This window comes from Mycobacterium sp., from assembly GCF_035633495.1.
Taxonomy (GTDB): domain Bacteria; phylum Actinomycetota; class Actinomycetes; order Mycobacteriales; family Mycobacteriaceae; genus Mycobacterium.
In genome coordinates, this window is record NZ_DASQEU010000041.1 from 1 (window position 1) to 57,139 (window position 57,139).

Consider the following 57,139-nt stretch of genomic DNA (forward strand, 5'->3'; position numbering starts at 1 on the left):
GCCAGCTACGAGTCGCGGGTGTTCGGCGCCCGATCGGCCATGCCGATGCATCAGGCGCGCCGACTGGTCGGCACGTCCGCAGTCGTGCTGCCTCCGCGCGGCGTCGTGTACGGGGTCGCCAGCGGAAGGGTGCTCGATACCGTCCGCTCGATGGTGCCGGTGCTAGAACAGCTGTCGTTCGACGAGGCGTTCGGCGAGCCGACCGAACTCGTCGGGGCCGACGCCGACGACGTCGTGCGGTTCTGCGAGGAGTTGCGCGCTCACGTGCTTCGCGAGACCGGTTTGATCGCCTCCGTCGGCGCCGGTTCGGGCAAGCAGCTCGCCAAGATCGCGTCGGGGCTGGCCAAACCCGACGGCATCCGCGTCGTCCGCCGCGACGAGGAACGCGCGCTGCTCGCCGGGTTGCCGGTGCGCCGGTTGTGGGGGATCGGGCCCGTCGCCGAGGAGAAGCTCCACCGGCTGGGGATCGACACGGTGGGAGCCCTGGCGGCGTTGAGTGGTTCGGAAGTGGCCGACATCCTCGGCGGGACCCTGGGGCCCGCGCTGCACCTGCTGGCGCAGGGCATCGACGACCGCCCGGTCGCGGAACGGTTGAGCGCCAAGCAGATCAGCGCCGAATCGACGTTCGCAGAGGATCTGAGAACGCTGGATCAGTTGCGCGACGCGACGGTCCCGATCGGTGAGCACGCATACCAGCGCCTGGAGCGCGACGGCCGCGGCGCTCGCACGGTCACCGTCAAGCTCAAGAAGTCCGACATGAGCACGCTCACGCGGTCCGCGACCCTGCCCTATGCCACCGCCGACGCGGCGACGCTGATCGGCACCGCGCGCAGGTTGCTGCTCGATCCGGTCGACATCGGACCCGTCCGGCTGGTCGGCGTGGGCTTCTCCGGGCTGTCGGACGTCCTCCAGGAATCGCTGTTCCCCGACCTCGACCAGACCCTCGACGCGTCGGACAGTCATCAGGTCGGCCCGGTTGGCACGCCCGCCGACCCGAGCGCGGCCTGGCGCATCGGTGACGACGTCGCTCATTCGAGCCTGGGGCACGGTTGGGTGCAGGGCGCGGGGCACGGCGTCATGACGGTGCGCTTCGAGACACGCGCCAGCGGACCGGGACAGGCGCACACCCTGCCGCACGACAGCCCCGAGGTCGTGCGAGCGAACCCGGTCGACAGCCTGGACTGGCCCGACTACGTCGAAGGGCTCACGACGGCCTACGAGGGCGCTCCGTAGGCGCGAAACACGTCCGCGACGGGCGTGCCCGCCGCCAACGCCGCCATCAGGAGCACACGGGCCTGTGGTGGGGCCAGCCGTGGCGCCACCACGGCACCCGCGTCGACCAGCATGCGGCCCGGCCCGTAACCGACCGTGACGCGCGCTCCGGGCACCCGGGTCGAGATGACCACCTCGACCCCCGCGGCACACGCCCGGCTGACGCCGTCGATGACCGCGGCACCGGCGTTCCCCGAGCCCAGCGACTCGAGGACGATTCCCGTGGCGCCCGCCGCGACGCAGGCGTCGATGGCCACCGCATCGCTGCCCGCGTACGTCGCGACGACGTCAACCCGGGGTCCCCCCACGGCGGACAGGTCGCCGAACGAGATGCGCTGCCTACCCGTCGGCGCCACCTCTACGCCGACGAAGCCCGCGCCGGTCTTGGTCAGTCCCAGCGGCTGCCACACCGTGCCCGCGAGGGTGACGACCACACCGATCTGCCTGGCGTCGGCGCTCGCGGCCAGGGTCAGCGCGTCGCGAAGGTTCGCTGGGCCGTCGGCGTCCACGGCATCGGCGCTTCGCATGGCCCCGGTCAGCACCACGGGCATGTCGCCGCCGTATGTCAGGTCCAGCCACAGCGCCGTTTCCTCCATCGTGTCGGTGCCATGGGTGATCACCACGCCGTCGGCCCCGGCGAGCGCCGCCGACGCCACGGATGCGCGCATCCGGTCCCAATCGGCGGGTGTGAGCTGGGAACTGTCCACGGCCAAGAGGTCGACGACCTCCACGTCGACGCGAGTGTCGAGGCCCGCCGTCAGGTCGCTGCCGGTCCGTGTAGGGCGTGCGACGCCGTCGACGCCGGTGCTGGTCGCGATGGTGCCACCGGTGGTGACGACGACTACGCGGCTCATGCGGCGATTGTTCACCATTGGCGCTTTGGGATGATGGTCGAGTGACTGACGAATCAACGGGGTCGGCCGAGCCCGTGACTGCGGGCGACGAAACCGATCCGCCGCCGCCGCGGCGCCGACTGCGCCTGTTGCTCTCGGTCGCTGCGGTCGTCCTGCTCCTGGACGTGGTGACCAAGGTGCTGGCGGTCAAACTCCTGACGCCGCAGCAGCCGGTCTCGATCATCGGCGACACGGTGACCTGGACGCTGGTGCGAAATTCCGGCGCCGCGTTCTCGATGGGCACGAGCTACACCTGGGTGCTGACACTGGTCGCCACTTGTGTCGTCATCGGCATCATCTGGATGGGGCGGCGGCTGGTGTCGCCGTGGTGGGCACTCGGCCTCGGCATGATCCTCGGCGGTGCGCTGGGCAATCTCGTCGACAGGTTCTTCCGCTCGCCAGGCCCGCTAAGGGGCCACGTCGTCGACTTCCTGTCGATCGGGTGGTGGCCCGTGTTCAACGTGGCCGATCCCGCGGTCGTCGGCGGGGCGATCCTCCTCGTGGGCTTGTCGCTGTTCGGATTCGACTTCGATGCCGAGGGACGTCGTCAGCCCGACGACGCGCAACGCGCCGCGTCGGAGGCCGCCGCGACGGAGGAATCCGAAGATACCGAGCGCGACTGATGACGACCCGGTCGATGCCGGTTCCAGAGGGACTCGCGGGTATGCGGGTGGACGCCGGGTTGGCGCGCCTGCTCGGCCTGTCCAGGACCGCAGCCGCGGCGCTGGCCGAAGACGGCGGCGTCGACCTCGACGGAACTCCGGCCGGTAAGTCGGAACGCCTCGTCGCGGGAGCTTGGCTCGAGGTGCGCTTGCCGGAAGCGCCTGCACCACTGGACAATCCGCCCATCGACATCGAGGGCATGACGATCCTGTACGCGGATGACGACATCGTCGCCGTCGACAAGCCCGCGGGCGTCGCCGCGCACGCCTCGGTCGGATGGACCGGCCCGACGGTGCTGGGCGGACTGGCTGCCGCGGGTTTCCGGATCACCACCTCGGGAGTGCACGAACGCCAGGGCATCGTGCAGCGTCTCGACGTGGGTACGTCGGGCGTGATGGTGGTCGCCATCTCCGAACGGGCCTACACCGTGCTGAAGCGTGCGTTCAAGCAGCGCACCGTCGACAAGCGGTACCACGCGCTGGTGCAGGGACATCCGGACCCGTCCAGCGGCACCATCGATGCGCCAATCGGGCGGCATCGAAGCAACGACTGGAAGTTCGCCGTCAGCGAGGGCGGCAGGCACAGCATCACCCACTACGACACCGTGGAGGCGTTCGTTGCGGCCAGCCTGCTCGACGTGCATCTCGAAACCGGCCGCACTCACCAAATCCGGGTGCACTTCTCGGCTCTGCACCATCCGTGCTGCGGTGACCTGACCTACGGCGCCGACCCGACCCTGGCGAAGAGGCTTGGGTTGGAACGCCAGTGGTTGCACGCCCGTTACCTGGCCTTCGCCCATCCTGCGGACGGTCGCCGCATCGAGATCACCAGCCCGTACCCGGCGGACCTCCAACACGCGCTGGACGTGCTGCGCCACCACGAATCGTGACCGGCACGCCGGACGCCGAGTCCCGCCGCCGCTCCGGCGTTCTGGCCGGCATCGGCGCCTACGTCTGGTGGGGCCTGTGCCCCGGATTCTTTCCGCTTCTGCTGCCAGCCGGCTCGTTGGAGGTGCTGGCGCACCGAATCGTGTGGAGCGCGCTGAGCCTTTTCCTGGTGCTGATCGTGGCGCGTCGCCTCGGGGATCTGCGCAGGCTCAGCGGTCGCACCTGGCTGCTGCTGTTGGCGGCGTCGGCCCTGATATCGGTCAACTGGGGCATCTACATCTGGGCGGCGACCAACGGCCACGTCGTGGATGCGGCATTGGGGTACTTCATCAACCCACTCGTCACGGTGGCGCTCGGCGTGCTGGTCTTCCGCGAGCACATCGGGCGTTGGCAGCTGGTCGCATTGGTGCTCGCGGTGATCGCGGTGGTGGTGCTGACGGCGGAGGTGGGTGCGCCGCCCTACGTCGCCGCCGGGCTTGCCGTGTCGTTCGCGCTGTACGGGCTGGTCAAGAAGGTGGTGGTGGCGGACCCGCGGGTCAGCGTCGCCGTGGAGACGTTTCTTGCGCTGCCGTTGGCCGGCGGATACCTCGTCACGCTGCACATGATGGGCCACGGCCACTTCGTCGGCTACGGTACGGGACACACCATTCTGCTGGTGTTGGCGGGTCCGGTGACCGCGATTCCCTTGCTGCTCTTCGCCGCGGGTGCGCAGCGGCTACCAATGATCACCATGGGGCTGCTGTTCTATCTGAATCCCGCGCTTCAGATGGCTTGGGGCGTCCTGGTCGGGCACGAGCCGATGCCGGTGGGTCGCTGGATCGGCTTCGCGTTGACTTGGGTCGCCCTCGCGGTGATGACCGTGGGCTCGATACGGAAGAGGTCGGCTCGACCGATTTCGGAAACCGTCGAAACGGCCGCACCTGAATCGTCATCACGGTGACGAGCTCGGGGTGAGCTCGTGACGACACGACGCGAGGACGACACCATGCGCTACTGCCTGCTGATGCAATAGAAAGAGGGATCGTCGCTGGGCCTGACGGAGGAGGACATGGCGCCCGTGATGGCGGCCTTCGCGGCCTACGCCGACGACCTGTCCGCCGCAGGGGTGCTGATCAGCACTGACGTGAGCACACCGCTGGATGGAATCGACTGGGGTGCACAGGAACTCGACGTATCCGACATTCCCGATCGCCGCGGCGTTCGCCGTCGAACCCGCAGCGATGGCGCAGCGCCTGGTGCGGGCGAAGAGGCGCATCCGAGATGCCGGGATACCGTTCGTGCTGCCGCGCCGCGAGCAACTCTCTACACGTTTACCCGCGGTGCTGGAGGCCGTGTACGGGGCCTACGCGGTCGACTGGCAACTCACACCCGAGGGCACGCCGATCGAGTCGGTTTCGGCCGAGGCGTTGCACCTGGCACTGACCTTGACGGAATTGTTGCCGGGCGAACCCGAGGTATGAGGACTGGCGGCATTGCTCTTCCTCGCGGAAGCTCGACGCGCGGCCCGACGGGACGCCGACGGATGCTTCTTCCCGCTCGACGAGCAGGACCCCGCGCGTTGGGATGATCGGCCGCGGCGAGGCGCTGCTGAGACGCGCGCACGGGTACGGCGCACCTCCTGACGGTGGCGGGACGGACGGACGAGGCCGCGGCGGCGTACCGCGTCGCGCGTGCCCTGACATCCGACCCCGCCGTCGTCGATTATCTGGACAGACGTTTGCGGGAAGCGAACATTTGACCCGGTCATGGCAATGCAATACGGTTTGCCAGCATGGCGCAATGTGACGATCGGCCGAGGACGGCTGTGCGTCGCCGCGGCCGTCCCGCCAACTCCGATTCCGCGGAGACGCGCAATCGGATTCTCCGGGCGTCACGGCAGGTCATCAACGAGCACGGGTACCAGGCCGCTACCTTCCAGGCGATCGCGTTGGCCGCCGGCTTGAGCCGCCCGACACTGCACTATTACTTCTCCTCGCGCCTGGAGATCTTTCAGGCGCTGATCGCCGAGGCGAGCGGGGTGATCGCCGACCTGATGGCCACGGCTCAGCAGCCGAAGACCTTGGTCGAGCAGTTCTCGGCCCTGGTCTCGGCGGTCCAGGAAGCCGACTTGCGCGATCGCTCGCAGATTGCGTTCCTGGTCAGCGCCCGCCTGGAATCGGCCAGGCATCCCGAACTGCGCGCCCACGCCGGCATCGGCGTGCAGGACTTCCTCGTGACACTCGTCGGCGACGCGAAGGCCCGCGGCGAGCTTTCCGAGGACACGGCCGTCGCTCCGGTGGTCGAGATGTTGCACGCGATGTTCTTGGGCGTCGGCTTCTATGCCGGATTCGTCGCCGACGCCGCTGACGTTTGCCTGGTCACCAAGCAACTCGACCGCGTGGTCTCGCACGGCTTGTTAGCAGGCATAGTGGCCGGGGAAGTCGAAGACATCGGGGAGCTCCAGCCGACTCGCTGCGACACGAACGGCGACACGCCGAGCACCGTCGGAGGGCGGCAATAGACTGGCGGGCCCATGGCTGATCCGTCTGCTCTTCGCGCAAGCGCTCATCGCGCGTCGTTCGTTCACCTGCACAATCACACCGAATACTCGATGCTCGACGGTGCCGCGAAGGTCAAGCCCATGTTCGCCGAGGCGCAGCGGTTGGAGATGCCCGCGATCGGCATGACCGACCACGGAAACATGTTCGGAGCCAGCGAGTTCTACAACGCGGCAACCGATGTCGGGATCAAGCCGATCATCGGGGTAGAGGCCTACATCGCGCCGGCGTCCCGGTTCGATACCAAGCGCGTCCTGTGGGGTGATCCCAGCCAGAAGTCGGACGACGTCTCGGGCAGCGGTGCCTACACCCACATGACGATGGTCGCCGAGAATGCGACGGGTCTGCGCAACCTCTTCCGGCTGTCGTCGCTCGCCTCGTTCGAAGGCCAGCTGGGCAAGTGGTCGCGCATGGACGCCGAGATCATCGCCGAGAACTCGTCGGGCATCATCGCGACCACCGGCTGCCCGTCCGGCGAGGTGCAGACCCGGCTGCGACTGGGCCACACCCGGGAGGCGTTGGAGTCAGCGGCCAAGTGGCGTGACATCTTCGGGCCGGAGAACTACTTCCTCGAGCTGATGGACCACGGCATCGAGATCGAGCGTCGGGTCCGTGTGGGCCTGCTGGAGGTGGGCCGCAAGCTGGGCATCCCGCCGCTGGCCACCAACGACTGCCACTACGTGACGCGGGAAGCCGCCCACAACCACGAAGCGCTGCTGTGCGTGCAGACCGCCAAGACGTTGACCGATCCCACGCGATTCAAGTTCGACGGCGACGGCTACTACCTCAAGTCCGCGGCCGACATGCGCAAGATGTGGGACGACGAGGTGCCGGGCGCCTGCGACTCGACGCTGCTGATCGCGGAGCGCGTGCAGTCCTACGCCGACGTGTGGACGCCGCGCGACCGGATGCCCGTCTTCCCCGTCCCCGACGGCCACGACCAGGCGTCCTGGCTGGGCCACGAGGTCGCGGCCGGGTTGGCGCGGCGCTTCCCGGGCGGCGTGCCGCAGGAGTACGTCGACCGCGCCGAGTACGAGAGCAAGGTCATCTGCGACAAGGGCTACCCGTCGTACTTCCTCATCGTCGCCGACCTGATCAACTACGCCCGCTCGGTGGACATCCGCGTGGGGCCCGGCCGCGGTTCGGCGGCGGGTTCGCTGGTCGCCTGGGCACTCGGCATCACCAACATCGACCCCATTCAGTACGGGCTGCTGTTCGAGCGCTTCCTCAACCCCGAGCGTGCGTCGATGCCGGACATCGACATCGACTTCGACGACCGTCGCCGCGGTGAGATGGTGCGCTACGCCGCTGACAAGTGGGGCAGCGACCGGGTGGCCCAGGTCATCACCTTCGGCACCATCAAGACCAAGGCGGCGCTGAAGGACTCGGCTCGCGTCCACTACGGCCAGCCCGGCTTCGCCATCGCCGACCGCATCGCCAAGGCCCTGCCTCCGCCGATCATGGCGAAGGACATCCCTCTCTCGGGTATCACCGACCCGACGCACGAGCGGTACAAGGAGGCCGCCGAGGTTCGCAGTCTGATCGAGACGGATCGCGACGTGCAGACCATCTACGAGACCGCGCGCGGTCTGGAGGGCCTCGTCCGCAACGCGGGTGTGCACGCCTGCGCCGTGATCATGAGCAGTGAGCCGCTCGTCAACGCGATCCCGCTGTGGAAGCGCGCGCAGGACGGGGCCGTCATCACCGGCTGGGACTACCCGTCGTGTGAGGCCATCGGCCTGTTGAAGATGGACTTCCTCGGTCTGCGCAACCTGACGATCATCGGCGACGCGCTGCAGAACATCAGCGCCAATCGCGGCATCGAACTCGATCTCGACGACGTGCCCCTGGACGACCCGGCCACCTTCGAACTGCTCGGTCGCGGCGACACGCTCGGCGTGTTCCAGCTCGACGGCGGACCGATGCGCGATCTGCTGCGCCGCATGCAGCCCACCGTCTTCGAGGACGTCGTCGCCGTCATCGCCTTGTATCGGCCCGGCCCCATGGGCGTGAACGCCCACAACGACTACGCCGACCGCAAGAACGCACGACAGGCCATCAAGCCGATTCACCCCGAACTCGAGGAGCCGTTGCGCGAGATCCTTTCGGAGACCTACGGCCTGATCGTCTACCAAGAGCAGATCATGCGCATCGCGCAGAAGGTGGCGGGCTACTCGCTCTCCCGAGCAGACATCCTGCGCAAGGCCATGGGCAAGAAGAAGCGCGAGGTGCTCGACAAGGAGTACGAGGGCTTCTCGGAGGGCATGAAAGCGAACGGGTTCTCGGCCGCAGCCGTCAAGGCCCTGTGGGACACGGTGCTCCCGTTCGCGGACTACGCATTCAACAAGTCCCACGCCGCCGGCTACGGGCTGGTGTCCTACTGGACGGCGTATCTGAAGGCGAACTTTCCGGCTGAGTACATGGCGGGGCTGCTGACCTCGGTCGGGGACGACAAGGACAAGGCTGCGGTGTACCTGGCGGATTGCCGCAGGCTCGGCATCACCGTGCTGCCGCCCGACGTCAACGAGTCGGACCTCAACTTCGCCTCGGTGGGAACCGACATCCGCTTCGGGTTGGGCGCGGTCCGCAACGTCGGATCCAATGTCGTTGCCTCGCTTATCAATACCCGCAGCGCCAAGGGCAAGTACACCGACTTCTCCGACTATCTGAACAAGATCGACGTCACCGCCTGCAACAAGAAGGTGACGGAGTCGCTGATCAAGGCAGGAGCATTCGACTCCCTCGACCACTCCCGCAAGGGCCTGTTCCTCATCCACACCGATGCCGTCGACTCGGTGCTCGGCACCAAGAAGGCCGAGGCCATGGGCCAGTTCGACCTCTTCGGGGGCGCCGACACCGCGACCGATGCGGTGTTCGCCATCAGGGTGCCGGAGGACGAGTGGGAGGACAAGCACAAGCTCGCCCTCGAGCGAGAGATGTTGGGGCTCTACGTGTCCGGCCATCCGCTCAACGGCGTTGCCCATCTGTTGGCCGCCCAGGTCGACACCCCGATCCCCGCGATTCTCGACGGTGACGTCCCGAACGAGGCGCAGGTAAGGGTCGGTGGCATCCTGGCGTCGGTGAACCGGCGGGTCAACAAGAACGGGATGCCTTGGGCCTCAGCGCAGTTGGAGGATCTCACCGGTGGCATCGAGGTGATGTTCTTCCCCCATACGTACTCGACCTTCGGCGCGGAGATCGCCGACGACACCGTCGTCATCGTCAGTGCGAAGGTGAACTCGCGCGACGACCGGCTCTCGTTGATCGCCAACGACCTGGTGGTGCCTGACTTCTCGAATGCGCAGGCCGATCGACCGGTGGCCGTGAGTCTGCCGACGCGCCAGTGCACGGTCGAGAAGGTGGGCGCGCTCAAGCAGGTGCTCGCCAACCATCCCGGTACGTCGCAGGTGCGGTTGCGACTGATCAGCGGCGACCGCATCACCACGCTCGAACTCGATCAGGCGCTGCGGGTGACGCCGTCGTCCGCGCTGATGGGTGATCTCAAGGCGCTCCTGGGTCCCGGCTGCCTCGGGGGCTGAGGAGCTCCGCATCAACCCAGGACGTTGACCGCGCGAGCGATGACCAGCGCGATGGTCGTCATCGAGACCAGCGACTGGACCGTCATCATGCCCTTGGCCCAGCGTGCCAACGGCATGGTGTCGGTGGGGGAGAACGCCACCACGTTGGTGAAGCTGACGTAGAGGTAGTCGACGAACGTCGGTCGCCAGTCCGGTCTCGCCTTGTCGGGATCCGACATCTGCGGGAACAGGAAGTCGGGGTACGGGTGCTTCCCGGCGCCCCGCGCGAACGGACCGCCACGGTCCAGTTCCCAGTACCAGATGCCGAAGGCGATGACGTTCGTGACGAAGATGGCCGCGCCGCTGCCGAGCAGCACGGCGGCGTTGTTGCTCACCTCGCCGCTGAGAATGCGTTTGGCCAGGATGACGGCCGACGCGGTGTTGTCGACGGTGATCGCCGCCGTCAGGACGAGGCTGGCCCATTTTCCGATGGTGGTCGGCCGCGATAGCCGGACCGGGTTGATGAGGAGCATCACCAGCAGCAGGAGCAACTCCATGATGATCAGCGGCCACCGCGGCAGCACCGTGTACTGCAGCGGGATCGAGCGCTGAATGACGATGACCGCGAGAATCGCGATCAGCACGGGCCAGCGGTTCTCCGGATCTCCGGGTCGAAGCCACGATGGCACGCGGTGTTCGGCGTTGGCGGCGAGGTGCTCGGCCCGTTGCACGAAGGCCTCGACTTCCTTCGGGGGCTCGGGAGTTTCGGTGTCACGCTCTTCGCGCGAGCGCTGATCGGCCATCCACCCAGTGTGTCCGTCACCATGGAGGAATGACCGACGACACGACCGACGGGCGCGCCCCGTCCCGACACCTCAGCCAGTGGATCGATGCGCAGGCTGCCACTGTCTATGCGTTCACCAGTGATCCCCGCGAGCTGCCGCGGTGGGCGGCAGGGCTTGCCGATCCGGCACTCGCGGACGCAGATGTGCAGTTCTCGCCTCGGAATGAGTTCGGGGTCCTCGACCACGTCGTCCGGCTACCCTCCGGCGACGAGGTCTACAACCCGATGCGAGTGATACCGGCGGGAACGGGTGAGCGCGGGTGCGAGGTGGTCTTCACTCTGCGGCGGCGTCCAGAAGTGACCGATGAGGAGTTCGAGGCCGACGCCGCAACGGTGGCCGCCGACCTGGATAGCCAGCGCAGGCTGGTGCAGGCCTCGAGTTAGACGTCTGAGGAGCTGAACAGGCCGAGGCCGAGCCAGACGATCAAAGCGGCGGCCCCTCCACTGAGCACGGCTGGGCCTGCGCTCATGGTCACGATTCCCACGACGGCGAGAACCAGCGTTCCGACCGCGAGGGCGATCAGCTTGTACGCGGGCCACGGAACGCCTGCGATGCGGATTTCCGTCGATGGGGTCATGCTTTGACGATAGCTCGTAACTTCGATTTCGGGTAGCCGAAAGACCGATTCCGGGCCCACGTGTTGTACCCGTCATATGTTGGGGGATGCCTTTGATTGGAGATTACGGACCGAGCACGTCGGACTGGGCCTGGGAGAACGCCGAGACCTTCGTGGCATCCGGTGGCACCGAGGGGACGGAACTGAAGGGTCGGCCCGTCATCCTGCTCACCACGATCGGGGCGAAGACCGGCAAGATCCGCAAGACACCACTGATGAGGGTCGAACCCGACGGCGAGTACGCCGTGGTCGCTTCCCTCGGCGGTGCCCCGAAGCACCCCGTCTGGTACTTCAACATCAAGGCGCATCCGGAGGTCGACCTACAGGACGGCCCCGTCACCGAGGACTACGTGTCGCGCGAGGTCTTCGGCGACGAGAAGGCGCTCTGGTGGGAACGCGCGGTCGCGACGTGGCCGGACTATGCCGACTATCAGAAGAAGACCGACCGTCAGATCCCGGTGTTCGTGCTCACGCCCAAGGGCTAAACCCGTTTCGCTGTTGGACGGGCGAGTGGCACCATTGACCGGTGTCCGCCGAACTGAGTCAGACCTCTCGCCGTCCCGCGCCGCTCGGCGCCTCGGACATCGATGAGGCCGCTCAGCGAATTTCGAAGGTCGTCAGGCTCAGCCCTCTGCAGTTCAGCGACCGGTTGTCCGCAATGACGGGTCTTCAGGTCTACCTCAAGCGGGAGGATCTGCAGGTCGTCCGCAGCTACAAGCTGCGCGGGGCGTACAACCTGCTGATGCAGTTGACGCCCGACGAGATCGCGGCGGGCGTGGTCTGCTCGTCGGCGGGCAATCACGCCCAGGGATTCGCGTTGGCGTGCCGCTCGATGCGGATCCACGGCCGCGTGTACGTTCCGGCCAAGACGCCGAAGCAGAAGCGCGATCGGATCCGCTATCACGGCGGCGAATTCATCGAGTTGATCGTCGGCGGGGCGACGTACGACATCGCGGCGGCCGCCGCACTCGACGACGTCGCGAGGACCGGGGCCACGTTGGTCCCGCCCTATGACGACCTGCGCACCATGGCGGGCCAGGGAACGATCGCCGTCGAGATCCTTCAGCAGCTCGAGGCCGAACCCGACCTCGTCATCGTTCCGGTCGGTGGCGGAGGCTGCATCAGCGGCATCACCACCTATCTCGCGGAGCGGACCACCAAGACCTCGGTGCTCGGAGTGGAGCCCGCCGGCGCCGCGGCGATGGTGGCGGCGCTCGCCACCGGCGAGCCCGTCACGCTCGACCACGTCGACCAGTTCGTGGACGGCGCTGCGGTCGCGCGCGCCGGCGCCCTGCCGTACGCCGTGCTGTCGGCGTCCGGGGACATGGTGTCGATCACCGCGATCGACGAGGGTGCGGTCTGCACCGCGATGCTCGACCTATACCAGAACGAGGGCATCATCGCCGAGCCCGCGGGTGCGCTGTCGGTCGCGGCGCTCATGGAGGCATGTTCCGAGGGAACCGTCGAGCCGGGATCGACTGTCGTGTGCCTGATCTCGGGTGGCAACAACGACGTCTCCCGATACAACGAGGTCCTCGAACGCTCCCTGGTGCACCTCGGCCTCAAGCACTACTTCCTGGTGGACTTTCCGCAGGAGCCGGGCGCCCTGCGCCGCTTCCTCGACGAGGTGCTCGGGCCGGGTGACGACATCACCCTGTTCGAGTACGTCAAGCGCAACAACCGCGAGACCGGCGAGGCGCTGGTCGGGATCGAACTGGGATCGGCCGCGGACTTCGAGGGTCTGATGGACCGGATGCGCGCCTCCGAGATGCACGTGGAGGCGTTGGAGCCAGGCTCGCCGGCGTACCGCTATCTGACCTAGGCCGGCTCGACGAGGACGAGGTGCTCGTCGTTGGCGCGGAAGATCGGCTCGATCGGTACCCCTAGCTCTGCGGCGGTCTGGTTCAGCACGGACGACCATCGCCGGTCGGCGTCGGAGATCGCACCGACACCCGGTCGGGTCAGCAGGAAGGCCACGGTGGTGCGACCGTCTCCCTTGGTCAGGATCTCGCGCAAGGCTGCCATGAGATCGCTGATCAGGCCGCGATCGGGTCTCTTGGGGATGGGGACGTCAGTGAGCACCTTGACCATGCGTCGGTCCGGATCCACGAAGACGAATCGCAGCAGGCGTTCCCCGAATCCCAAGCGGCCCATGACCGCTCGCCACCGCTGCTGGAGGTCGGCGGGAGAATGGATGGGGTCCGTGGCCGTTTCAACGGGCGGGATGGGCAGGAATTCTCGAGTCGTCATTCGACGAATGATCGAGGATCATCCGAACCCGGCAACGAGTTGTCCACAGCGGGTGCGGCTGTGGATCAGCGTTTGACAGCACGCAGAATCGCGAACGAATACCCCTGCAGCGTGGTCGATTCACCCACCGTCGGTTCGTCAGAGGCCAGCATCACGTCACCGGCGACGGGCACGGTGACCGCATTCTCGCCGAGGTTGCACACGATGGCGAAGGCACCGCGGTGCAACGTGATCCAACGCTGCGACTCGTCGTAGTCGATGCGCATGTGATCCAGCCACGGGTCGGCCAGATCCGGCTCGTCGTGGCGCAACGCGATCAGCGCGCGATACAGCTCGCGCAGTCGCGCGTGATGGCCGATGTCGATCTCGTCCCACTTCAGCTTGGAGCGCGAGAACGTCTCGGGATCCTGAGGATCGGGAATCTCGTCGGCATCCCAGCCGTGTTCGGCGAACTCCGCCTTGCGGCCCTCGGCGGTCGCTCTCGCCAACTCCGGCTCGGGATGTGAGGTGAAGAACTGGAACGGGCTCGACGACGCCCATTCTTCGCCCATGAAGAGCATCGCCGTATAGGGCGAGCCGAGGACCAGTGCGGCCTTGACGGCGAGCTGCCCGAAGTTCAGATTCTGCGATGGTCGATCACCGAGCGCGCGATTGCCCACCTGATCGTGATCAGAGGTGTAGGCCAGTAGCCGGGTGGCGGGGATCGTAGCAGTGTCCAGCGGTCGGCCGTGCCGCCGATGCCGGAACGACGAGTACGTACCCGCGTGGAAGTAGCCGTTCTTCAGGGTGTTGGAGAGCGCTTCCAGCGAGCCGAAATCGGAGTAATAGCCTTGCCGCTCACCGGACACCGCCGTGTGAATGGCGTGATGGATGTCGTCGTCCCACTGCGCGGTCATGCCGTATCCACCGCGGTCGCGCGGCGTGATGAGCCGTGGATCGTTGAGGTCGCTCTCGGCGATGAGCGACAGCGGCCGCCCCAATTGCTCAGCGAGGGTCTCGGTTTCGGTCGACAACTCCTCGAGGATGTGAATTGCCGTGTGGTCGGCCAGTGCGTGCACGGCGTCCAGACGTAGACCGTCGGCGTGGAAGTCCCTCATCCACCGCAGCGCACAGTCGAGGATGTACTGGCGGACCTCGTCCGCGCCGGCGTCGGAGATGTTGATCCCCTGCCCCCAGCCGGTGTTGGCCTCGGTCAGGTAGGGCCCGTACCTCGGTAGGTAATTGCCCGACGGCCCGAGGTGGTTGAAGACCGCGTCGATCAGGATCCCGAGACCGCGAGCGTGACAGGCGTCGACGAGTCGGACCAATCCGTCGGGCCCACCGTAGCTTTCCTGAACGCTGAACCACAGCACGCCGTCGTATCCCCAGCCGCGCGTGCCGCTGAAGGAGTTGACCGGCATCAGTTCGACGAGGTCCACGCCGAGATCGACGAGGTAGTCGAGCTTTTCGATCGTCGAATCGAAGGTGCCCTCGGCGGTGAACGTGCCGACGTGCAGCTCGTAGATCACCCCACCCTCGATCGACGTGCCTGCCCAGCCGGAGTCGGTCCACGCCACGGTCGACGGATCCCACAATTGCGACAGCTCGTGCACACCATCGGGCTGGCGCGGCGAACGGGGGTCCGGCAGTACAGCCTCGTCGTCGTCGAGGACGAAGCCGTACCGGCTGTCAACCTTTGCGTCCACGACCGCGCGCCACCAGCCGTCGTCGGACGGTGTCATGGGGTGAAGCGTGCCGTCGACGTCCAGCTGAACGCGGTCGGGCTTGGGTGCCCAGACGGCGAATTCGTGATCAGGCAAGGGTGCGCTCCAAGAGTGCCGCGGGCAGGTCGGCGAAGAGCTCCGCCGCGCCGGCCCGGCCGCTGAACGTCCGACCGGTCAGGCGGTCCACCCACTCACCGTCGGGCAGGGGGAGCGACGTGTCGTCCCAACCGGTTTCGGAGAGAGTCACCGTCCACCGTTGGACGGCCACCAGCACGTCGTCGCCACGGAGGAAGGCGACCAGGTGCCGGGCGGCAGCGCCCTCGGCGAGGACGGGGGCGTACCCCCCGGCGAGGTAGGAGTCGGGACGATCTGCGCGTGAGTGCAACGCGGCAGTGACGATGCGAATCTTCGCTTCGCTCAACGTCTTCAGCTCGTCGCGTCGCGCCTGGTAGTCGACTGGGCGGCGATTGTCGGGGTCGACGAGGCTGTCGTCCCACAGCTCGGTGCCCTGATACACGTCGGGAATGCCGGGCACCGTCAGCGAGAGCAGCTTCTGTACCTGCGAGTCGCTCTGCGCGTGCACGTCCAATTGCGCGACCAGGCTGCTCATCTCCACCGCGACCGGGCCGTCGATCAGCTCGTCGAGCCAGCGATGCACGGCGGCCTCGAACTCCTCGTCGGTGTCGTTCCAGCTGGTGTGCAGCGCGGCTTCCCTGATCGCCTTCTCTGCGTACGCATGGAGCCTGGTCCGCAGTGCGTCGGTCACGGCGCCGTCCGCGGGCCACACGCCGAAGGCGTTCTGCAATAGGAAGGATCCGGTCGCTGCGTCCGGCGGCGGGGTCGTCAGCGTCCAGGAGGACAGCAACTCGGCCCACAGGCCGGGCACCTGCGACAGCCCGCCGATCCGCGCGCGCACGTCCTCGCTGCGCTTGGTGTCGTGGGTCGACAACGTGACCATTGCCGACGGCCAATGACGCGCCCGCACCGCCGTGCTGTGGTGGAACTCCGCGGCAGTGACGCCGAAGCGTTCCGGTTCGCCACCGACTTCGTTGAGGGAAACCAGTCGGGCATCCCGGTAGAACAGGCAGTCCTCGACCGACTTGGCGGTGACGGCGCCGCACAGCTGCTGGAGCCGGGTGGCGGGTTCGACGTGGTTCAACGCGGCGGCGACGAGCACCAGGGCCTCGCTCAGATCGGGCTCGGCAGAGGCAGTTTCGGCAAGCGCCGTCGGCATCACGGCGGCCAGCCCGCGGTAGTCGGACCGGTACACCCCGATGTGCGACAGCAGGGCGGCGACGGCGTCGGGCAGTCTGGGGTGGTCGGCGCCGACGGCCGCCACGATGGCCCGGCGCGCGCGAGCGAGTTCGCTGGCCAAGGTGTCGGTGGCGGTGGCGACCTTCAGACGACGGATCGTCGATTCGAGCGGCTCCTGGTCGCCTGCTCCGGCCGGGTCGACCAGCACACCACCGATGTCCCGCAGCGCGTCGTAGCCCGTGGTGCCCGCGACCGGCAGAGACGGTTCGAGGGTCTCGTCGGGCGCGAGGATCTTCTCGATGACGATCCAGGCGTCGGGGCCGGCGAGCTCCCGCAGCCATTCGAGATAACCTGCGGGATCGGACAATCCGTCGGGATGGTCGATGCGAAGTCCGTCGACGAGGCCTTCGGTGAACCACCGCTTGACCTCCACGTGGGTGGCGTCGAAGACGGCCCTGTCCTCTTGGCGCAGTGCGGCCAGGGAGGTGATCGAGAAGAACCGCCGGTAGCCGCACACGTTGTGCCGCCAGCCGATCAGCTTGTAGTGCTGGCGGCTATATACATCGGCGGCAGTCCCGGCGCCGGTACCCGGCGCGATCGGCCAGATGCGGTCGCCGAGCCGCAGCACGTCCCCGTCGACGGTCAGATCGTCGAGATCCCCGTCGTCGCCAAGAACCGGCAGAACGACGCGGCCGTCGGGGTCCAGCGTCCAGTCGATGTCGAAGAACGACACGTAGGCCGACTCACGACCATTCATGAGAACGTCCCACCACCAGGCGTTCTCCGTCGGATCATCGACTCCGACGTGGTTGGGCACGATGTCGACGATCAGTCCCATGCCACGTGTGTGCGCCGCTTCCGCGAGCGTGGCCAATCCCTCGGCACCGCCGAGTTCGGCCGACACCGATGCCGGATCGGTGACGTCGTATCCGTGCGATGAGCCGGTGGCGGCGGTCAGGATGGGCGACAGGTAGAGGTGCGAAACACCAAGGTCTTGAAGGTAGTCCAGTTGATTGAGCGCGTCAGCGAACGTGAACGCCTGCCCGCTGGCTTGGCCGCGCATCTGCAATCTGTACGTCGATAGGATCGCCACGGGTCAGACCGTCTTCCGGAGGAGGATGATCGACCGACCCTGAACCGAGAACGTCTCGCCGGCGTTCACCACCAGATCGCTGCTGCCGGTCGACTCTGCCGAATCGAGCTCGGCGGTCCATTCAGCGGCGTAGTCGCCTTCTGCGGCAACGAATTCGACGGGGTCGGAGTGCGCGTTGAAGCAGAGGAGGAAGGTGTCGTCGACCACCCGTTCACCGCGGGCGTTCGGCGCGGGTATCGCGTCGCCGTTGAGGAAGACGGCCACGCACTGGAAGCCCGAGTTCCAGTCGTCCGGCGTCATCGGCACCCCGGCCGTGGTCAGCCAGGCGATGTCGCGGATGTCCTCGTCGCCGTTGCGGGTCAGCTTGCCGTCGAAGAAGCGACGGCGCCGAAATACGGGATGGTTCTTGCGCAGCGCGGTCACCGTGCGCGCGAACGTCATCAGGTCGGCGTTGGTCTCGCACAGCGTCCAGTCCATCCATGCGATCTCGGAGTCCTGGCAGTACACGTTGTTGTTACCGCGCTGAGTGCGTCCGAACTCGTCCCCGTGACTGATCATGGGGGTGCCCTGGCTGACCATAAGCGTCGCAAGGATGTTGCGCATCTGCTTGGCGCGCAGCTTCAGGACGTCGGGGTCGTCTGTGGGGCCTTCGACGCCGCAGTTCCACGACCGGTTGTGGCTCTCGCCGTCCCTGTTGCCCTCGCCGTTGGCTTCGTTGTGCTTCTCGTTGTAGGACACCAGGTCCGCCAGCGTGAAGCCATCGTGGGCGGTGACGAAGTTGATGCTTGCGCTCGGTCGGCGGCCAGTCGCCTCGTAAAGGTCGGATGAACCGGTCAGCCGCGAGGCGAACTCGTTGAGTGTTGCGGGTTCTCCCCGCCAGTAGTCACGCACAGTGTCGCGGTATTGCCCGTTCCACTCGGTCCACAAACCAGGGAAGTTTCCGACCTGATATCCGCCCTCACCGATGTCCCACGGTTCGGCGATGAGTTTCACCTGGCTGATCACCGGATCCTGCTGCACCAGATCGAAGAACGCCGACAGGCGGTCGACGTCGTAGAACTCGCGGGCCAGCGTCGACGCGAGGTCGAAGCGAAAGCCGTCGACGTGCATGTCGATCACCCAGTACCGCAGCGAATCCATGATGAGTTGAAGCGAGTGCGGGTGGCGCACGTTGAGACTGTTGCCCGTCCCGGTGAAGTCCTTGTAGAGCTTGAGGTTGCCGTCGAGCAGGCGGTAGTAGCCCGCGTTGTCGATACCGCGGAAGTTGATGGTGGGGCCTAGGTGATTGCCTTCAGCGGTGTGGTTGTAGACGACGTCGAGGATGACCTCGATGCCTGCCACGTGGAAGGACCGGACCATGTTCTTGAACTCGGCGACGGCGCCGCCCGCGCTTTGATTCGCGGCGTACTGATAGTGCGGGGCGAGAAACCCGAAGGTGTTGTAGCCCCAGTAGTTTCGCAGACCCAGATCGAGCAGCCGGTGATCGTGCATGAACTGGTGTACCGGCATCAGTTCGATCGCCGTGATGTTCAGCGACTTCAGGTGGTCGAGGATCACGGGGTGGCACAGCCCGGCGTAGGTGCCCCGCTGATCCTCGGGGATGCCCGGATGGGTTTGGGTCATGCCCTTGACGTGTGCCTCGTAGATCACGGTTTCGTGGTACGGAGTGTTGGGCGCGCGATCGGAGCCCCAGTTGAAGAACGGGTTGATGACGACGCTGGTCATGGTGTGACCGAGCGAGTCCACCATGGGCGGCGTGCCGGTCGCCGTCGGATCGTTCTTGGCGACGGCGAGGTCGTAGGAGAACAGGGCCTGGGTGAAGTCGAAGTCCCCGTGAAACGACTTGCCGTACGGATCGAGGAGCAGCTTCGAGGGATCGCACCGGTGCCCCGCGTCGGGATCCCATGGGCCGTACACCCGGAAGCCGTAGCGCTGTCCCGGCGTGACGGTGGGTAGGTACGCGTGCCAGACGTAGCCGTCGACCTCGTCGAGGTTGATGCGCTCTTCGCTACCGTCCTTGTCGATCAGGCACAGTTCGACCTTCTCGGCCACCTCCGAGAACAACGAAAAGTTGGTGCCTGCACCGTCATAGGTGGCACCCAGCGGGTACGCGGTGCCGGGCCAGATCGCGAAGACCACGCGTCACCACCAGCCGGTGGCGACGGCGATCTGACGACCAAGTTCGTTGGTCATGGTGCGCATGTAGGTGGCCGAGATGTGATGAGAATCGTGATACACCAACACATTTCCCTCCACTGCGCGGCATTGGTCCTGGCGACACACCGCGTCACTCATGTCGAGCGGCTTCAGCTTCGGGAAACGCGCGACGAAATCCAGAGTTGGATTGTGGTCGGACAGTACCTCGGAGCGCTTGATGCCGCAGGAGATGGCGTCACCGCCGTCGGCGAGGCAGTCGGCGGGGAAGAACGGCTTCCCGTCCTTCACCAGCCACGGGGTGTCGCGCATCGCCAGGACGGGAATGCCTGCGTCCGAGAAGTCCTGCCAGATGCCGACGTAGAAGCCCGGCATCACGTCGCCGTCCTTGATGTTCCACGGTCTGGTGGACGTGGTGAAGACGTAGTCGGGGTGATCGGCGATCAGCCTGGGCATCACCTTCTGGTTCCACTCACGGCACTTCGGGTAGGGCCGGTTGTCGCCCATGACGAGCGGGTCCAGCTCGGTGGTCAGCGGGCAGCCCATCTTCAGATAGGTGACGACCTTGAAGTGATGCGTGCGGCCCAGCAGATCCAGCGCGGTGATCCAGTGCTCGGCGTGTGACCCGCCTGCCACGGCGATGGTGCGGGTCGCCGATTCGTCGCCGAAGGTGCAGTTGATGATGTCGATGTTGGAGAAGTCGCTGATGCAACCCTTCGTCGTGGAGACCGGGACGTCGTCCTTGGCCTCGAGCACGGTGGGGCGCATCGGCAGCTTGGGCACCCGGACATTGTTGACGAGGGCACGGGCACCGGGGTAGTCGCGCGACGACAGCCCTGCCAGTTCCTTGCCGTTGTCGCGCTGGATGGTCATGTGCTCACGCCAGGTGAACGACGTGGCGGTCAGTGCGACGCCGAGCAGGATGACGATCGAGCCCAGCACGATGGTCGGTCGCCGCAATCGGGTCCGCAGCGGAATCACGACGGCTTGCTTCTGCTGGGCGAGGGCGGTGGCCGATCCGCGCAGGCGAAGGGGTTCTTCGATGAACTTCGTCGTCAGCCAGGCCAGCAGACCGGACACCAGAAGAACGACGGCGCCCTCGAGGAAGTTCGCGTGCGTGTGCCCCGAGTAGGCCAGCCAAAAGATCAGGAGCGGCCAATGCCAGAGATACAGCGAGTACGCCATCGAACCCAGCGATACGAACGGCTTGGTCGCCAGCAGTCGGCTGATCGCGGGCAACCGACCGTTGGTGGAGGACAGGTGCGGATCGGCCATCCGGTTGGCTCCGCTGAGGATGAACAGCATCGTCGCGCCGACCGGCACCAACGCCCACGGTCCGGGGAACTCCTTGACGCCGTCGATGAAGGCGCCGCAGGACAGGATGGCGGCCAACGCCACGACGGCGAGCAGCGAGCGCAGCCACGTCGGCCACTTCAGGTACGGCACCAGTGCGCCCACCAAGGCGCCGAGGAGCAGTTCCCAGCCGCGGGCGAAGCTGTTGTAGTACGCCGTCGACGGATCCGCGGCGTGTGCGATGACCGCGTAGACGAACGACGCGATGGTCAGCGCGCCGAGCAAGAGGATCAAGGCGCGCCTGGTGTGCGACCGCAGTCGGTTGCGCAGCAGGTGGGCGAACCCGAAGATCAGCGCGAGGAACGCGATGTAGAACTGCCCTTGCACCGACATCGACCAGATGTGCTGGAGCGGGCTGACGGCCTCGCCTGCACGGAGGTAGTTCGACGCCGTGTTGGCCAGCTCCCAGTTCTGGTAGTAACCGAGGCTGGCCAGGCTCTGGTCGGCGAAGGTCTCCCAGCGCGTCTCGGGCTGGATGAGAATCGTCAGAACGGCAGAGGCGGCGAGCACGACGACGAGTGCGGGCAGCAGGCGACGGATCAGCCGCATCACCTCGGGCACGGGCGACAGCGACGAGCCAGGAGTCAGCGCGGTGCGTAGCAACCGACCGCCGAAGAAGAAGCCCGACAGCGCGAGGAACACGTCGACGCCGCCGGAGACCCTGCCGAACCAGATGTGGAACACGGCAACCAGCGCGATGGCGATTCCGCGAAGCCCATCGAGATCGTGCCGGTAGAAGCCGGACGCCCGGGTGCCCATCACGGCGTGCTTGGTGGAACCGGATCCGGTGTCGGGGACCGTCCGGGCTGGGGAGAGCGTCAACATGGTCGTCGGTCAATCTACCCAACCCGCGATACGGCCGTTTTGTGATGCGCGCTCACCCGGGGGAAGGTGGTTGCATGCCGCCGCTGACGCCTGACCAGATCAGCGCCATCGATGCCGCCCACGTGTGGCACCCGTACAGCAAGATCTCAGCCGATGCGATGCCACCCGTGGTGGCGGTCGCGGCTCGCGGCACGTCGCTGACGGTCATCGATGGCGGACGGCCCGTCGACGTGATCGACGCGATGAGCTCGTGGTGGACCGCAATCCATGGGCACGGCCATCCCGTCCTCGACGCGGCCATCACCCGGCAGCTCGCGACGATGAACCACGTGATGTTCGGCGGGCTGACCCACGAGCCCGCCGCCCGTTTGGCCGAGCTGTTGGTGCAGATCACACCCGACGGTCTGGACACCGTCTTCTTCAGTGATTCGGGCTCGGTGGCGGTCGAAGTCGCCGCGAAGATGGCACTACAGTTCCAGCGCAGTCGTGGCAAGCCTGGGAAGTACCGGCTGATGACCTGGCGCGGCGGATACCACGGCGACACGTTCACTCCGATGAGCGTGTGCGACCCCGACGGCGGCATGCACGAGCTGTGGTCCGCAGGGGAACACTCGGTGCTCGCGCAGCAGGTGTTCGCGCCGCAAGTGCCCAGCGAGTACGACCCCGTCTACAGCGCGGCGTTCGAGGACCAACTCGCCCGGCACGCCCACGAGTTGGCGGCCGTCATCGTCGAACCGGTCGTTCAGGGCGCCGGCGGCATGCGGTTCCACGATCCTCGCTATCTGCTGGACCTTCGCGCCGCCTGCACCCGCCACGACGTGCTGCTGATCTTCGACGAGATCGCGACCGGTTTCGGCAGGACCGGTGAACTGTTCGCGGCCGACCACGTCGACGTCAGGCCGGACATCATGTGCGTCGGCAAGGCATTGACCGGGGGATACGTCACGCTGGCAGCGACGCTGTGTACGTCTGACATTGCCCGGACCATCAGTGCCGGCGACCCGGGCGCGCTGATGCACGGGCCGACGTTCATGGCCAACGCGCTGGCGTGCGCGGTGTCGGTGGCGTCCGTCGAGTTGCTTCTCGGTCAGGACTGGCAGCAGCGGGTGCGTGAGATCGAGAAGGGCCTGACGGCCGGGCTGGCCCCGGCGCGCGAGCTCGCCGGGGTTGCCGACGTGCGGGTGCTCGGCGCGATCGGCGTGATCGAGATGCGGCAGCCCGTGGACACGAGGGTGGCTACGGAGGCGTCCCTGCGGCACGGTGTCTGGCTGCGTCCGTTCCGCAATCTGGTGTACGCGATGCCGCCCTACGTGTGCACGCCCGACGAGGTGGCGCGGATCGGCTCGGCGATGGTGGGCGTGGCGCGTGCGCTAACCTGAACGGCGTTCAAGTTCTCCGTAGGCCCTTCGGAAGGGGGCAAGGTGACGCGGGCAGTAGTCTCTCCGCTGGCCTGGCTCGACGACGTCGAGCGGCAGCGTCATGCGGCCGGTTTGCGGCGCTCGCTGCGCGTGCGGCACCCGGCCGGCGCGGGTGAAGACGCCGAACTCGACTTGGCCTCGAACGACTATCTCGGGTTGTCTCTGCACCCCCACGTCGTCGAGGGTGGAGTCCGTGCGCTGCAGACCTGGGGCGCCGGTTCGACCGGTTCCCGGCTGGTCACCGGCAACACCGCACTGCACGAGGACTTCGAGACCGGGCTGGCTGAGTTCGTCGGCGCCGAGTCGGCGTTGGTCTTCTCGTCCGGCTACACCGCCAACCTGGGGGCCGTCGTAGCCCTGTCCGGCCCGGGCTCGGTCGTGGTGTCCGACGCACTGACTCACGCGTCGCTGGTGGACGCCTGCCGGTTGTCGAGGGCGCGGGTGGTGGTCACGCCGCACCGCGACGTCGACGCCGTCGATGCCGCGCTGCGGGGCCGCGCCGAGCAGCGTGCCGTGGTGGTCACCGACTCGGTCTTCAGTGCCGACGGCGTGATGGCGCCGATACGGGATCTGCACGACGTGTGCCGACGGCACGGGGCGCTGCTGATCGTCGACGAGGCGCACGGTCTCGGGGTGCGCGGAGATGGGGGACAGGGGCTGGTGCACGAGGCGGGCCTGGCCGGAGCCTCCGACGTGGTGGTGACGACGACGCTGTCGAAGGCGCTGGGCAGCCAGGGTGGCGTCGTGCTCGGACCGGCTGCCGTCCGCGCCCATCTGATCGATGCCGCGCGGCCGTTCATCTTCGACACGGGCATCGCCCCTGCGGCCGTCGGGGCGGCGCTCGCGGCTCTCGAGGTGCTCATCGACGAACCGTGGCGGGCCGGTGCGGCGCTTCGGCACGCCGCTGCGCTCGCCGAGATGTGCGGCGTCTCAGAGGTGCCCGAATCGGCCGTGGTGTCGGTCATCCTCGGTGAACCGGAGGTGGCGTTGGCCGCGGCGACGGCGTGTCTGGCCCGCGGGGTGAGGGTGGGCTGCTTCCGCCCGCCGACGGTGCCTGCAGGCACGTCGCGATTGCGTCTCACCGCGCGTGCCTCGTTGTCGGCCGAAGACCTCGACGTGGCCCGCCGTGTGTTGACCGGAGTCCTCTCGACGACCGAACGGCCACGATGAGCATCGTGATCGTCACCGGCACCGACACCGGTGTCGGCAAGACCGTCGCGACTGCGGCACTGGCGTGCCACGCCCGGTTGGCGGGAATAGACGTCGCGGTGTGCAAGCCCGTTCAGACCGGCGCCGCCGACGGCGACGACGATCTGGGCGAGGTGGCGCGGCTCTCCGGCGTCGATGCTCTTGCCTCGGGATGGCGGTACCCCGAGCCGCTCGCACCCGCGGCCGCCGCAGACCGGGCGGGGCTGCCGCTGCCGACGCGGGCCGAGTTGGTTGCCCTCGTCAACAGGCTCGACCGCCCCGGCCGGTTGGTGCTCGTAGAGGGCGCTGGTGGCCTGCTGGTCGAGCTTGGCAGGGACGACGGCGTCGGCGTGACGCTCCGGAACCTGGCGACCGATCTCGACGCCGCCGTGCTGGTCGTCGCGAGGGCAGGGCTGGGCACGCTCAACCACACCATGCTCACCGTGGAATCACTTGTCGCATGGGGCATTCCGTGCGCAGGTCTGGTGGTCGGGTCCTGGCCGTCGGAACCGGGCCCCGCCGAGACGTCGAATCGCGAGGCACTCGATCGCATCGCTCCGGTCCGCGCGGCGCTACCGGCCGGGGCGGGCGCACTGGCGACGCAGGCCTTTGCCGAGCTCAGCGCTGACGCATTCCCCGCCGGCTGGGTGCAGAGTCTCTAGGCATGGCCCATTCTGTCGAGTTGCTGTTCGACCAGTGCACCGACGCGGCCATCCGTCGGCAGTGGACTGCACTCGCCGACGCCGCTCTGCCGAGTCAGGCGCACCACGAGTCACCGAGCAATCGCCCTCACGTCACGCTCACCGTGGCGCAACGCATCGACCCGGCCGTCGACGCGGCACTATGGGAACCCGCGCGACAGCTGCCATTGGACTGCCTCATCGGTGCGCCGATGATATTCGGGCGAAGGTCACTCACCCTTGTTCGCCTGATCGTGCCGGCGGCAGGACTGCTGCGGTTGCACGAGTCCGTCGATTCGATCTGTGCGCCGTTCCTGGCGGCAGAGCCATTTCCCCACGTGCGTCCCGGCCGATGGACCCCTCACGTGACGTTGGCTCGCCGACTGGCGCCCGCCGACCTCGCCGCGGCGCTGGAGGCGATCGATGCCGACGACGTCCTCGGCACGTTCGCGGGCCTACGACGTTGGGACGGCGACGCCAGGGTCGACACCGTGATCGCCTGATGCGGCGACGCGCTGCGCGGCCATTCCGTCGACCAGTAAACGAAGACCGAAGGTGAAGCGGCCGTTGGGATTCGTCGCCATGACCGACTGGTCGTCCGACAGAGCTCCCGCGGCGTCCCACTGCAGTCGGGACTGCTCGTCTGCGGTGAAGCCCAGCACGTAGTAGAGAACGGTTCTGGCGGCCAGGTCGGCGTTCGGCGGGTCGATGCCGGCTTCGACCGCAGCGACGTCGAGCCGTTCCAAGATCTCGGCCATCCGCTCGGACTTTCCCGCGGCGAAACTCGCGGAGACCAGCTCAGCGCCGTCGGTGGCGGACAGCAGGGCGTTGCGCAAGCCTGCGCAGAGGGCATGAACGCGTTCCGCCCACTGCCCCCGCTCGACCGTCAGCGCGGCCGGCTCGAGGATCCGGTCGGCGACCGCTCCCAGCAGGGCCTGCTTGTCGGCGAAGTGCCAGTAGAGCGCACCCGGGGTGACGTTGAGTTCGCGGGCGAGCCGCCGCATCGTCAGATCGGCGATTCCGTAGTCGTCGAGGAGCTGGGCGGCCTTCTCGACCACGTCGAGTCGATGCAGTTGCACCCCTGTAGCCTAAACACCGTTCAAGTTCTTGTGTCCAAGAGGAGTGTGGAGCGGGTGACGCAGGCGGTGACTGACGTGTTGGGTCTGGCCAGGGAGCAGGTGCTCGAGCGGGGCGAGGGCCTGAACCAGGAGCAGGTGCTTGCGGTGCTGCAGCTGTCCGACGACCGGCTAGAGGAACTGCTGGCGCTGGCCCACGACGTCCGGATGAAGTGGTGCGGGCCCGAGGTCGAGGTCGAGGGCATCATCAGCCTCAAGACCGGTGGCTGCCCGGAGGACTGCCACTTCTGCTCGCAGTCGGGGCTCTTCGACTCGCCGGTGCGCAGTGCCTGGCTCGACATCCCCAGCCTGGTGGAGGCGGCCAAGCAGACCGCGAAGTCCGGCGCCACCGAGTTCTGCATCGTCGCCGCCGTCCGCGGGCCCGACGAGCGCCTGCTGACGCAGGTCGCCGCAGGCATCGAGGCCATCCGCAACGAGGTCGACATCCAGATCGCCTGCTCGCTGGGCATGCTCACCCGGGAGCAGGTCGACCGGCTCGCCGAGATGGGCGTGCACCGCTACAACCACAACCTCGAGACCGCGCGCTCGTTCTTCACCAACGTCGTCACCACCCACACCTGGGAGGAGCGCCGGGACACCCTGGCGATGGTGCGCGATGCAGGCATCGAGGTCTGCTGCGGCGGCATCCTGGGCATGGGCGAGACGCTGGAGCAGCGGGCCGAGTTCGCTGCCAACCTGGCCGAGCTGAACCCACACGAAGTGCCGCTCAACTTCCTCAACCCGCGTCCTGGTACGCCATTCGGTGACCTGGAGGTACTTCCGGCCGCGGAGGCCCTGAAGGCGGTCGCGGCGTTCCGGCTCGCGCTCCCGCGCACGATGCTTCGGTTCGCCGGTGGACGCGAGATCACCCTGGGCGACCTCGGAGCCAAGCAGGGCATCCTCGGCGGCATCAACGCGGTGATCGTCGGCAACTACCTGACCACCCTCGGCCGCCCCGCGGAGGCCGACCTGGAGCTGCTCGACGATCTGCAGATGCCGATCAAGGCGCTGAACGCCACCATCTGACGATGCCGCCGAAGTTCAACGTCTACACCGGCGAGCCCGAGGGCGGGACCGTTCCGACGGCAGCCCGTCTCGGGCTCGAACCGCCGCGATTCTGCTCCGACTGCGGTCGGAGGATGATCGTACAGGTGCGTCCGGACGGGTGGTCGGCGAAGTGCTCGCGACACGGCGAGATTGACTCCGAGGACCTGGAGGAGAGGCGATGACCCTGCCCGACTCCTCGCTGGAACGATCCGATCAGCTTGAGCCGCCGCGACTTTCGCATCGCCAGGCGGCCATCCGAGTCGTGGTGGGTCTCGCGCTTCTCGGGGTCGTCGTCGGTGCCGTGTGGGCATGGCTGGCGCCGCCCATTCAACTCGTGATCGCGTTGACTCGGGACGGGGACCGGGTGCGCGGCTACGTGGGCGACGAGTCTGACCTCCTCTTCCTCGGCGCGTTCCTGATGACCGGGCTTTTGTTCGTACTCGCGGTGACGTCAGCGGTCGCAGTGTGGCAGTGGCGACCGCATCGGGGGCCGGTCATGGCCGGCGCGCTGTCGATCGGCGCGCTGGCCGCAGCAGGCGCCGCGGCCGGTGTGGGTGCCGCGTTGGCGCGCTGGCGGCACGGCGTGGTCGACGTCGCGGCGGCCCCGATCTCACCGGAGCATCGCGTGTTCTACACCCACCAAGCGCCTGCGGTGTTCTTCGGCCACTCGCCGCTGCAGATCGCGGCGTCGATCGTCCTTCCGGCGGGAGTGGCGGCGCTGGTCTACGCGATCTGCGCCTTGTCGACCAAGCGAGATGATCTGGGGGCGTGGCCGCCGATCGAGGTGGCGTTCCTGGGAGCCCCCGACAGGACTACAGATCCAGCTCCGACAGCGGCAGCCGATCCACTCGCCGACCCGTGATCACCTTCGCACTGATGGCCCCCAACCGGATGATGCCGCGGTAGGTCGAAGGGTTCAGCAGCGTCGGCCACTTGGTCCGTGCCCGGTGGCTCGACGGCGGCCGCCCGGCGAAGCGGTCGCGCAACCAGCGCAGCGTCATCGGGGCGGACATCGGATGTAGCAGCATGTGTTCGCTGAACATGTCGCGGTGGTACGTCACGTCGGCGCCGCCGACGCTGTAGGCATGGGTCAACTCGTCGATGTCTGCAACCGAGACGATGCGATCGTGAACGGCCTGCACGACGAGCACCGGAATGCAGGGTGCTGCGGTGCCGAGTTTGATGCTGTCGAAGACGTGCTGGACCTCCGGCGTCTGGAGGATGTTCTCGAGTGGTGCGTCGACGAGATTGTCCATGTCCTTGCGAATGAGCTTGAGCACGGCGTGGGCAGTCGTCATCCGCTGGATGTCGGTCAGCATGGCCTTGCCCTCGACGGTCACGTGCTCGTCGATGACGCGGTGGAGATCCGGGTAGACGTGCGAGAGGGCGGCAACCACCATCGCGGGGAGTCCCGAGAAGAAGCTGCCGTTGAGTCGGCGGAACGTGTGCCCGAGATCTCCGACGGGGGAGCCCAGTACGGCGCCCACCAGATTGAGTTCGGGCGCGTAGGTCGCTTGCACCTCGGTAGCCCAGGCGGTGGCGAGGCCTCCGCCCGAGTAACCCCAGAGTCCCATCGGGGCCTCGGGTGACAGGTTCAGCGCCTCGATGTTCAAAGCGGCACGCAGACCGTCGAGGACGTGATAACCGGGCTGGTGGGGAGCGCCCCAAATGCCGTGCGGTCCCTCGTGATCGGGGATCGATACCGCCCATCCCTCGGCCAATGCCGCAGACACCAGGAGGAACTCGAACTGCGCAAGGGCGCCGACGGCCTTGGCTCCACGACGTAGGGCGTACGACGGGAAGCAGCTTCCGGCGATCGCGTCGATCGCGCATTGGTAGGAGAGGATCGGTCCCTTGGTCCCCGCGGGCCGGTCGGCGGGCACCACGATGGTCGTGACGGCGGCCTGCGGGAGATCGTTGAGATCGGTCGAGCGGTACAGTAGCTGCGTCGCGGTCAGCTTCTGGGGGACCAGACCGAGGAACGCGAGTTCGACGTCGCGCGAGCGCAGCACCGTGCCTGGCCTGGCATGTTCGAACCCGGTGGGCGGAACGTAGAACGGGTCGGCGTCCGGCAGCACGGGGCGGGCCCTGCGGCGCAGCTCGTCGTGGGGCGCACGCCCGATCCATTCGGCACCGGTCGAAACGGCTGCACTGCCAGAGTCCATCCGGTCATTGTCTCTTACCGAATCCTTAAATCCAATTAGGGACGCGTGTCATGTCGCGGCCGAAGGGCCGCGAACTCGTCGGTGACGCGGTACTGCGCCTCGGTGAATCGGTACATGGCTGCCGGTCTGCCTCCGCTGCGGCCCGACTTTGCGGTGGTGCCGGTCGGGACGATCACCCCGCGCCGGGCCAGGACGCGCTGAAGATTGGTGGCGTCCACCTGATAGCCCAGAGCTGCGTCGTAAACGTCCTTGAGCGTCGACAGAGCGAATTCCATTGGTGCCAAGGCGAATCCGATGTTGGTGTAGGAGAGCTTGGCGATCAGCCTGGCGTGGGCGTGGGTAATCATCGGTCGGTGATCGAAGGCCATCGGCGGCAGGGCGCTCACCGGATGCCAGCGGGTGTCCGGCGGGAGTTCGGGGGTGGCGGGGGAGGGCACCAGTCCGAGGAACGTCGAGGCGATGGTGCGGGGGCCGGGCACCCGTTGTGGCTCCGAGAACACCGCGAGCTGCTCGAGATGGGTCAGTTCGCGCAGGTCGACCTTCTCGGCGAGTTGGCGTCGAACTGAACTCGTCATGTCCTCGTCGTGGCGGAGCCGCCCGCCGGGCAGCGACCACGCCCCACGTTGCGGCTCCATGGCTCGCTCCCACAGCAGCACGCTGAGCTGCGGGTTTCGCGTGGAGAGCTGCCGAACTTGAAACACGACAGCGAGCACTTCGTGGGCAGTGCTAACATTGGGCATGTTTTCGATCATAAGTCGAAAACCCCGTCAGGATCAAAGGAGACGACCATGACGGTATTGGACCTCACTCCTGCGTCAAGCGGCGGCTGGGCCGCTCAGATCACGAACGGTCCCGCCGGCTACGGCGGAGTGGTCGCCGACGAGGAGTGGGTGGCGGAGGTGCGGCGCCTTGCCGACCTGCGCAACGCCACGCTGCTCGCGCACAACTACCAGCTGCCCGCCATCCAGGACGTGGCCCATCACGTCGGCGACTCCCTGGCGCTGTCGCGGATCGCGGCCGAGGCTTCGGAGGACACGATCGTGTTCTGCGGGGTCCACTTCATGGCCGAGACCGCCAAGCTCCTCAGCCCCGGCAAGACGGTGCTGATCCCCGATCAACGCGCCGGCTGTTCGCTGGCCGACTCGATCACCGCTGACGAGCTACGCGCGTGGAAGGACGAGTTCCCCGACGCCGTCGTCGTGTCCTACGTCAACACCACGGCAGCGGTGAAGGCGCTGACCGACATCTGCTGCACCTCGTCCAACGCCGTCGAGGTGGTCGCCTCGATTCCCGAGCACCGCGAGGTGCTGTTCTGCCCCGACCAGTTCCTCGGCGCCCACGTCCGTCGGGTGACCGGGCGCAAGAACCTCCACATCTGGGCGGGCGAATGCCACGTGCACGCCGGGATCAACGGTGACGAATTGGCCGCGCAGGCCAAGGCCCATCCGGACGCCGAGCTGTTCGTCCATCCCGAATGCGGGTGCGCCACGTCGGCACTGTACCTGGCGGGGGAGGGCGCGTTCCCCGACGACCGCGTGAAGATCCTGTCCACCGGCGGCATGCTCGACGCCGCCCGGGCGACCAACGCCCGCCAGGTCCTCGTCGCGACCGAGGTCGGCATGTTGCACCAATTGCGGCGCGCCGCACCCGAAGTCGACTTCCGCGCCGTGAACGACCGGGCGTCCTGCAGATACATGAAGATGATCACTCCTGCGGCGCTGCTGCGCTGCCTGGTCGAGGGTGCGGACGAGGTACACGTCGACGAGGACACTGCCCGCCTGGCGCGGGCGAGCGTGCAGCGCATGATCGAGATCGGGCAGCCCGGCGGCGGCGAATGACGATGTCCTGCGGTGGCGCCGGCTACTGGCAGCAGCGGGCCGACGTCGTCGTGGTCGGCACCGGCGTGGCTGGGCTGGCCGCGGCGTTGGCCGCACACCGTCACGGCCGCCGGGTCGTGGTGCTGAGCAAGGCGAGTGAAACGGCGACGTTCTACGCGCAGGGTGGCATCGCGGTGGTGGTGCCCCGTACGGACGACTCCATCGAGGCGCACGTGGCCGACACCCTCGCCGCAGGCGGCGGGCTGTGCGACCCCGAAGCGGTGACGTCGATCGTCGCCGACGGGTACGCCGCCGTGGCCGAGCTCGTCGACTTCGGCGCACGGTTCGACGAGGCGGCGCCGGGGCAGTGGTCGTTGACGCGAGAAGGCGGGCACTCCCGACGGCGCATCATCCACGCGGGCGGCGACGCCACCGGTGCCGAGGTGCAACGGGCCCTGGACCACGCCGCCAACACCTTGGTCATCAGACGCAAACACGTTGCGCTGCAGATTCTTCACGAAGCAGGAGCCGTCACCGGGGTGCTCGTCCGCAATGACGACGGCCTCGGCGTGATACATGCTCCTTCGGTGATTCTGGCCACGGGAGGCCTTGGTCACCTGTACTCGGCAACCACCAACCCGGAGGGATCGACGGGCGACGGCGTGGCCCTGGCGTTGTGGGCGGGCCTACCCGTGAGCGACATCGAGTTCATCCAGTTCCATCCGACGATGCTCTTCGATGGGAACGCCGGAGGGCGGCGACCGCTGATCACCGAAGCGCTTCGAGGCGAAGGCGCGATTCTCGTTGATGGACGCGGTGATTCGGTGACCGCGGGTGTCCATCCGATGGGTGATCTCGCTCCGCGTGACGTGGTGGCCGCAGCCATCGACGAACGGCTGTCGCAGACGGGTGACCCGTGTGTCTATCTCGACGCGCGCGGCGTCGACGACTTCGCGCGACGGTTTCCCACCGTGAACGCCGCGTGCCTCGACGCCGGTGTGGACGCCACCCGGCAGCTGATCCCGGTGGTACCGGGTGCCCACTACAGCTGCGGTGGCGTGGTCACGGACGTGTACGGGCGTACCGAACTGGCGGGTCTCTTCGCCGGGGGTGAAGTGGCCCGCACCGGCATGCACGGCGCCAATCGGCTCGCGTCCAACAGCCTGCTCGAGGGCCTCGTAGTGGGTCGTCGCGCCGGCATGGGCGCGGCCGAACACGCGGAGAACGCGTCCTCTCCGCGCGCCACCTTCGAGCCACCCACCCGCGTGGCGCTGCCGCGGGCGGAGCTGCAACGCGCCATGACGCGGCACGCCTCGGTCGTGCGCGATGCGATCGGATTGAGTCACGTAGCCGAACTACTCGGCACGGCTGATGCGAGGGAATTGGCCAGCCGCGCCGACTTCGAGGACGCCGCACTCGCCGTCACGGCCTCCGTCGTCGCAGCGGCAGCTTTCGATCGGGTGGAGTCGCGGGGCTGTCACCACCGCGCCGACCATCCCGAGCGTGATCCCGCCCAGGTGGTGAGCACCACCGTTCGACTCCAGTCCGAGGGCATGCCATCGGTGGCCCGCGACGTGGAAGTGTGCTGCTGATGGAGCTCAACGACGACGAGTTGAACGAGGCACGGGCGACGATTGACCGCGGGCTTGACGAAGACCTTCGCTACGGGCCCGACGTGACGTCCCTTGCAACAGTGCCCGCCGACGCCACCACGAAGGCGTCCATGGTGAGTCGGCAAGCGGGCGTCGCCGCGGGCGTGGACATCGCGCTGTTGGTCCTCGACGAGGTCATCGGGGCGGGAGAGTACGGCGTTCTCTCGCGCGTCGACGACGGAACGCGGCTCGAGCCCGGCGACCCGCTGCTGGTGCTCGAGGCGCCGACCCGGGGACTGCTGACCGCCGAACGCACCATGCTGAACCTGGTCTGTCATCTGTCGGGAATCGCCAGCACCACCGCGGCATGGGTGGAGGCGGTCGCGGGCACCGAGGCCAAGATTCGCGATACCCGCAAGACGCTGCCGGGTCTGCGCGTGTTGCAGAAGTACGCTGTCCGCGTGGGCGGCGGTGTCAATCACCGCATGGGCCTTGGGGATGCGGCGCTCATCAAGGACAACCACGTTGCCGCTGCGGGTTCGGTGGTGGCCGCGCTGCACGCCGTGCGTGAGGTGGCTCCCGACGTGCCGGTGGAAGTCGAGGTCGACTCGCTCGAGCAACTCGACGAGATCCTCGGCGAGGACCTCGGCGTAGCTCCGCTGATCCTGCTGGACAACTTCCCGGTGTGGATGACCCAGATGGCCGCGCAACGACGGGCCGCCCGCGCCCCGGGGGTGAAGTTGGAGTCATCGGGCAGCCTGTCGCTGGACAACGCTGCCGCGTATGCAGGGACCGGCGTCGACTACCTGGCCGTCGGGGCGCTCACCCATTCGGTGCGAGTACTGGACATCGGCCTCGACCTCTAACTACGCGCGGAGCCGGGGTGGCAACCGCGCCCACTAGGCTCGCGGAATGTCGTCGAGTGAAGCACCTCAGAGTCATCACGCGGAAGATTTGCCGCGGCGGGGTGGCGCGCTGGCCGTCGTCGCCCTGATCCTGTCGGTGGTCGCGGTCGGGCTTTCGGCGTGGGCGGCCTTTGGGCCCGCCCGGAAGTCGCCCTCCGACACGGCCTACACCGCCGGTCAGCAGAGCGATGCCAAGATCGCGGTATGCGCAGCCGCAGACGTCGTGCGCAGGGGTGTTTCGCTGAACACCAACCTGCGGAGCCCGGGGGGCGAGGGCGATGTCACCGGATCCCTCGCGGTGGCAGCCAACGCACGACTGTCCCTGTCCGACGGTGGGCAGTACCTCGTCTCGCGACTCGATCCGGCGACACCCGCCGAGGTGGCGGACGCCGTAAAGAAATTTGCCAACACGTTGCTCGACATCGGTGCGGCGGCGACGGCGGGCTCGCCGAATACTGATCCGGACCAGGCGGCTCGACTCCGTGATGCGGACGCCGAGAACGCCAAATTGGCCGAGCTCTGCAAATAGCGAATCCCACTCCAAAGCAATGTCGCGAGCTATTCGCTCGGCGTGGTTGACCGACGTCATGTGACGGCAAAAGCTGGCTGGGCAAACTAGGTGATCACCGCAACCGCTGCGGCTGACAGATCACGCGGTTCTGTCTGCTCCCTCGTCGCCGCTCACGCTGTTTGCCGACCCGCGCCACCCGCACCTGCGATTGCGGTACCCGGGAGGAAGAGCAGTAGCAATCTTTTCACGGAGTCAGTTCTGCGACCGTGAGCAGCTTGGTCGCTGCCGTTTTCGCGGCGTCCAGCGCGAGCCGATCGCCTGCAATCCGCGACAGAATCAGCGACCCCTCGATGAGGGCGATCACCGCCTGCGCCGTCTGCGAAGCGTCGACCTCCGTCCACCCGTCACCTCTGAGCCGATCAGCGACCGCGGCGCACCATGCCGCGAACGCACGGGCGGACGCGGCGCGCACCTGCGTGCTGGCGTGTACGGATTCGGTGGCGATGGGCTCGATGGGGCAGCCGTCGCGCTGGTCTCCGTCGAGACCGACGGCAAGCATGTCGATCCACTTCGCGACCACCTCGGCAGGCGCTCGCCCCGAGGTCAGGAACGTTCGCAGCTGTCGCTCGATGTCGCTGCCGACACCGTCGACCACTGCGGCCGCGAGTCCGGCCTTGCCGTCGGGGAAGTGGTGATAGAGAGAGCCGGCCTTGACGCTCGCCGCGTCAAGGATCTGGTTGACGCCGGTCGCCGCGTAGCCCTGACGGCGGAACAGGAGGGCGGCGGTCTCGACGAGCGCGGCGCGACTGCGATCGGGGCGTGGCACACCTTGACAATACTAGAAAGATCATTCAAGAATCGAAGGACGACGTCAAGAGAGGGCACTTCGATGCGGCAGCTGATGTTCGAGACCCAGGACCAGTATGTGTGGCGTGATGCCGCTGACCCGGAGATTGCTGCGCCTGGTCAGGCGTTGGTGCGTCCGCTCCTGGTGGCGTGCTGCGACCTCGACGTCGGCGTGTCTCAGGGCCGCCTGCCGATTACGCCAGGGCATGCGATCGGACACGAGGGAGTGGCCGAGGTCGTCGCGATCGGTGACGACGTCGAGTCGGTGAGGGTCGGCGACCGCGTCGTCGTTCCCTTTCAGATCAATTGCGGCACTTGTGCTTCCTGCCGCCGCGGGGTGACCGGCACCTGCGCAAGTCTGCCGTTGATGGCGATGTACGGAATGGCGCCGCTGGCCGGGTTCGACGGCGGTGGGTTCATGGCAGACCTCGTTCTGGTGCCCCACGCCGACGCGATGCTCATCGCGCTGCCCGACGGAGTCGACCCGGTGTCGGTCGCGTCGTTGTCGGACAACATCCCCGACGGTTGGCGTGCGGTTGGGCCGTACCGCTCGCAGCTCGCCGGTCTCGACGACGTTGACCGGCGTGTGCTGGTGATGGGCCGATTGTCCATCGGCCTCTATGCGGCCGCCTTCGCCGCGGCGCTCGGTGCCCGCGTCGACTACGTCGACACCGATCCGGGGCGGCTGGCAGTCGCGGAGAAGATGGGCGCGGTGGCCCACGACCAACGCAAGCCCGAGCGCTCATGGGATCCCTACCCAGTGACGGTCCACACGACAGGCGAACCGGAGCTGCTGACGTCCACCCTGCGGGCCACCTGGCCGGACGGCGTGTGCACCGACACCGGCATCTACTTCGGACCGGTCGAGATGCCGCTGCTGCCGATGTACACAAGAGGCGTCCGATTCGTCACCGGTCGGGTCAACGCCCGCGCCGTCATTCCCGACATCGTCGAGTTGCTCGGCGCCGGGCTCGATCTCGCACGCATCGTCGAACGCGTGGTGCCGTGGGACGAGGCGGCCGAGGTGTGGCCGTCGATGACCGGAAAGACGGTGTTCAGCCGCGCCTGATCGCCGTCAGGTGGTGGCGGTGCGGCGCACCCGCGACAGCACCAGGGGCGGCCGTGGCGAACAACCCCGAGAAGACTCGGTTCAGGACGGTCTGCTGGCGCGGTGTGTGCAGCCACTCGATGAGTCGCACTGCCAAGCCCGTGTATAGCCCCATCACGACGAGGTCGACGGTCCGACCGATCTGCGTGCGCACGTCGGTCCCCACCGAACGCCATTGCCGCACGGCGAGATACCCGAGACACCACACGCCGATCCACTTGATCACGTTGAACGCCACGATCGAACTGCCGACCGCCGCGCCCAGTCCGATGGCTACGAGCGCCAATTGCAGCATCAAGCCGATCTCCAGGCCGAGGATGTTCCAGTAGCCGCGCCGCACCCCATGGGTGAGGCCGGTGGCCATCGACTGGATCGCACCAGCGCCGGGCGATACCGCGATCAGGATCGCGCACCTATGAACGCGAGCCACACCTCCGCTGCCATGACGCGAAGTGTCGCAGGGCACCGATGGTCGGCTCAAGCGAGTTTCAAGAGATGTCGGCGACGAAGACTGCCATGTTTCGCGCCTGGCGGCGCGCCATGGAGGGCAGGGCTGACACGTCGCCACCGGGCAGCTCGATCCGCGGGTTGACGATGTGCAGCCGCCTGCGCGACATTCGCACGTCTGCCTCGCCCGCCGCCAAGACGTTCTTTGCCCAATCCGTCATGCCATGGCCGAGGACGACCGCGAGCCGATCGCCCCTGCGATACGCCGTCACCACCGCTTCGTAGGCCTTTCCGGACGTCCGACCGCGGTGCTCGATGATGGAGAGTCCGGGAAGGCGGCCGCCGAGCGGCTTGATCCAGGGATTCATGTACTTGATCTGGATGCGGTCGAGCCATGGCGGAAACATCCTTGGCAAGTCGGACATGGCGGCTCCCGGATTCTGATTTGTGCTGCTCTGGGACAATAGACGGCGTGACTGACTCGCCCGTGCTGATGTCCCGCATCGACCTGCGGGGTGAGCAGCTGTCCGCCGCCCGGCTGCGTGCCGTGCTGCCGCGTGGCGGGGTCGACGTCGATGCGGTGGTGCCGAAGGTACGACCGATCGTCGATGCGGTGATCGAGCGCGGCGCTGCGGCTGCCCTCGAATACGGCGAGGCCTTCGACGGCGTGCGCCCAGAGACCGTTCGGGTACCTCTGGCCCGGCTCGAAACGGCTCTCGCCGAACTCGACGCCGACATCCGCATCGCCCTCGAGGTCGCGATCGATCGGGCGCGTGCGGTGCACGCCGACCAGAGGCGCACCGACAACACGACGACGCTCGCGCCCGGTGCAACGGTCACCGAGCGGTGGGTACCGGTCGAGCGGGTCGGTCTCTACGTTCCTGGCGGCAAGGCCGTCTACCCGTCGAGCGTAGTGATGAACGTGGTGCCCGCGCAGACTGCGGGCGTGGACTCGTTGGTGATCGCGAGCCCGCCGCAGGCCGAATTCGGCGGACTTCCGCACCCGACGATCTTGGCCGCCGCCCGCATGTTGGGCGTCGACGAGGTGTGGGCCGTCGGCGGTGCGCAGGCGGTCGCGTTGCTCGCGCACGGCGGCACCGACGTCGACGGCGCCGAGCTCGCACCGGTCGACATGATCACGGGGCCCGGCAACATCTACGTCACCGCAGCCAAACGGATCTGCCGTTCGCAGGTCGGCATCGACTCCGAGGCCGGGCCGACGGAGATCGCCATCCTGGCCGACCACTCCGCCGACCCCGTCCACATCGCCGCCGACCTGATCAGCCAGGCCGAGCACGACGAGATGGCGGCATCGGTCCTCGTCACCACCAGCACCGAGCTGGCGGACGCCACTGACGCCGAGGTCATCGCCCAGCTGAACACCACCGTGCACCGCGAACGCGTCAGCACGGCACTGAGCGGACGCCAGTCGGCCATCGTGCTGGTCGACGACCTCGACGCCGGACTGCGAACGGTGAACGCCTATGCCGCCGAGCACCTGGAGATCCAGACGGTCAACGCCTCCGCCATTGCGGCCCGAGTGCGTTCCGCCGGAGCGATCTTCGTGGGCGCATGGTCTCCGGTGAGCCTGGGTGACTATTGCGCCGGCTCCAACCACGTGCTGCCCACCGCGGGATGTGCCAGGCACTCCAGCGGGCTTTCTGTGCAGACCTTCCTGCGCGGCATCCACGTCGTCGACTACACGGAGGCGGCGCTCAAGGACGTGTCGGGATACGTGATCACGCTGGCGCAGGCCGAGAATCTGCCCGCGCACGGGGAAGCCGTTCGACGGAGGTTCGATGCTGGGGGTCCCCCGGCTTGCGGGGGAGAGCGTAGCGACCGGGGGATGGGGGTAGCGAAGTGACCCGCAAGATCACCCTCGACGACCTTCCGCTGCGGGACAATCTGCGTGGCAAGTCGCCGTACGGTGCGCCTCAGCTCTCGGTTCCCGTGCGGCTCAACACGAATGAGAATCCGCACCCGCCGACCCAGGCGCTCGTCGACGACGTCGCCGCCTCGGTGCGCGACGCCGCGTCCGACCTGCACCGCTACCCGAACCGTGACGCGCTGGCGCTGCGGGCCGATCTGGCGGCGTATCTCAGTGGGCAGACCGGCGTCGAACTGACGACCGAGAATCTCTGGGCGGCCAACGGCTCCAACGAGATTCTGCAGCAGCTGCTGCAGGCGTTCGGCGGTCCCGGCCGCAGTGCACTCGGGTTCGTCCCGTCGTACTCGATGCACCCGATCATTTCGGACGGCACCCAGACCGACTGGCTGGAGGCGAAGCGTTCCGCTGACTTCGGCCTCGACGTGAACGTCGCCGTCGCCGCGATCACCGACAGTCGTCCCGACGTCGTCTTCGTCACCAGCCCCAACAACCCGTCGGGTCAGAGCGTGCTGATCGAGGATCTGCGGCGGCTGCTGGACGTCGCACCGGGCATCGTGATCGTCGACGAGGCATACGGCGAGTTCTCGTCACAGCCCAGCGCCGTGAGACTCCTGGCGGACTATCCGGCCACACTGATCGTCACCCGCACCATGAGCAAGGCGTTCGCGTTCGCCGGTGGTCGCCTCGGCTACCTGGTCGCCGATCCCGCCGTCATCGACGCGCTGCTGCTGGTCCGGTTGCCGTATCACCTCTCCTCTATCACGCAGGCGGCCGCGCGGGCAGCTCTGCGGCATGCCGATGACACGCTCGGCAGCGTCGCCAGGCTGATCGCCGAGCGCGACCGAGTGTCGGAAGCCTTGACGCGCATGGGCTTCCGCGTAATCCCCAGCGATGCCAACTTCATTCTGTTCGGAGAGTTCGCCGATGCGCCGAGGGCGTGGCAACGTTATCTCGACGCGGGCGTGCTCGTCAGAGACGTCGGCATCCCCGGCTTTCTGCGCGCCACCACCGGTTTGGTCGACGAGAACGACGTGCTCCTCGACACGAGCGCCCACGTGGCCGAGTCCGAACTCGCCTCAGCCGACAACAGCAGCCCAGTAGGAGCACCGTGACCCGCCGCGCCCGCGTCGAACGCAAGACCAAGGAATCCGACATCGTCGTCGAACTCGACCTCGACGGCACCGGCCAGGTCGACATCAGCACCGGTGTCCCGTTCTACGACCACATGCTGACCTCCCTGGGCAGCCATGCCAGCTTCGACCTGACCGTGCACGCCACGGGTGACGTCGAGATCGAGGGCCACCACACCATCGAGGACACCGCGATCGTTCTGGGCCAGGCGCTGGGCGAGGCGCTGGGCGACAAGAAGGGCATTCGTCGCTTCGGCGATGCGTTCATCCCCATGGACGAGACGCTGGCCCACGCGTCGGTCGACGTCTCGGGCCGCCCGTACTGCGTCCATAAGGGCGAGCCGGATCACATGGTGCACAGCACGATTGCCGGTAGCTCTGTGCCGTACCACACCGTGATCAACCGCCACGTCTTCGAATCGTTGGCGATGAATGCCCGGATCGCCCTGCACGTGCGCACGCTGTACGGCCGCGACCCGCACCACATCACCGAAGCGCAGTACAAGGCGGTGGCTCGCGCACTGCGCCAGGCCGTCGAGCCAGATCCGCGGGTGTCGGGCATTCCGTCGACGAAGGGCAGTTTGTGACGGCGAAAGTCGTTGTCCTCGACTACGGCTCGGGTAATTTGCGCTCGGCCCAACGCGCTCTGGAGCGAGTTGGCGCAGAGGTCGAGGTGACGGCGGATCCCGTCTCCGCAGCGGCAGCGGACGGTCTGGTGGTCCCGGGCGTCGGCGCCTACGAGGCGTGTATGGCGGGACTGCGCGAAGTGAACGGCGAGAAGATCGTCGCCGACCGCCTGGCCAAGGGACATCCCGTCCTTGGCATCTGCGTCGGCATGCAGATCCTGTTCAGCCGCGGTGTGGAGTTCGGCGTGGAGAGCGTCGGCTGCGGTCAGTGGCCCGGGTCCGTCGTGCGGTTGGACGCCCCGGTGATTCCGCACATGGGGTGGAACGTCGTCGACGCGGCACCGGGTAGCGCACTGTTCAAGGGTCTCGACGCCGACACCCGCTACTACTTCGTGCACTCCTACGCCGCCCAGCAGTGGGAGGGTGACGCGAGTGCGTTGCTGACGTGGGCGACGCACCACGTACCCTTCCTGGCTGCGGTGGAGGACGGCGCATTGTGCGCCACGCAGTTTCATCCGGAGAAGAGTGGTGACGCTGGTGCGACGCTGCTCGGGAATTGGGTCGAGGGGCTCTCATAGTGAGTGACGTGCCAGCCGACAAGGCATTGATACTTCTGCCTGCGGTCGACGTGGTGGACGGCAAGGCGGTGCGCCTGGTGCAGGGCGTGGCGGGTAGCGAAACCGACTACGGCTCTGCGCTCGATGCCGCGATGGGCTGGCAGACCGACGGTGCCGAGTGGATCCACCTGGTCGACCTCGACGCTGCGTTCGGCCGTGGGTCCAATCGCGAGCTGCTCGCGGAGGTCATCGGCAAGCTCGACGTCGCCGTCGAACTGTCGGGTGGCATCCGCGACGACGAGTCGTTGATCGCAGCACTCGAGGCTGGTTGTGCCAGGGTCAATCTCGGCACCGCGGCGCTGGAGAATCCGCAGTGGTGTGCACGGGTGATCGCGGAGCACGGCGACAAGGTCGCCGTGGGGCTCGACGTCAAGATCGTGGACGGTAGCCACCGGTTGCGTGGGCGCGGCTGGGAGACCGACGGTGGAGATCTGTGGCCGGTGCTGGAACGCCTCGATGCGCAAGGTTGCTCGCGGTTCGTCGTCACCGACGTCACCAAGGACGGCACCCTCAACGGTCCGAATCTCGAGCTTCTGGCCGGCGTCGCCGAACGCACCGATGCCCCCCTCATCGCCTCCGGTGGGGTGTCGAGCCTCGATGATCTGCGTGCCATCGCCACCCTGACCGGCGTCGGCGTCGAGGGCGCGATCGTCGGGAAGGCGCTGTACGCGGGACGGTTCACGCTTCCCGAGGCGCTCGCTGCGGTGAGTCGGTAGATCGGGATGGCATTGGACGAGGCTGATCTCGAGGGGCTCGTCGCCGAGGCCACGGGCATTCTCGATGCCGCCTCCAAGCCCTTCGTCGCCGGACATCGGGCGCAGTCGGCGGTCGCCAAGTTGGGCAATGACTTCGCGACCGAGGTCGACCTCGCGATCGAGCGCCAGGTGGTGCGGGCGTTGGAGGAGGCCACGGGAATCGGCGTGCACGGCGAGGAGTTCGGTGGCGCACCGATCGACTCGCATCTGGTGTGGGTCCTCGACCCCATCGATGGCACCTTCAACTACGCGGCGGGGCTGCCGACGGCCGCGATCCTGCTCGGCTTGCTGCGCGACGGCGTGCCGGTGGCCGGGCTCACCTGGCTGCCGTTCACGGATCTGCGCTATACCGCGATCCAAGGAGGACCGTTGTACGCCAACGGAATTGCCCAGCCTGCACTGAAGGCCGCCGACCTGAGCGACTCGATCGTCGGCATCGGGACGTTCAACGTCGATTCGCGCGGCGAGTTTCCCGGCCGTTATCGGATGGCGTTCCTCGAGCAGTTGAGCCGCACGTGTTCCCGGGTCCGGATGCATGGTTCGACGGGAATCGACCTCGCATACACCGGGGCGGGAGTGCTCGGTGGCGCCGTCAGCTTCGGACACCACGTGTGGGACCACGCCGCGGGAGTGGCCCTCGTCCGTGCGGCCGGGGGGATCGTCACCGACCTCGCCGGCGACGAATGGACGCCGGCGTCGCGCTCGGCGCTGGCAGGCGTGCCGAGTGTGCACGCACAGATCCTCGAGATCGCGGCGGCGGTCGGCGCACCGGGCGAGCACTGATGGACGTCGCGGTCCGCGTGATCCCTTGTCTGGACGTCGACGACGGCCGGGTAGTCAAGGGCGTCAACTTCGAGAACCTCAGGGATGCAGGCGATCCCGTGGAACTTGCCGCGGCGTACGACGCCGAGGGTGCCGACGAACTGACGTTCCTGGACGTGACGGCGTCGTCGTCGGGTCGCGCGACGATGCTGGAGGTCGTCCGCCGCACGGCCGAACAGGTGTTCATCCCGCTGACGGTCGGCGGTGGGGTTCGTTCGGTCGCCGACGTCGACACACTGCTGCGGGCGGGAGCCGACAAGGTGTCGGTCAACACCGCCGCCATCGCACGACCCGAACTGCTGGCCGAGCTTTCTCGGCAATTCGGGTCGCAGTGCATCGTGCTCTCCGTCGACGCCCGCACCGTTCCCGAGGGCGCCGAGCCGACGCCGTCCGGCTGGGAGGTCACCACGCACGGCGGCAGGCGTGGTACCGGGATCGACGCCGTGGAGTGGGCACGCCGTGGCGCCGAACTCGGCGTCGGCGAGATCCTGCTCAATTCAATGGACGCCGACGGCACCAAGGCCGGTTTCGACCTGCAGATGCTGCGTGCGGTGCGCGCGGCGGTGACCGTTCCGGTGATCGCCAGTGGAGGCGCCGGCGTGGTCGATCACTTCGCCCCGGCGGTGAAGGCCGGAGCCGATGCGGTATTGGCAGCGAGTGTCTTTCACTTCGGCGAGCTGACCATCGGCCAGGTGAAGGCGGCGATGGCCGAGGAAGGGATCGTGGTGAGGTGACTCTCGACGAATCGATCGCCACACGGCTCAAACGCGACGCGAACGGCCTGTTCGCCGCGGTCGCGCAGGAGCGTGGGACCGGTCAGGTGCTCATGGTGGCGTGGATGAACGACGACGCCCTCGCCCACACGCTGGCGACCCGCAAGGCGACCTACTACTCGCGCTCCCGCGGCGAGCAGTGGGTCAAGGGCGAGACGTCAGGTCACACCCAGTACGTGCACTCGGTGCGTCTGGACTGCGATGGTGACACCGTGCTGCTCGAGGTCGACCAGGTCGGTGCCGCCTGCCACACCGGTGACCACACCTGCTTCGACGCAGACGAGATCCTGGCGCCCGAGAGCTGACGTTCTAACCGCGATCGTCGGGTCGCGTCATGCCGAACATGGCATCGGGGCTGATCTCGGCGTAGTCGGCCGGTCCACCCGCGCGAAGGATGGGATGGGCAGTCGCCGTGTCGTACACCCCGTCGACCAGAAGGTGCCTGTCGATGTGCACGGCGACGACCTGACCGAGAACGAGCCACGCGGGTACGTCACCGCCCTCGACGTCGCGCAGCTGAATCAATTGCGTCAGTTGGCATTCGAAGTTGACCGGGCTCTCAAGCACTCGCGGCGCAGCGATCGCCGTCGACGCCCCTGCCGTCGACGGCGATCGCTGCGGACGTCTCGTTCATCGCCTCGGCGAGTGGCCGCGTGGCGAGGTTCCAGACGAATTCGCCGGTGGCGTCGACGTTGGCGACGGAATCCTTCCAGCCGATCGACGCGAAACCGATCAGCGGTGGACGGTAGTTGAACGCGTTGAAGAGCTGAGCGACGAGATCCATCCAATCGGCCGCGGTTCAACGATCGCATTGAGCGGGTCGTGGGGGAGCCCGGTTCCGTCAGCCACGCGATAGGTGTGTGCGCCGTGTCCCGCCATCGTGGCTCAGACCTCCATTCGGGTCGCCTTGGCCCGCGCAGTCCACCGGCCGTCGTCGTAGTCAACTTGAACTGGGTGCGAGAACGCCGCGGTGACGTTCTCGGTGTTGACGGTTTCCTGCGCCGTTCCACTCGCCACGGTCCGTCCCTCCGCAATCAGCAGTGCATGAGTCGTCGTACGTGGAAGTTCTTCGAGGTGGTGAGTGACGAGAATCGATGCGACGTCGCGATGGGCCCCCCGAGCGAGTCGATGGTCTCCAGCAACTGCTCGCGGGCGGCGACGTCGAGGCCCGTCGACGGCTCGTCGAGCAGGAGCAGGCGGGGGCCCGAGATCAGTGCCCGCGCAATCAGAGTCCGACCGCGTTCGGTTTGCGAGAGGGTCGGCCACACACCGTCGGCGATACGGGTCAGTCCGACGGTCTCGATCATGGCCTCGGCGCGCTCGACGTCCTCGGGGGTCGGAGCCCAGCGCAGCGGCAGATCGTTGGTTCCGGTGATGCCCGTGAGCACCACCTCCCGTACGGTCCGCGGGTGCTGCAGTCGGTGGCGCGGGTTGACGTGACCGATGGAGCGGCGCAGCACCGCCAGGTCGGTTCGGCCCATCCGTTCGCCGAGCACCCGAACGCTGCCGGAGCTGGGGAAGGTGATGGCGCCGCAGAAGCCGAGCAGTGTGCTCTTACCTGCCCCGTTGGGGCCGAGCAACGCCCAGTGTTCGCCTTCGTTGACGGTCAGCGAGATGCGTCGATGATCTGTTTGCCGTCACGGCGGAACGTCACATCGTCAAGCTGCAGAACGGGTCTCACCGGGAACGCAGCACCTCGAGTGCCTTGTCCGCGTGGGTGTCCATGCTGAGTTCGCTGGCGATGACGTCGAGCACGGTGCGGTCGGTGTCGATGACGAAGGTGGTCCGCTTGACGGGCATCAATTTGCCGAGCAACCCGCGCTTGACCCCGAATTGTGAAGCCACGGCGCCGTCCGAGTCCGACAGGAGCGGGTAGTCGAACTTCTGCATCTCGGCGAACTTGGCCTGCTTGTCCACCGCATCGGTGGAGATTCCGACGCGAATCGCCCCGACTGAGGCGAACTCCGAGGCGAGATCACGGAAGTGGCAGGCCTCCTTCGTGCAGCCGGGCGTCATGGCCGCCGGGTAGAAGAACAGCACGATCGGGCCGTCCGCCAGGAGGCTCGTAAGACTGCGAACGGTGCCGGTCTGATCGGGGAGTTCGAACTCGGCAACCTGGTCACCACGTTTCATGGGTGTCACGCTACGCGCGACTGAATGCCAGAGGATGGCCCGCCGTCTGGGAGGATTGTCTCGTGCAAGCAGATTCCCCGGTCGCTTCGCTCCAGCCTGCCGGACCCATCGCCGATCTCGCCATCACGACGTCGCGCGAGGACTTTCGGGCGCTGGCCGCCGAGCACCGCGTGGTTCCCGTGACCCGAAAGGTGCTCGCGGACAGCGAGACGCCGCTGTCGGCGTACCGCAAGCTCGCCGCCAACCGTCCAGGGACGTTCCTGCTGGAATCCGCAGAGAACGGTCGGTCCTGGTCGCGTTGGTCGTTCATCGGCGCAGGGGCACCGTCCGCGCTCACCGTGCGTAACGACGAGGCGATGTGGCTCGGTGTCACGCCGCAGGGTGCGCCGACCGGCGGTGATCCGCTGGGCGCGCTGCGCACCACCTTGGAGGTTCTCTCCACCGCGACGCTGCCCGGACTGCCACCGCTGTCCAGTGGGCTGGTCGGGTTCTTCGCCTACGACATGGTGCGCAGACTGGAACGGCTACCTCGACTCGCCGTCGACGACTTGCGGCTGCCCGACATGCTGCTGCTCCTGGCCACGGACATCGCCGCAGTCGACCACCACGAGGGCACCATCACGTTGATCGCCAACGCGGTGAACTGGAACGGCACCGACGAACGGGTGGACTGGGCCTACGACGACGCCGTGGCCCGGCTGGACGTGATGACTGCGGCGCTCGGCGAGCCGCTGCCGTCGGCGGTCGCGACCTTCAGCAGGCCGGTGCCGCGGCACCGGGCGCAGCGCACCGTCGAGGAGTACTCCGCGATCGTGGAGAAGCTCGTCGGAGACATCGAGGCGGGGGAGGCGTTTCAGGTGGTGCCGTCCCAGCGTTTCGAGATGGACACCCCCGCCGACCCGATCGACGTGTATCGGATGCTGCGGGTGACGAACCCGAGCCCGTACATGTACCTGTTGAATGTCCCGAATGACGCTGGCGGACTTGATTTTTCGGTGGTCGGATCCAGTCCGGAGGCGCTGGTCACGGTCACCGACGGCAAGGCGACGACCCACCCCATTGCGGGCACGCGCTGGCGAGGCGCGACCGAGGAGGAGGACGTCCTGCTGGAGAAGGAGCTCCTGGCCGACGAGAAGGAACGCGCTGAACACCTGATGCTGGTGGACCTCGGGCGCAACGATCTCGGACGGGTGTGCGTCCCCGGCACCGTGCGGGTCGAGGATTACAGCCACATCGAGCGCTACAGCCACGTCATGCACCTGGTGTCGACGGTGACCGGGCATCTGGCCGATGGCAAGACCGCGCTCGACGCCGTCACGGCCTGCTTTCCCGCCGGGACGCTGTCCGGAGCGCCGAAGGTGCGGGCGATGGAACTCATCGAGGAGGTCGAGAAGACGCGGCGCGGTCTGTACGGCGGAGTCCTCGGGTATCTCGACTTCGCGGGCAACGCCGACTTCGCGATCGCCATCAGGACCGCGCTCATGCGGGACGGCACGGCGTACGTGCAGGCGGGTGGGGGTGTCGTCGCCGACTCGAACGGCCAGTACGAATTCGACGAGGCGGCCAACAAGGCGCGTGCGGTGCTGGCCGCGATCGCGGCAGCGGAGACGTTGACGGAACCGAACCCCGGGTCGCTCCGCTCCTGCCCGCCGGAACCGAAGCCCGGGACTCCATGACCCGCGTCGCGCAACTGCTGCTGGTGCTGTCCGCGCTGGGACTGTGGGTGGCCTCGCGGATGCCCTGGGTCGACGTCACCTCGTTCGACGGCCTCGGGCAGCCGAAGTCGACGACGTTGAACGGCGCGTCGTGGTCGACGGCCCTCGTGCCACTCGCCCTGGTCGTACTTGCCGCCGCCGTGGCCGCGCTGGCCGTGCGCGGATGGGTGCTGCGACTCGTCGGCGCGCTCGTTGCGGTCGCGACGGTGGGCATGGGCTATCTGGGAATCGGACTGTGGGTCATCCGCGACGTCGCCGTGCGCGCGGCGGATCTCGCACAGATCCCGATAACCGCGCTGATCGGCACGCAGCGCCACCACGGGGGAGCGGTACTGACGCTGGCGGCCGCCGTGTGCGCCTTGGCGGGCTCCGTTCTGCTGGTGCGGTCTGCGGCGAGGGTCGGAACGGGCGGTGCGAAGGCGGCGGGAAAATATCTGGCACCAGCGGCGAAGCGCGAGGCCGCGCGGCAGGAAAGTTCCGACGACGGAATGTCCGAACGAATGATCTGGGATGCGCTCGATGAGGGTCGCGACCCGACGACTTCGGACAACGAGGGGCGGTGACAGCCCGTGTGGCGCTGGCGACTACCCTTCGTTGGAGAGACGATCTGGGCACTTCCAGAGGGCATGAAGGGGAGCGACGGCTGATGAGTTCGGGGACCGTGCTCGACTCCATCATCGAGGGAGTTCGGGCCGACGTAGCCGCTCGCGTGGCCCTCGTCGCCTTTACCGACGTCAAGCAGAAGGCCAAGGACGCCCGCGCAGCGCTGGACGTGATGGCGGCGCTGCGCGCAGACGGCATTGGCGTCATCGCAGAGGTCAAACGCGCCAGTCCGTCGCGCGGTGAGCTCGCCACCATCTCGGACCCGGCGAAGTTGGCACGCGCGTACCAGGACGGCGGAGCCAGGGTCATCAGCGTCCTGACCGAACAGCGTCGTTTCAACGGCTCGCTCGACGATCTCGACGCCGTCCGTGCCGCGGTGACGATTCCCGTGTTGCGCAAGGACTTCATCATCGGTCCGTACCAGATTCACGAGGCCCGCGCCCACGGTGCCGACATGTTGCTCCTGATCGTGGCGGCGCTCGAGCAGTCGGCGCTGGTGTCCATGATCGATCGCACGGAATCGCTGGGCATGACTGCGCTCGTCGAGGTACATACCGAGGAGGAGGCCGACCGCGCACTGCAGGCCGGCGCTCGCGTGATCGGCGTCAATGCACGCGATCTCAAGACTCTGGACGTGGACCGGGACTGCTTCGCACGCATCGCCCCGGGCCTGCCGTCGAACGTCATCCGGATCGCCGAGTCTGGTGTCCGGGGTACCGCGGACCTGCTCGCCTATGCGGGGGCAGGGGCCGACGCCGTTCTCGTCGGCGAGGGGCTGGTCACCAGTGGTGATCCACGCAGCGCCGTCGCCGATCTGGTCACCGCAGGCACGCATCCGTCCTGCCCGAAACCGTCGCGCTGAGATAGTGGGCGAATACGTAGGCCCCGAGCTGCCGCGTTCCAGCGCAGCCGTTGCCGAACCAACGACGCACGACCCCGATGCCAAGGGGCACTTCGGTGCTTACGGCGGGCGGCTGGTTCCCGAGGCGCTCATGGCAGTCATCGAGGAGGTCACTGCCGCCTATGAGAAGGTGAGGACCGATCAGGCCTTCCTCGACGAACTCGACCGTCTCCAGCGGCATTACACGGGCCGTCCCTCCCCGCTGTACGAGGCGGAGCGGCTCAGTGAGTACGCCGGCGGGGCGCGGCTGTTCCTCAAGCGAGAAGATCTGAACCACACGGGTTCTCACAAGATCAACAACGTGCTCGGCCAGGCGCTGCTCGCCAAGAAGATGGGCAAGACGCGCATCATCGCCGAGACGGGCGCCGGTCAGCACGGCGTGGCGACCGCCACCGCGTGCGCTCTGCTCGGTCTGACGTGCGTGATCTACATGGGTGCCATCGATACCGCTCGCCAGGCGCTGAACGTGGCCCGGATGCGGCTCTTGGGTGCCGAGGTGGTGTCCGTCGAGTCCGGTTCCAAGACGTTGAAGGATGCGATCAACGAGACCTTCCGGGACTGGGTCGCGAACGCCGACGACACGTACTACTGCTTCGGTACCGCCGCTGGACCGCACCCGTTCCCGACCATGGTCCGCGACTTCCAGCGGGTGATTGGGATGGAGACGCGGGTACAGATTCAAGATCAGGCGGGTCGACTGCCCGACGCGGTCACCGCGTGTATCGGTGGCGGCTCCAACGCGATCGGGATGTTCCATGCCTTCCTCGATGATCCCGGCGTTCGGTTGGTCGCTTACGAGGCAGCTGGCGATGGCGTGGAGACGGGCAGACACGCGGCGACGTTCGCAGGTGGCTCGCCCGGCGCCTTCCAAGGCTCCTTCTCCTACCTGCTGCAGGACGAGGACGGTCAGACCGTCGAATCGCATTCGATCTCAGCGGGTCTCGACTATCCGGGTGTCGGACCCGAGCATGCCTTCCTCAACGATCGCGGCCGCGCCCAATACCGTCCCATCACCGACACCGAAGCGATGGACGCGTTCTCGTTGTTGTCGCGCATGGAGGGCATCATCCCCGCGATCGAGTCCGCGCACGCAGTGGCGGGCGCCCTCAAACTCGGCAGCGAACTCGGTCCCGGCTCGATCATCGTCATCAACCTGTCCGGCCGCGGTGACAAGGACGTCGAAACAGCGGCCAAGTGGTTCGGCCTCTTCGACGACGAGAAGACGCCGTGACGGCTAGCGAGCTGTCGAAGGTCTTCGCGGCGTGCCGAGCGGAGGATCGTTCCGCCCTCATCGGTTACCTCCCGACTGGCTTTCCCGACGTCGCGACGTCGATCTCGGCGATGACGGCAATGGTCGAATCCGGCTGCGACATCATCGAAGTCGGCGTCGCGTACTCCGATCCAGGAATGGACGGCCCGACCATTGCCGCCGCGACCGAGGTAGCCCTGCAGGGTGGCGTGCGCGTGCGGGACGCGCTATCCGCAGTAGAGGCGATCAGCAACGCAGGTGGGCGTGCCGTCGTGATGACGTACTGGAACCCCGTTCTGCGTTGGGGAATCGACGCATTCGCACGCGACCTCGCGTCCGCCGGCGGCCTCGGCCTCATCACGCCAGACCTCATTCCCGACGAGGCCGACGAATGGATACGGGTGTCCGACGAACAGGGTCTGGACCGGATCTTCCTCGTCGCGCCGTCGTCGACGCCCGAACGTCTGGCCACGACAGTGGCGGTCTCGCGCGGATTCGTCTACGCCGCTTCGACGATGGGCGTCACGGGCGCCCGCGACGCAGTGTCAGATCTTGCGCCGGAGTTGGTGCGGCGCGTCCGCGAGGTGTCGGACATCCCGGTCGGAGTCGGACTGGGCGTACGGTCGCGCGAGCAGGCGGCGCAAATCGGTTCCTACGCCGATGGCGTCATCGTCGGTTCTGCGCTGGTAACGGCACTGAGTGACGGACTACCCGCATTGAGGGCGTTGACCGAGGAACTCGCCGAGGGTGTGCGACAGAGGATTTCAGCGTGACGACAACGGTTCTGGCCTTCATTCCGAGCCCGTCGCAGGGGGTTTGGCACCTCGGGTTCGTTCCCATCCGGGCATACGCACTGTGCATCATCGCCGGCATCGTGGCGGCCTTGGTCATCGGAGATCGCCGGTGGGAGGCGCGTGGCGGCGAGCGTGGAGTCATCTACGACGTCGCGCTGTGGGCGGTGCCGTTCGGCCTGATTGGTGGCCGGCTCTATCACGTGATGACCGACTGGCAGAAGTACTTCGGTCCGGACGGTGCGGGTTTCGCTGCGGCGCTGCGAATCTGGGATGGCGGTCTGGGCATCTGGGGCGCCGTCGCGATTGGTGGCGTGGGAGCGTGGATTGCCTGCCGTCGCAGGGGAATCCCGTTGCCCGCCTTCGGCGATGCGATCGCACCGGGGATCATTCTGGCGCAGGCCATCGGCCGGCTGGGCAACTACTTCAACCAGGAACTCTACGGCCGTGAGACGGACCTGCCCTGGGGCTTGAAGATCTACGACCGGCTGGATCCCTCCGGTGTGGTCAGCCCGCACTCGCTCGACGGCGTGTCGACGGGCCAGGTGTACGCGGTCGTCCATCCGACGTTCCTGTACGAATTGCTCTGGAACGTATTGATCTTCGCGGTCCTGATCTGGGCCGATCGCCGATTCAAACTGGGCCATGGTCGCCTGTTCGCGCTGTATGTCGCCGGCTACTGCGTCGGCCGGTTCTGGGTCGAGCTGATGCGGAGCGACACGGCCACGCTCATCGCGGGCATTCGGGTCAACACCTTCACCTCGACGTTCGTGTTCATCGGTGCGGTCATCTACGTCATGGTCGCGCCGAAGGGGCGGGAAGACCCGCAGACGCTGCGCGGCAAGGAGGCCGACGAGTCGGTGCTCGACGACCTGGGTGAAGAGCTGGTGGCCGTTGCCGCGACGTCGGGTGTGGTCGCGGCTGCCAAGGTGGCAGGCGACAGGGACAGGGCAGAGAGCCCGCCAGGGACCGCCTCTGCGGCCGCCGCAGAGGCGGAGGACCTGACCGAGCAAGTGGAGACGGTACCGTCGGAGGACATCGCCGACGCCGAGGCGTTCGCCGCGGCCGGTGAGGCAGCCGACGAGCCGGAGGGTGGTCTCGGCGCCGTCGAGGGTGATGACGCCCTTGCAGCCGAAGTGGCCGCACCCGAGGGTCACGAGGCGGTGGTCGAGGGGGCTGACGAGGCTGAGGCCGTGGCCGATGAGGTGGCGGCGGAGGGTTCGGCGGAGCCCGTCGCGGAGTCGACTGAGGGTTTGGGTTCGGTCGAGGGCGATGAGGTCGTAGCGGCTGAGGAGGCCGCACCCGAGGTGCACGAGGCGGTGGTCGAGGGGGCTGACGAGGCTGAGGCCGTGGCCGATGAGGTGGCCGCGGAGGGTTCAGCAGAGCCCGAGGCTACCGACGGTCTGGGTTCGGTCGAGGGGGCTGACGAGGCTGAGGCCGTGGCCGATGAGGTGGCCGCGGAGGGTTCACTAGAGCCCGAGGCTACCGACGGTCTGAGTTCGGTCGAGGGCGATGAGGTCGTGGCTGCTGCCGCGGTGCACGAGGCGGCGGTCGAGGGGGCTGACGAGGCCGAAGCGGTCGCCGACGACGTCGCGAGCGAAGCCGAACCGACGCCCGCCGATGAAAAGACGCCTGGCGCTGCTGGAGGGGCCCCGCGCCGGCGTTGGTGGCGTCGCGGTTAGAGGGCTCGTTCTGGCATGCTGGGTTGCGCGATGGAACCCAGTGAAACCACCAGCCACAAGGGCCCCCGTTTTGCCACTCTCGGGACGGCGGGGATCTTTGCAGGTGCGCTCGTGTACATCGGCCTGCGGGATCCGCACGCACCGGGGTTCGGATTTCCCTCGTGCCCCTTCCGCCTGCTGACCGGCTGGACCTGCCCCGGCTGCGGTGGCCTGCGAATGACGCACGATCTGTTGCACGGCGACATCAGCGCAGCCATAGTCGACAACGCCTTCCTGCTCGTCGGTCTCCCGATGCTCGCGCTCTGGATGATCCTGCGCTGGCGAGGGGGCCGGACGTTGATGCCCAAGTCCGCGGTCGCCGTCGTGATCGTCGCGGCCGTCACCTGGACGGTCGTCCGGAATCTGCCCGGGTTCCCGCTGGTCCCGACACTTATCGACGGGTAGCCGCACCGCTCCGCTGATACACTCGCAACTCGGGCCGCTGCAGTCCCGGACAGAAGATTTCCGGACTGCGGAGGTGCTGCGGGTGCTGTTCTCGGCATTGCCCAAGGCTCAGGGTCTGTACGACCCCGAGAACGAGGCGGATTCCTGTGGCGTGGCCATGGTCACCGACATCAAGGGACGTCGATCCCATTCCATCGTCGCCGACGGTCTGACCGCCTTGGAGCACCTCGAGCACCGCGGTGCCGCGGGCGCCGAACCGAACAGTGGCGACGGCGCGGGGATCCTGCTGCAGTTGCCAGTAGAACTCCTTGGCGAGGTCGTCGACTTCGACCTGCCGTCACCAACTGCGCAGGGCATGAACACGTTTGCGGCAGGCATCTGCTTCCTGCCGCAGGATCCGGTGGCCCGGGCAACAGCTCGGACGCGCATCGAGTCGATCGCCGGGCAAGAGGGCCTGGAAGTGCTTGGCTGGCGCGAGGTTTCGGTCGACCCGGATGGAGCCGGCATCGGCGTGACTGCGTTGGGGTGCATGCCGTACATGGCGCAGCTGTTCCTCGCCGCACCGGAACGCAACGGAAACAGGCCCGGCGGCATCGACCTCGACCGTCGCGTCTACCCGGTGCGAAAGCTGGCCCAGCAGGGTTCCGAGGAGGCCCAGGTCTACTTCGCGTCGCTGTCTAGCAGGACCATGGCGTACAAGGGCATGCTCACGACGATGCAACTACCGCAGTTCTTCTCGGATCTGCGCGACGAGCGTTGCACGAGCGCCATCGCCATCGTGCACAGCCGATTCTCGACCAACACCTTCCCGTCGTGGCCGCTGGCGCACCCGTTCCGCTTCGTCGCCCACAACGGCGAGATCAACACGGTCCGCGGCAACCGCAACCGGATGCACGCCCGCGAGGCGATGCTGGCAAGTGCCCAGACCCCGGGGGACCTGGCGCGACTGTCACCGATCTGCACCGCCGAGGCGGGCGTTCTGGCAGTTCCACGCCTCGCTGATGGAGCCGTGGGACGGTCCCGCCTGCGTGACGTTCACCGACGGCACGGTCGTCGGCGCGGTGTTGGACCGCAACGGGTTACGGCCGGGACGTTGGTGGCGCACCATCGATGACCGGATAATCCTGGCCAGCGAGAGCGGTGTGCTGGACGTGCCGTCGTCCGAGATCGTTGCCAGGGGGCGGCTCGAGCCGGGCAAGATGTTCCTGATCGACACCGCCGCGGGCCGCATCGTCTCCGACGACGAGATCAAGGGCGAACTGTCGGCAGCCGAACCGTACGCCGAATGGCTGCATTCGGGGCTGTTGGACCTGGCGACCCTGCCGGACCGGGTGCGGGTGCAGCCGAACCACGACTCCGTGGTACGGCGGCAGATCTCCTTCGGCTACACCGAGGAAGAACTGCGGATCATGCTGGCGCCGATGGCGGCATCGGGCGCAGAACCGTTGGGCCCCATGGGAACCGACACGCCTGCCGCGGTGTTGTCGCAACGGTCGCGGCTGCTCTCGACTACTTCGTCGAGCTCTTCGCGCAGGTGACCAATCCGCCGCTGGATGCCATCCGTGAAGAGGTCGTCACCTCCATGTCGCGGATGATGGGTCCCGAACACACCTGCTTCACCGCGCTGCGCCGTCGTGGGTCGTAGAGTCGGTCGACGTCCTCGCCGCCCTCCCCCGAGTTCGACCGGCCGCCCAGTGCGTTCATGGCGATGGCCATCGTTTCGTGGGCCTCGGCGGAGATGGAGCCGTAGCTCATCGCGCCGGTGTTGAAGCGGGTCACGATCGACTCGACGGGTTCGACCTCGTCCAACGGCACGGGCTCCCGCACCCTCGACTTGAACTCGAACAGGCCACGCAGCGTGCCGCCGTCTCGAGCCAGTCGGTTCACCTCGTCGGAGTACTGCTGGAAGACTTCGTGTCGGCCGGTACAAGCTCGAGAAGGCGACGCTGAACCACGGTTGGCGCAGATGCGGGCCGAGGGAACGCGTTTCGTCACCGACTGCGAGGTCGGCGTCGACCTGTCTGTCGAACAGCTGCGGCGCCAGCACGATGCCGTGGTGATGGCTGTCGGCGCGCTGCGCTCCCGTGACAACCAGGTCGAGGGACGCGAGCTCGAGGGCGTGCACCTTGCGATGGAGCATCTGGTGCCTGCCAACAAGGAGTGCGAGGGGGACGGCCCGTCGCCCATCTCGGCGGCGGGTAAGCACGTCGTGATCATCGGTGGAGGGGATACGGGCGCGGACTGCCTGGGGACCGCCCATCGACAGGGTGCGGCGTCGGTGACCCAGTTGGACCTCAACCCCGAGCCGCCCGAACAGCGCGACGACTCCCGCTCGCCGTGGCCCACCTGGCCGTTGGTGCTGTGCACGTCCCCTGCGCATGCCGAAGGTGGCGCCCGTCGATACGAGGTGGCCGTCCAGCGGTTCGTCGGTGATCACAAGGGCCACGTCAAGGCGATGGTGGTCGCCGAGGTGAAGGTCGAGCGCGACGCCGAAGGCCGCAGGCACATCACGCCGGTGGGTGACGAGATCGAACTGCCGTGCGAGCTCGGTCTGAAGCTCAACCGCCGGGGTGCGCTGCCGTGCGGGTCGGACTGGCAGACCGAAGCGCCCGGTGTCTTCGTGTGCGGTGACGCGAATCGTGGCGCGTCGTTGGTGGTGTGGGCCATTGCCGAGGGGCGCAGTGCGGCGCATGCGGTGGACTCCTACCTCATGGGTGAGTCGGATCTGCCCGCGCCGGTCAAGCCCAGTGCGCTCCCGCTGGCCGTCGTCTGAAGACGCCGTCTGAATCGTCATCTGAATCGATTAACGACTATATTGAGTCAGCGTGACTAGACGCGGAAAGATCGTCTGTACGTTGGGCCCGGCCTCGTCCACGGATGAGCAGATCAAAGCCCTCGTCGAAGTGGGGATGGACGTCGCACGGCTGAATTTCAGCCATGGAGACCATGCCGACCACGAAATCGCCTACAAGAGAGTTCGCGCGGCCTCCGACGTGACGGGCCGCGCCGTAGGCATCCTCGCCGACCTCCAGGGACCCAAGATCCGGCTCGGACGGTTCGCTGACGGTCCCACGGTCTGGGTGGCAGGGGAGACGGTGCGAATCACCGTCGACGACATCGAGGGCACCCACAACCGGGTGTCGACGACCTACAAGGAACTTGCCAAGGACGCGGCAGTGGGCGACCGCCTGCTCGTCGACGACGGCAACATCGGCCTCACGGTCAGCGAAGTCGATGGCAACGACGTCGTCTGCATCGTCACCGAGGGTGGCAAGGTCAGCAACAACAAGGGCCTCTCGCTGCCCGGCATGAGCGTGTCGGTGCCTGCACTGTCCGAGAAGGACATCGCCGACCTCAGGTTCGCCCTGCGCCTCGGGGTCGACCTGATTGCGCTGTCATTCGTGCGTTCGCCTGCCGACATCGAACTGGTCCACGAGGTGATGGACGAGTTCGGCCGCCGGGTGCCCGTCATCGCCAAGCTGGAGAAGCCCGAGGCCGTCGAGAACCTCGAGGCCATCGTGCTGGCGTTCGACGCGATCATGGTCGCCCGCGGTGACCTCGGCGTGGAGCTGCCGCTGGAGGAAGTACCGCTGGTGCAGAAGCGCGCCATCCAGATGGCCAGGGAGAACGCCAAGCCCGTCATCGTCGCGACCCAGATGCTGGAGTCGATGATCGAGAACTCCCGCCCGACCCGCGCCGAGGCGTCCGACGTGGCGAATGCCGTGCTCGACGGTGCCGACGCCGTGATGCTGTCCGGTGAGACGTCGGTCGGCAAGTACCCGCTGGAGGCGGTCAAGACGATGGCGCGCATCGTCACCGCCGTCGAAGAGAACTCCACTGCCGCGCCTCCTTTGACTCACGTGCCGCGCACCAAGCGAGGCGTCATCTCCTACGCCGCCCGCGACATCGGCGAACGGTTGGACGCGAAGGCGCTCGTCGCGTTCACGCAGTCGGGTGACACGCTCAGGCGCCTGGCGCGGTTGCACACGCCGCTTCCGTTGCTGGCGTTCACGCCGCTGCCCGAGGTGCGCAGTCAGCTGGCGTTGACCTGGGGCACCGAGACGTTCATCGTTCCGCCCACGGAGACGACCGACGGGATGATCCGCCAGGTGGACGAGGCGCTCCTGTCGCTCGGCCGGTACAAGCGTGGCGACCTAGTGGTCATCGTCGCTGGCGCCCCTCCTGGCACAGTAGGCTCGACCAACCTGATCCACGTTCACCGGATCGGCGAGGACGACCACTAGGGAGAGACGACGTGCCAGGCAGTGGCTTCGATGAGCGCTTTCGCGAAGAGCAATGAGCGCTGAC

Annotated in this window: 53 protein-coding genes and 7 pseudogenes (1 of these 60 cut by a window edge); 41 read left to right on the forward strand and 19 right to left on the reverse strand. The window is 67.3% G+C overall.

Features of this window, described 5'->3' with window-relative positions; translation table 11 throughout:
- Positions 1-1,233: DNA polymerase IV (locus tag VET27_RS06110; protein ID WP_526516129.1), on the forward strand; the 1,233-nt coding region annotated here is incomplete at its 5' end.
- On the opposite strand, the gene VET27_RS06115 is transcribed toward VET27_RS06110, so the two are convergent.
- Entirely contained in the window at positions 1,215-2,126 is a 912-nt protein-coding gene (locus VET27_RS06115; protein ID WP_526516131.1) for an asparaginase, read from the reverse strand. The two genes, VET27_RS06110 and VET27_RS06115, sit on opposite strands and share 19 nt — an antisense overlap.
- Positions 2,127-2,167: 41 nt before the next feature.
- Between VET27_RS06115 and lspA the strand changes: the two genes are divergently transcribed.
- The 6 genes and pseudogenes from lspA (at position 2,168) to dnaE (ending at position 9,791) form a co-directional block, all read left to right on the forward strand.
- Positions 2,168-2,788 carry a signal peptidase II gene (gene lspA / locus VET27_RS06120; RefSeq protein WP_526516133.1) on the forward strand — a complete coding sequence of 207 codons (621 nt, stop codon included), beginning with the start codon at positions 2,168-2,170 and terminating at the stop codon, positions 2,786-2,788.
- Positions 2,788-3,717, forward strand: coding sequence for an RluA family pseudouridine synthase (locus tag VET27_RS06125; RefSeq protein WP_526516135.1), 930 nt, complete (start codon positions 2,788-2,790; stop codon positions 3,715-3,717). The genes lspA and VET27_RS06125 overlap by 1 nt, the downstream gene beginning before the upstream one ends.
- Positions 3,714-4,655, forward strand: coding sequence for an EamA family transporter RarD (gene rarD / locus VET27_RS06130; protein WP_526516137.1), 942 nt, complete (start codon positions 3,714-3,716; stop codon positions 4,653-4,655). Before VET27_RS06125 ends, rarD begins: the two co-directional genes overlap by 4 nt.
- Before the next feature lie 280 nt (positions 4,656-4,935).
- A pseudogene (locus VET27_RS06135) lies at positions 4,936-5,337 on the forward strand (DUF6596 domain-containing protein).
- Between the two features lie 182 nt (positions 5,338-5,519).
- Positions 5,520-6,215 (forward strand): TetR/AcrR family transcriptional regulator, encoded by a 696-nt coding sequence (locus VET27_RS06140; RefSeq protein WP_526516139.1) that lies wholly within the window; start codon positions 5,520-5,522, stop codon positions 6,213-6,215.
- A 12-nt stretch (positions 6,216-6,227) separates the two neighbouring features.
- Positions 6,228-9,791, forward strand: a complete 3,564-nt coding sequence (gene dnaE, locus VET27_RS06145; RefSeq protein ID WP_526516141.1) for a DNA polymerase III subunit alpha — start codon at positions 6,228-6,230, stop codon at positions 9,789-9,791.
- A gap of 11 nt (positions 9,792-9,802) precedes the next feature.
- Here dnaE and VET27_RS06150 read toward each other — a convergent pair whose 3' ends face one another.
- Positions 9,803-10,573 (reverse strand): hypothetical protein, encoded by a 771-nt coding sequence (locus VET27_RS06150; protein ID WP_526516143.1) that lies wholly within the window; start codon positions 10,571-10,573, stop codon positions 9,803-9,805.
- Positions 10,574-10,602: 29 nt separating this feature from the next.
- Here VET27_RS06150 and VET27_RS06155 point away from each other — a divergent pair, with 29 nt between their 5' ends.
- A complete protein-coding gene (locus VET27_RS06155) occupies positions 10,603-10,998 on the forward strand; it encodes an SRPBCC family protein (protein WP_526516145.1) in 396 nt (131 codons plus the stop codon).
- Here the strand turns inward: VET27_RS06155 and VET27_RS06160 are convergent.
- Positions 10,995-11,192 (reverse strand): hypothetical protein, encoded by a 198-nt coding sequence (locus tag VET27_RS06160; protein ID WP_526516147.1) that lies wholly within the window; start codon positions 11,190-11,192, stop codon positions 10,995-10,997. The two genes, VET27_RS06155 and VET27_RS06160, sit on opposite strands and share 4 nt — an antisense overlap.
- 86 nt (positions 11,193-11,278) lie before the next feature.
- Here VET27_RS06160 and VET27_RS06165 point away from each other — a divergent pair, with 86 nt between their 5' ends.
- Complete coding sequence (locus tag VET27_RS06165; protein WP_526516149.1) at positions 11,279-11,716, forward strand: nitroreductase family deazaflavin-dependent oxidoreductase; 438 nt, start codon at positions 11,279-11,281, stop codon at positions 11,714-11,716.
- 41 nt (positions 11,717-11,757) lie between these two features.
- Complete coding sequence (ilvA, locus tag VET27_RS06170) at positions 11,758-13,053, forward strand: threonine ammonia-lyase IlvA (RefSeq protein ID WP_526516151.1); 1,296 nt, start codon at positions 11,758-11,760, stop codon at positions 13,051-13,053.
- Here the strand turns inward: ilvA and VET27_RS06175 are convergent.
- The 5 genes from VET27_RS06175 to sucT form a co-directional block, all read right to left on the reverse strand.
- Entirely contained in the window at positions 13,050-13,481 is a 432-nt protein-coding gene (locus VET27_RS06175) for a hypothetical protein (protein ID WP_526516153.1), read from the reverse strand. The genes ilvA and VET27_RS06175 overlap by 4 nt on opposite strands.
- A 65-nt stretch (positions 13,482-13,546) precedes the next feature.
- Positions 13,547-15,280: a malto-oligosyltrehalose trehalohydrolase gene (gene treZ, locus VET27_RS06180; protein WP_526516155.1), complete on the reverse strand. Its 1,734-nt coding sequence runs from the start codon at positions 15,278-15,280 to the stop codon at positions 13,547-13,549.
- Entirely contained in the window at positions 15,273-17,531 is a 2,259-nt protein-coding gene (gene treY, locus VET27_RS06185) for a malto-oligosyltrehalose synthase (RefSeq protein ID WP_526516157.1), read from the reverse strand. The genes treZ and treY overlap by 8 nt, the downstream gene beginning before the upstream one ends.
- A 3-nt stretch (positions 17,532-17,534) precedes the next feature.
- Positions 17,535-19,670 (reverse strand): glycogen debranching protein GlgX, encoded by a 2,136-nt coding sequence (gene glgX / locus VET27_RS06190; protein ID WP_526516159.1) that lies wholly within the window; start codon positions 19,668-19,670, stop codon positions 17,535-17,537.
- Between the two features lie 3 nt (positions 19,671-19,673).
- Positions 19,674-21,863, reverse strand: coding sequence for an acetyltransferase SucT (sucT, locus tag VET27_RS06195; RefSeq protein WP_526516161.1), 2,190 nt, complete (start codon positions 21,861-21,863; stop codon positions 19,674-19,676).
- 74 nt (positions 21,864-21,937) lie between these two features.
- Between sucT and bioA the strand changes: the two genes are divergently transcribed.
- Genes bioA through VET27_RS06215 form a run of 4 tightly spaced genes read left to right on the forward strand, consistent with a single transcriptional unit; the run spans position 21,938 to position 25,652 of the window.
- A complete protein-coding gene (gene bioA, locus VET27_RS06200; RefSeq protein ID WP_526516163.1) occupies positions 21,938-23,242 on the forward strand; it encodes an adenosylmethionine--8-amino-7-oxononanoate transaminase in 1,305 nt (434 codons plus the stop codon).
- 42 nt (positions 23,243-23,284) lie between these two features.
- The gene (gene bioF, locus VET27_RS06205; protein WP_526516165.1) at positions 23,285-24,451 is read left to right on the forward strand and encodes an 8-amino-7-oxononanoate synthase; all 1,167 of its coding nucleotides are present in this window, start codon (positions 23,285-23,287) and stop codon (positions 24,449-24,451) included.
- Complete coding sequence (bioD, locus tag VET27_RS06210; RefSeq protein WP_526516167.1) at positions 24,448-25,131, forward strand: dethiobiotin synthase; 684 nt, start codon at positions 24,448-24,450, stop codon at positions 25,129-25,131. Before bioF ends, bioD begins: the two co-directional genes overlap by 4 nt.
- A gap of 2 nt (positions 25,132-25,133) precedes the next feature.
- On the forward strand, positions 25,134-25,652 hold the full coding sequence (locus VET27_RS06215; RefSeq protein WP_526516169.1) for a 2'-5' RNA ligase family protein: 519 nt from the start codon (positions 25,134-25,136) through the stop codon (positions 25,650-25,652).
- Here the strand turns inward: VET27_RS06215 and VET27_RS06220 are convergent.
- On the reverse strand, positions 25,605-26,228 hold the full coding sequence (locus VET27_RS06220) for a TetR/AcrR family transcriptional regulator (protein WP_526516171.1): 624 nt from the start codon (positions 26,226-26,228) through the stop codon (positions 25,605-25,607). The two genes, VET27_RS06215 and VET27_RS06220, sit on opposite strands and share 48 nt — an antisense overlap.
- Before the next feature lie 66 nt (positions 26,229-26,294).
- On the opposite strand from VET27_RS06220, the gene bioB reads away from it, so the two are divergent.
- From bioB to VET27_RS06235, 3 genes are read left to right on the forward strand one after another with little or no spacing between them, the layout of a single operon-like run.
- Positions 26,295-27,290, forward strand: a complete 996-nt coding sequence (gene bioB / locus VET27_RS06225) for a biotin synthase BioB (RefSeq protein ID WP_526516247.1) — start codon at positions 26,295-26,297, stop codon at positions 27,288-27,290.
- 2 nt (positions 27,291-27,292) lie between these two features.
- On the forward strand, positions 27,293-27,493 hold the full coding sequence (bsaP, locus tag VET27_RS06230) for a biotin synthase auxiliary protein BsaP (RefSeq protein ID WP_526516173.1): 201 nt from the start codon (positions 27,293-27,295) through the stop codon (positions 27,491-27,493).
- A complete protein-coding gene (locus VET27_RS06235) occupies positions 27,490-28,173 on the forward strand; it encodes a DUF2567 domain-containing protein (protein WP_526516175.1) in 684 nt (227 codons plus the stop codon). Before bsaP ends, VET27_RS06235 begins: the two co-directional genes overlap by 4 nt.
- Here VET27_RS06235 and VET27_RS06240 read toward each other — a convergent pair.
- Together VET27_RS06240 and VET27_RS06245 are read right to left on the reverse strand one after the other, a co-directional pair.
- Positions 28,124-29,476: a lipase family protein gene (locus VET27_RS06240; protein ID WP_526516177.1), complete on the reverse strand. Its 1,353-nt coding sequence runs from the start codon at positions 29,474-29,476 to the stop codon at positions 28,124-28,126. The genes VET27_RS06235 and VET27_RS06240 overlap by 50 nt on opposite strands.
- Positions 29,477-29,511: 35 nt before the next feature.
- Positions 29,512-30,216: an NrtR DNA-binding winged helix domain-containing protein gene (locus VET27_RS06245; protein ID WP_526516179.1), complete on the reverse strand. Its 705-nt coding sequence runs from the start codon at positions 30,214-30,216 to the stop codon at positions 29,512-29,514.
- A 48-nt stretch (positions 30,217-30,264) separates the two neighbouring features.
- Here VET27_RS06245 and nadA point away from each other — a divergent pair, with 48 nt between their 5' ends.
- From nadA to VET27_RS06265, 4 genes are read left to right on the forward strand one after another with little or no spacing between them, the layout of a single operon-like run.
- Complete coding sequence (nadA, locus tag VET27_RS06250) at positions 30,265-31,314, forward strand: quinolinate synthase NadA (RefSeq protein WP_526516181.1); 1,050 nt, start codon at positions 30,265-30,267, stop codon at positions 31,312-31,314.
- Positions 31,311-32,885 carry an L-aspartate oxidase gene (locus VET27_RS06255; protein ID WP_526516183.1) on the forward strand — a complete coding sequence of 525 codons (1,575 nt, stop codon included), beginning with the start codon at positions 31,311-31,313 and terminating at the stop codon, positions 32,883-32,885. Before nadA ends, VET27_RS06255 begins: the two co-directional genes overlap by 4 nt.
- On the forward strand, positions 32,885-33,751 hold the full coding sequence (nadC, locus tag VET27_RS06260) for a carboxylating nicotinate-nucleotide diphosphorylase (RefSeq protein WP_526516185.1): 867 nt from the start codon (positions 32,885-32,887) through the stop codon (positions 33,749-33,751). Before VET27_RS06255 ends, nadC begins: the two co-directional genes overlap by 1 nt.
- A 46-nt stretch (positions 33,752-33,797) precedes the next feature.
- Positions 33,798-34,319 carry a hypothetical protein gene (locus tag VET27_RS06265; protein ID WP_526516187.1) on the forward strand — a complete coding sequence of 174 codons (522 nt, stop codon included), beginning with the start codon at positions 33,798-33,800 and terminating at the stop codon, positions 34,317-34,319.
- 226 nt (positions 34,320-34,545) lie between these two features.
- On the opposite strand, the gene VET27_RS06270 is transcribed toward VET27_RS06265, so the two are convergent.
- Entirely contained in the window at positions 34,546-35,127 is a 582-nt protein-coding gene (locus tag VET27_RS06270; RefSeq protein WP_526516189.1) for a TetR/AcrR family transcriptional regulator, read from the reverse strand.
- Between the two features lie 75 nt (positions 35,128-35,202).
- On the opposite strand from VET27_RS06270, the gene VET27_RS06275 reads away from it, so the two are divergent.
- A complete protein-coding gene (locus VET27_RS06275; protein WP_526516191.1) occupies positions 35,203-36,216 on the forward strand; it encodes an alcohol dehydrogenase catalytic domain-containing protein in 1,014 nt (337 codons plus the stop codon).
- 6 nt (positions 36,217-36,222) lie between these two features.
- Here the strand turns inward: VET27_RS06275 and VET27_RS06280 are convergent.
- Positions 36,223-36,699 (reverse strand): annotated as a pseudogene (locus VET27_RS06280) (LysE family translocator).
- Between the two features lie 44 nt (positions 36,700-36,743).
- Entirely contained in the window at positions 36,744-37,127 is a 384-nt protein-coding gene (locus VET27_RS06285; protein ID WP_526516193.1) for a nitroreductase family deazaflavin-dependent oxidoreductase, read from the reverse strand.
- Positions 37,128-37,192: 65 nt separating this feature from the next.
- On the opposite strand from VET27_RS06285, the pseudogene hisD reads away from it, so the two are divergent.
- From hisD to hisI, 8 genes and pseudogenes are all read left to right on the forward strand, one after another.
- Positions 37,193-38,503: pseudogene (gene hisD, locus VET27_RS06290) on the forward strand (histidinol dehydrogenase); the annotation flags it as partial.
- Between the two features lie 59 nt (positions 38,504-38,562).
- Positions 38,563-39,702, forward strand: a complete 1,140-nt coding sequence (locus VET27_RS06295; protein ID WP_526516195.1) for a histidinol-phosphate transaminase — start codon at positions 38,563-38,565, stop codon at positions 39,700-39,702.
- The gene (gene hisB, locus VET27_RS06300) at positions 39,699-40,307 is read left to right on the forward strand and encodes an imidazoleglycerol-phosphate dehydratase HisB (RefSeq protein ID WP_526516197.1); all 609 of its coding nucleotides are present in this window, start codon (positions 39,699-39,701) and stop codon (positions 40,305-40,307) included. Before VET27_RS06295 ends, hisB begins: the two co-directional genes overlap by 4 nt.
- On the forward strand, positions 40,304-40,924 hold the full coding sequence (hisH, locus tag VET27_RS06305; protein ID WP_526516199.1) for an imidazole glycerol phosphate synthase subunit HisH: 621 nt from the start codon (positions 40,304-40,306) through the stop codon (positions 40,922-40,924). The genes hisB and hisH overlap by 4 nt, the downstream gene beginning before the upstream one ends.
- Before the next feature lie 26 nt (positions 40,925-40,950).
- Positions 40,951-41,679 carry a bifunctional 1-(5-phosphoribosyl)-5-((5-phosphoribosylamino)methylideneamino)imidazole-4-carboxamide isomerase/phosphoribosylanthranilate isomerase PriA gene (gene priA / locus VET27_RS06310; RefSeq protein ID WP_526516249.1) on the forward strand — a complete coding sequence of 243 codons (729 nt, stop codon included), beginning with the start codon at positions 40,951-40,953 and terminating at the stop codon, positions 41,677-41,679.
- A gap of 6 nt (positions 41,680-41,685) precedes the next feature.
- The gene (locus VET27_RS06315) at positions 41,686-42,501 is read left to right on the forward strand and encodes an inositol monophosphatase family protein (protein WP_526516201.1); all 816 of its coding nucleotides are present in this window, start codon (positions 41,686-41,688) and stop codon (positions 42,499-42,501) included.
- On the forward strand, positions 42,501-43,274 hold the full coding sequence (gene hisF, locus VET27_RS06320; RefSeq protein ID WP_526516203.1) for an imidazole glycerol phosphate synthase subunit HisF: 774 nt from the start codon (positions 42,501-42,503) through the stop codon (positions 43,272-43,274). Before VET27_RS06315 ends, hisF begins: the two co-directional genes overlap by 1 nt.
- Positions 43,271-43,618, forward strand: coding sequence for a phosphoribosyl-AMP cyclohydrolase (hisI, locus tag VET27_RS06325; protein ID WP_526516205.1), 348 nt, complete (start codon positions 43,271-43,273; stop codon positions 43,616-43,618). Before hisF ends, hisI begins: the two co-directional genes overlap by 4 nt.
- Before the next feature lie 4 nt (positions 43,619-43,622).
- Here hisI and VET27_RS06330 read toward each other — a convergent pair whose 3' ends face one another.
- From VET27_RS06330 to VET27_RS06345, 4 genes and pseudogenes are all read right to left on the reverse strand, one after another.
- Complete coding sequence (locus tag VET27_RS06330) at positions 43,623-43,880, reverse strand: hypothetical protein (RefSeq protein WP_526516207.1); 258 nt, start codon at positions 43,878-43,880, stop codon at positions 43,623-43,625.
- Positions 43,873-44,097 (reverse strand): hypothetical protein, encoded by a 225-nt coding sequence (locus tag VET27_RS06335; protein WP_526516209.1) that lies wholly within the window; start codon positions 44,095-44,097, stop codon positions 43,873-43,875. Before VET27_RS06335 ends, VET27_RS06330 begins: the two co-directional genes overlap by 8 nt.
- Positions 44,098-44,198: 101 nt before the next feature.
- Positions 44,199-44,994, reverse strand: a pseudogene (locus VET27_RS06340) (ABC transporter ATP-binding protein).
- A complete protein-coding gene (locus tag VET27_RS06345; protein WP_526516211.1) occupies positions 44,991-45,446 on the reverse strand; it encodes a peroxiredoxin in 456 nt (151 codons plus the stop codon). Before VET27_RS06345 ends, VET27_RS06340 begins: the two are co-directional and overlap by 4 nt.
- Positions 45,447-45,553: 107 nt before the next feature.
- Here VET27_RS06345 and VET27_RS06350 point away from each other — a divergent pair, with 107 nt between their 5' ends.
- The 8 genes and pseudogenes from VET27_RS06350 to VET27_RS06385 form a co-directional block, all read left to right on the forward strand.
- Entirely contained in the window at positions 45,554-47,122 is a 1,569-nt protein-coding gene (locus tag VET27_RS06350) for an anthranilate synthase component I (RefSeq protein WP_526516251.1), read from the forward strand.
- Complete coding sequence (locus VET27_RS06355) at positions 47,119-47,724, forward strand: TIGR02234 family membrane protein (RefSeq protein WP_526516213.1); 606 nt, start codon at positions 47,119-47,121, stop codon at positions 47,722-47,724. The genes VET27_RS06350 and VET27_RS06355 overlap by 4 nt, the downstream gene beginning before the upstream one ends.
- 83 nt (positions 47,725-47,807) lie before the next feature.
- Positions 47,808-48,626 carry an indole-3-glycerol phosphate synthase TrpC gene (gene trpC, locus VET27_RS06360; protein ID WP_526516215.1) on the forward strand — a complete coding sequence of 273 codons (819 nt, stop codon included), beginning with the start codon at positions 47,808-47,810 and terminating at the stop codon, positions 48,624-48,626.
- 4 nt (positions 48,627-48,630) lie between these two features.
- Positions 48,631-49,896, forward strand: a complete 1,266-nt coding sequence (gene trpB, locus VET27_RS06365) for a tryptophan synthase subunit beta (protein WP_526516217.1) — start codon at positions 48,631-48,633, stop codon at positions 49,894-49,896.
- The gene (gene trpA, locus VET27_RS06370; protein WP_526516219.1) at positions 49,893-50,687 is read left to right on the forward strand and encodes a tryptophan synthase subunit alpha; all 795 of its coding nucleotides are present in this window, start codon (positions 49,893-49,895) and stop codon (positions 50,685-50,687) included. The genes trpB and trpA overlap by 4 nt, the downstream gene beginning before the upstream one ends.
- Complete coding sequence (gene lgt, locus VET27_RS06375) at positions 50,684-52,387, forward strand: prolipoprotein diacylglyceryl transferase (protein WP_526516221.1); 1,704 nt, start codon at positions 50,684-50,686, stop codon at positions 52,385-52,387. The genes trpA and lgt overlap by 4 nt, the downstream gene beginning before the upstream one ends.
- A 30-nt stretch (positions 52,388-52,417) precedes the next feature.
- On the forward strand, positions 52,418-52,831 hold the full coding sequence (locus VET27_RS06380; protein WP_526516223.1) for a DUF2752 domain-containing protein: 414 nt from the start codon (positions 52,418-52,420) through the stop codon (positions 52,829-52,831).
- An 82-nt stretch (positions 52,832-52,913) separates the two neighbouring features.
- Positions 52,914-54,437, forward strand: a pseudogene (locus VET27_RS06385) (glutamate synthase central domain-containing protein); the annotation flags it as partial.
- Here VET27_RS06385 and VET27_RS06390 read toward each other — a convergent pair.
- Positions 54,431-54,757, reverse strand: a pseudogene (locus tag VET27_RS06390) (glutamate synthase-related protein); the annotation flags it as partial. The pseudogenes VET27_RS06385 and VET27_RS06390 sit on opposite strands and share 7 nt — an antisense overlap.
- Here VET27_RS06390 and VET27_RS06395 point away from each other — a divergent pair.
- From VET27_RS06395 to VET27_RS06405, 3 genes and pseudogenes are all read left to right on the forward strand, one after another.
- Positions 54,736-55,604: pseudogene (locus tag VET27_RS06395) on the forward strand (FAD-dependent oxidoreductase); the annotation flags it as partial. The pseudogenes VET27_RS06390 and VET27_RS06395 sit on opposite strands and share 22 nt — an antisense overlap.
- Before the next feature lie 52 nt (positions 55,605-55,656).
- Positions 55,657-57,075: a pyruvate kinase gene (pyk, locus tag VET27_RS06400; RefSeq protein ID WP_526516225.1), complete on the forward strand. Its 1,419-nt coding sequence runs from the start codon at positions 55,657-55,659 to the stop codon at positions 57,073-57,075.
- Between the two features lie 52 nt (positions 57,076-57,127).
- Positions 57,128-57,139, forward strand: the start of a protein-coding gene (locus VET27_RS06405) for an acyl-CoA thioesterase II (RefSeq protein WP_526516227.1). It continues 861 nt past the right edge of the window; only the first 12 of its 873 coding nucleotides appear in the window; it begins with the start codon at positions 57,128-57,130; its stop codon lies off the right edge, out of view.

Bases quoted from the DNA above. Each gene is read 5' to 3' on its own strand.
- VET27_RS06285 (WP_526516193.1), bottom strand. From the start codon at position 37,127: ATGTCCGACTTGCCAAGGATGTTTCCGCCATGGCTCGACCGCATCCAG.
- VET27_RS06165 (WP_526516149.1), top strand. From the start codon at position 11,279: ATGCCTTTGATTGGAGATTACGGACCGAGCACGTCGGACTGGGCCTGG.
- VET27_RS06315 (WP_526516201.1), top strand. From the start codon at position 41,686: ATGGCATTGGACGAGGCTGATCTCGAGGGGCTCGTCGCCGAGGCCACG.
- VET27_RS06155 (WP_526516145.1), top strand. From the start codon at position 10,603: ATGACCGACGACACGACCGACGGGCGCGCCCCGTCCCGACACCTCAGC.
- VET27_RS06265 (WP_526516187.1), top strand. From the start codon at position 33,798: ATGTCGTCGAGTGAAGCACCTCAGAGTCATCACGCGGAAGATTTGCCG.
- sucT (WP_526516161.1), bottom strand. From the start codon at position 21,863: ATGTTGACGCTCTCCCCAGCCCGGACGGTCCCCGACACCGGATCCGGT.
- nadC (WP_526516185.1), top strand. From the start codon at position 32,885: ATGGAGCTCAACGACGACGAGTTGAACGAGGCACGGGCGACGATTGAC.
- VET27_RS06380 (WP_526516223.1), top strand. From the start codon at position 52,418: ATGGAACCCAGTGAAACCACCAGCCACAAGGGCCCCCGTTTTGCCACT.
- VET27_RS06335 (WP_526516209.1), bottom strand. From the start codon at position 44,097: ATGGATCTCGTCGCTCAGCTCTTCAACGCGTTCAACTACCGTCCACCG.
- VET27_RS06160 (WP_526516147.1), bottom strand. From the start codon at position 11,192: ATGACCCCATCGACGGAAATCCGCATCGCAGGCGTTCCGTGGCCCGCG.
- VET27_RS06175 (WP_526516153.1), bottom strand. From the start codon at position 13,481: ATGACGACTCGAGAATTCCTGCCCATCCCGCCCGTTGAAACGGCCACG.
- VET27_RS06115 (WP_526516131.1), bottom strand. From the start codon at position 2,126: ATGAGCCGCGTAGTCGTCGTCACCACCGGTGGCACCATCGCGACCAGC.
- VET27_RS06235 (WP_526516175.1), top strand. From the start codon at position 27,490: ATGACCCTGCCCGACTCCTCGCTGGAACGATCCGATCAGCTTGAGCCG.
- bioD (WP_526516167.1), top strand. From the start codon at position 24,448: ATGAGCATCGTGATCGTCACCGGCACCGACACCGGTGTCGGCAAGACC.
- VET27_RS06345 (WP_526516211.1), bottom strand. From the start codon at position 45,446: ATGAAACGTGGTGACCAGGTTGCCGAGTTCGAACTCCCCGATCAGACC.
- hisF (WP_526516203.1), top strand. From the start codon at position 42,501: ATGGACGTCGCGGTCCGCGTGATCCCTTGTCTGGACGTCGACGACGGC.
- VET27_RS06215 (WP_526516169.1), top strand. From the start codon at position 25,134: ATGGCCCATTCTGTCGAGTTGCTGTTCGACCAGTGCACCGACGCGGCC.
- VET27_RS06255 (WP_526516183.1), top strand. From the start codon at position 31,311: ATGACGATGTCCTGCGGTGGCGCCGGCTACTGGCAGCAGCGGGCCGAC.
- VET27_RS06150 (WP_526516143.1), bottom strand. From the start codon at position 10,573: ATGGCCGATCAGCGCTCGCGCGAAGAGCGTGACACCGAAACTCCCGAG.
- bsaP (WP_526516173.1), top strand. From the start codon at position 27,293: ATGCCGCCGAAGTTCAACGTCTACACCGGCGAGCCCGAGGGCGGGACC.
- VET27_RS06245 (WP_526516179.1), bottom strand. From the start codon at position 30,216: ATGCCCAATGTTAGCACTGCCCACGAAGTGCTCGCTGTCGTGTTTCAA.
- VET27_RS06125 (WP_526516135.1), top strand. From the start codon at position 2,788: ATGACGACCCGGTCGATGCCGGTTCCAGAGGGACTCGCGGGTATGCGG.
- nadA (WP_526516181.1), top strand. From the start codon at position 30,265: ATGACGGTATTGGACCTCACTCCTGCGTCAAGCGGCGGCTGGGCCGCT.
- bioA (WP_526516163.1), top strand. From the start codon at position 21,938: ATGCCGCCGCTGACGCCTGACCAGATCAGCGCCATCGATGCCGCCCAC.
- trpC (WP_526516215.1), top strand. From the start codon at position 47,808: ATGAGTTCGGGGACCGTGCTCGACTCCATCATCGAGGGAGTTCGGGCC.
- VET27_RS06355 (WP_526516213.1), top strand. From the start codon at position 47,119: ATGACCCGCGTCGCGCAACTGCTGCTGGTGCTGTCCGCGCTGGGACTG.
- VET27_RS06275 (WP_526516191.1), top strand. From the start codon at position 35,203: ATGTTCGAGACCCAGGACCAGTATGTGTGGCGTGATGCCGCTGACCCG.
- dnaE (WP_526516141.1), top strand. From the start codon at position 6,228: ATGGCTGATCCGTCTGCTCTTCGCGCAAGCGCTCATCGCGCGTCGTTC.
- VET27_RS06240 (WP_526516177.1), bottom strand. From the start codon at position 29,476: ATGGACTCTGGCAGTGCAGCCGTTTCGACCGGTGCCGAATGGATCGGG.